This is a genomic window from Candidatus Dedyshia acidiphila (assembly GCF_051025295.1).
Classification (GTDB): Bacteria; Acidobacteriota; Terriglobia; order Terriglobales; family Acidobacteriaceae; genus KBS-83.
This window is the reverse complement of sequence record NZ_JBMGJV010000001.1, coordinates 1-57,671: the sequence shown is the minus strand read 5'-3', so window position 1 is coordinate 57,671 and position 57,671 is coordinate 1. Positions and strand designations below refer to the sequence as shown.

46 protein-coding genes and 4 tRNA genes (1 of these 50 running past the window's edge) are annotated in these 57,671 nt (G+C 65.1%); 31 read left to right on the top strand and 19 right to left on the bottom strand.

Annotated elements, in window-relative coordinates; translation table 11 throughout:
* Positions 1-517, top strand: the end of a protein-coding gene (locus tag AC5IJH_RS00250; RefSeq protein ID WP_491900774.1) for a putative bifunctional diguanylate cyclase/phosphodiesterase. It extends 1,976 nt beyond the left edge of the window; 517 of the gene's 2,493 nt are visible here — the last part of the coding sequence; the start codon falls outside the window, past its left edge; its stop codon occupies positions 515-517.
* A 57-nt stretch (positions 518-574) separates the two neighbouring features.
* On the opposite strand, the gene AC5IJH_RS00245 is transcribed toward AC5IJH_RS00250, so the two are convergent.
* Together AC5IJH_RS00245 and AC5IJH_RS00240 are read right to left on the bottom strand one after the other, a co-directional pair.
* The gene (locus AC5IJH_RS00245; RefSeq protein ID WP_491900773.1) at positions 575-1,849 is read right to left on the bottom strand and encodes an LssY C-terminal domain-containing protein; all 1,275 of its coding nucleotides are present in this window, start codon (positions 1,847-1,849) and stop codon (positions 575-577) included.
* A gap of 110 nt (positions 1,850-1,959) precedes the next feature.
* Positions 1,960-2,751 (bottom strand): copper homeostasis protein CutC, encoded by a 792-nt coding sequence (locus tag AC5IJH_RS00240; protein ID WP_491900772.1) that lies wholly within the window; start codon positions 2,749-2,751, stop codon positions 1,960-1,962.
* 106 nt (positions 2,752-2,857) lie between these two features.
* Between AC5IJH_RS00240 and AC5IJH_RS00235 the strand changes: the two genes are divergently transcribed.
* Entirely contained in the window at positions 2,858-4,033 is a 1,176-nt protein-coding gene (locus AC5IJH_RS00235) for a hypothetical protein (RefSeq protein WP_491900771.1), read from the top strand.
* A gap of 2 nt (positions 4,034-4,035) precedes the next feature.
* The gene (locus AC5IJH_RS00230; RefSeq protein ID WP_491900770.1) at positions 4,036-5,244 is read left to right on the top strand and encodes a hypothetical protein; all 1,209 of its coding nucleotides are present in this window, start codon (positions 4,036-4,038) and stop codon (positions 5,242-5,244) included.
* 16 nt (positions 5,245-5,260) lie between these two features.
* Here AC5IJH_RS00230 and AC5IJH_RS00225 read toward each other — a convergent pair whose 3' ends face one another.
* Complete coding sequence (locus AC5IJH_RS00225; protein WP_491900769.1) at positions 5,261-6,334, bottom strand: isoaspartyl peptidase/L-asparaginase family protein; 1,074 nt, start codon at positions 6,332-6,334, stop codon at positions 5,261-5,263.
* Positions 6,335-6,466: 132 nt separating this feature from the next.
* Here AC5IJH_RS00225 and AC5IJH_RS00220 point away from each other — a divergent pair, with 132 nt between their 5' ends.
* Genes AC5IJH_RS00220 through AC5IJH_RS00210 form a run of 3 tightly spaced genes read left to right on the top strand, consistent with a single transcriptional unit; the run spans position 6,467 to position 10,632 of the window.
* Positions 6,467-8,101, top strand: a complete 1,635-nt coding sequence (locus tag AC5IJH_RS00220) for an alpha-L-fucosidase (RefSeq protein WP_491900768.1) — start codon at positions 6,467-6,469, stop codon at positions 8,099-8,101.
* Positions 8,098-9,471, top strand: coding sequence for an alpha-L-fucosidase (locus AC5IJH_RS00215; protein WP_491900767.1), 1,374 nt, complete (start codon positions 8,098-8,100; stop codon positions 9,469-9,471). The genes AC5IJH_RS00220 and AC5IJH_RS00215 overlap by 4 nt, the downstream gene beginning before the upstream one ends.
* 27 nt (positions 9,472-9,498) lie before the next feature.
* The gene (locus tag AC5IJH_RS00210; protein ID WP_491900766.1) at positions 9,499-10,632 is read left to right on the top strand and encodes an SIS domain-containing protein; all 1,134 of its coding nucleotides are present in this window, start codon (positions 9,499-9,501) and stop codon (positions 10,630-10,632) included.
* Between the two features lie 27 nt (positions 10,633-10,659).
* On the opposite strand, the gene AC5IJH_RS00205 is transcribed toward AC5IJH_RS00210, so the two are convergent.
* Positions 10,660-12,684, bottom strand: coding sequence for a beta-N-acetylhexosaminidase (locus AC5IJH_RS00205; protein ID WP_491900765.1), 2,025 nt, complete (start codon positions 12,682-12,684; stop codon positions 10,660-10,662).
* Positions 12,685-12,807: 123 nt separating this feature from the next.
* Positions 12,808-14,622 carry a sodium:solute symporter family protein gene (locus tag AC5IJH_RS00200; protein ID WP_491900764.1) on the bottom strand — a complete coding sequence of 605 codons (1,815 nt, stop codon included), beginning with the start codon at positions 14,620-14,622 and terminating at the stop codon, positions 12,808-12,810.
* A gap of 167 nt (positions 14,623-14,789) precedes the next feature.
* On the opposite strand from AC5IJH_RS00200, the gene AC5IJH_RS00195 reads away from it, so the two are divergent.
* The 3 genes from AC5IJH_RS00195 to AC5IJH_RS00185 are packed head-to-tail and all read left to right on the top strand — an operon-like array spanning position 14,790 to position 18,236.
* Positions 14,790-15,830 carry an ROK family protein gene (locus tag AC5IJH_RS00195; protein ID WP_491900763.1) on the top strand — a complete coding sequence of 347 codons (1,041 nt, stop codon included), beginning with the start codon at positions 14,790-14,792 and terminating at the stop codon, positions 15,828-15,830.
* Between the two features lie 7 nt (positions 15,831-15,837).
* Positions 15,838-17,373, top strand: coding sequence for a glycoside hydrolase family 125 protein (locus tag AC5IJH_RS00190; protein ID WP_491900762.1), 1,536 nt, complete (start codon positions 15,838-15,840; stop codon positions 17,371-17,373).
* A 35-nt stretch (positions 17,374-17,408) separates the two neighbouring features.
* Positions 17,409-18,236, top strand: a complete 828-nt coding sequence (locus AC5IJH_RS00185) for a PhzF family phenazine biosynthesis protein (protein ID WP_491900761.1) — start codon at positions 17,409-17,411, stop codon at positions 18,234-18,236.
* Here the strand turns inward: AC5IJH_RS00185 and AC5IJH_RS00180 are convergent.
* Both AC5IJH_RS00180 and AC5IJH_RS00175 read right to left on the bottom strand, forming a co-directional pair.
* A complete protein-coding gene (locus AC5IJH_RS00180; protein ID WP_491900760.1) occupies positions 18,233-19,132 on the bottom strand; it encodes an EamA family transporter in 900 nt (299 codons plus the stop codon). The genes AC5IJH_RS00185 and AC5IJH_RS00180 overlap by 4 nt on opposite strands.
* Positions 19,133-19,145: 13 nt before the next feature.
* Positions 19,146-20,456, bottom strand: a complete 1,311-nt coding sequence (locus AC5IJH_RS00175; protein ID WP_491900759.1) for a VWA domain-containing protein — start codon at positions 20,454-20,456, stop codon at positions 19,146-19,148.
* Between the two features lie 170 nt (positions 20,457-20,626).
* On the opposite strand from AC5IJH_RS00175, the gene AC5IJH_RS00170 reads away from it, so the two are divergent.
* The gene (locus AC5IJH_RS00170) at positions 20,627-21,682 is read left to right on the top strand and encodes a VWA domain-containing protein (RefSeq protein WP_491900758.1); all 1,056 of its coding nucleotides are present in this window, start codon (positions 20,627-20,629) and stop codon (positions 21,680-21,682) included.
* 208 nt (positions 21,683-21,890) lie between these two features.
* Positions 21,891-22,091, top strand: a complete 201-nt coding sequence (locus AC5IJH_RS00165; RefSeq protein WP_020711529.1) for a cold shock domain-containing protein — start codon at positions 21,891-21,893, stop codon at positions 22,089-22,091.
* A gap of 76 nt (positions 22,092-22,167) precedes the next feature.
* Here AC5IJH_RS00165 and AC5IJH_RS00160 read toward each other — a convergent pair whose 3' ends face one another.
* Positions 22,168-23,085, bottom strand: a complete 918-nt coding sequence (locus AC5IJH_RS00160) for a bestrophin family protein (RefSeq protein ID WP_491900757.1) — start codon at positions 23,083-23,085, stop codon at positions 22,168-22,170.
* A 137-nt stretch (positions 23,086-23,222) separates the two neighbouring features.
* On the bottom strand, positions 23,223-23,939 hold the full coding sequence (locus AC5IJH_RS00155; RefSeq protein WP_491900756.1) for a peroxiredoxin: 717 nt from the start codon (positions 23,937-23,939) through the stop codon (positions 23,223-23,225).
* A 716-nt stretch (positions 23,940-24,655) separates the two neighbouring features.
* Here AC5IJH_RS00155 and AC5IJH_RS00150 point away from each other — a divergent pair.
* The 3 genes from AC5IJH_RS00150 (at position 24,656) to AC5IJH_RS00140 (ending at position 28,184) form a co-directional block, all read left to right on the top strand.
* On the top strand, positions 24,656-25,435 hold the full coding sequence (locus AC5IJH_RS00150) for a hypothetical protein (RefSeq protein WP_491900755.1): 780 nt from the start codon (positions 24,656-24,658) through the stop codon (positions 25,433-25,435).
* Between the two features lie 111 nt (positions 25,436-25,546).
* Positions 25,547-26,197, top strand: coding sequence for an HAD-IA family hydrolase (locus tag AC5IJH_RS00145; protein ID WP_491900754.1), 651 nt, complete (start codon positions 25,547-25,549; stop codon positions 26,195-26,197).
* 133 nt (positions 26,198-26,330) lie between these two features.
* The gene (locus tag AC5IJH_RS00140; protein WP_491900753.1) at positions 26,331-28,184 is read left to right on the top strand and encodes an amidase; all 1,854 of its coding nucleotides are present in this window, start codon (positions 26,331-26,333) and stop codon (positions 28,182-28,184) included.
* Positions 28,185-28,220: 36 nt separating this feature from the next.
* Here AC5IJH_RS00140 and AC5IJH_RS00135 read toward each other — a convergent pair whose 3' ends face one another.
* Entirely contained in the window at positions 28,221-28,955 is a 735-nt protein-coding gene (locus AC5IJH_RS00135) for a hypothetical protein (protein ID WP_491900752.1), read from the bottom strand.
* A gap of 585 nt (positions 28,956-29,540) precedes the next feature.
* Positions 29,541-31,427, bottom strand: coding sequence for an ATP-dependent DNA ligase (locus AC5IJH_RS00130; RefSeq protein ID WP_491900751.1), 1,887 nt, complete (start codon positions 31,425-31,427; stop codon positions 29,541-29,543).
* 242 nt (positions 31,428-31,669) lie between these two features.
* Here AC5IJH_RS00130 and prfA point away from each other — a divergent pair, with 242 nt between their 5' ends.
* Together prfA and AC5IJH_RS00120 are read left to right on the top strand one after the other, a co-directional pair.
* Entirely contained in the window at positions 31,670-32,746 is a 1,077-nt protein-coding gene (prfA, locus tag AC5IJH_RS00125; protein WP_491900750.1) for a peptide chain release factor 1, read from the top strand.
* A 47-nt stretch (positions 32,747-32,793) separates the two neighbouring features.
* Positions 32,794-34,158 (top strand): amidohydrolase family protein, encoded by a 1,365-nt coding sequence (locus AC5IJH_RS00120; RefSeq protein ID WP_491900749.1) that lies wholly within the window; start codon positions 32,794-32,796, stop codon positions 34,156-34,158.
* Between the two features lie 3 nt (positions 34,159-34,161).
* Here AC5IJH_RS00120 and AC5IJH_RS00115 read toward each other — a convergent pair whose 3' ends face one another.
* Both AC5IJH_RS00115 and AC5IJH_RS00110 read right to left on the bottom strand, forming a co-directional pair.
* Positions 34,162-34,560, bottom strand: coding sequence for a c-type cytochrome (locus AC5IJH_RS00115; RefSeq protein WP_491900748.1), 399 nt, complete (start codon positions 34,558-34,560; stop codon positions 34,162-34,164).
* Complete coding sequence (locus AC5IJH_RS00110; protein WP_491900747.1) at positions 34,557-35,429, bottom strand: hypothetical protein; 873 nt, start codon at positions 35,427-35,429, stop codon at positions 34,557-34,559. Before AC5IJH_RS00110 ends, AC5IJH_RS00115 begins: the two co-directional genes overlap by 4 nt.
* 289 nt (positions 35,430-35,718) lie before the next feature.
* Between AC5IJH_RS00110 and AC5IJH_RS00105 the strand changes: the two genes are divergently transcribed.
* From AC5IJH_RS00105 to AC5IJH_RS00095, 3 genes are all read left to right on the top strand, one after another.
* On the top strand, positions 35,719-37,347 hold the full coding sequence (locus AC5IJH_RS00105; protein ID WP_491900746.1) for a formate--tetrahydrofolate ligase: 1,629 nt from the start codon (positions 35,719-35,721) through the stop codon (positions 37,345-37,347).
* Positions 37,348-37,456: 109 nt separating this feature from the next.
* Positions 37,457-38,179, top strand: coding sequence for a GNAT family N-acetyltransferase (locus tag AC5IJH_RS00100; protein ID WP_491900745.1), 723 nt, complete (start codon positions 37,457-37,459; stop codon positions 38,177-38,179).
* Between the two features lie 225 nt (positions 38,180-38,404).
* A complete protein-coding gene (locus tag AC5IJH_RS00095; RefSeq protein WP_491900744.1) occupies positions 38,405-41,122 on the top strand; it encodes a protease pro-enzyme activation domain-containing protein in 2,718 nt (905 codons plus the stop codon).
* 100 nt (positions 41,123-41,222) lie between these two features.
* Here AC5IJH_RS00095 and AC5IJH_RS00090 read toward each other — a convergent pair whose 3' ends face one another.
* Positions 41,223-42,329, bottom strand: coding sequence for a DEAD/DEAH box helicase (locus AC5IJH_RS00090; RefSeq protein WP_491900743.1), 1,107 nt, complete (start codon positions 42,327-42,329; stop codon positions 41,223-41,225).
* 449 nt (positions 42,330-42,778) lie between these two features.
* On the opposite strand from AC5IJH_RS00090, the gene prmC reads away from it, so the two are divergent.
* Both prmC and AC5IJH_RS00080 read left to right on the top strand, forming a co-directional pair.
* Entirely contained in the window at positions 42,779-43,630 is an 852-nt protein-coding gene (gene prmC, locus AC5IJH_RS00085) for a peptide chain release factor N(5)-glutamine methyltransferase (protein WP_491900742.1), read from the top strand.
* Positions 43,631-43,873: 243 nt separating this feature from the next.
* Positions 43,874-47,047, top strand: a complete 3,174-nt coding sequence (locus AC5IJH_RS00080) for a DUF3857 domain-containing protein (RefSeq protein WP_491900741.1) — start codon at positions 43,874-43,876, stop codon at positions 47,045-47,047.
* 185 nt (positions 47,048-47,232) lie between these two features.
* Here the strand turns inward: AC5IJH_RS00080 and AC5IJH_RS00075 are convergent, their stop codons facing one another.
* Entirely contained in the window at positions 47,233-47,712 is a 480-nt protein-coding gene (locus AC5IJH_RS00075) for a hypothetical protein (protein WP_491900740.1), read from the bottom strand.
* A 452-nt stretch (positions 47,713-48,164) separates the two neighbouring features.
* Between AC5IJH_RS00075 and AC5IJH_RS00070 the strand changes: the two genes are divergently transcribed.
* Entirely contained in the window at positions 48,165-49,640 is a 1,476-nt protein-coding gene (locus tag AC5IJH_RS00070; protein WP_491900739.1) for a carbohydrate porin, read from the top strand.
* A 17-nt stretch (positions 49,641-49,657) separates the two neighbouring features.
* Here AC5IJH_RS00070 and AC5IJH_RS00065 read toward each other — a convergent pair whose 3' ends face one another.
* Complete coding sequence (locus AC5IJH_RS00065) at positions 49,658-50,284, bottom strand: TetR/AcrR family transcriptional regulator (RefSeq protein ID WP_491900738.1); 627 nt, start codon at positions 50,282-50,284, stop codon at positions 49,658-49,660.
* A 113-nt stretch (positions 50,285-50,397) separates the two neighbouring features.
* Between AC5IJH_RS00065 and AC5IJH_RS00060 the strand changes: the two genes are divergently transcribed.
* Positions 50,398-51,273: an SDR family oxidoreductase gene (locus tag AC5IJH_RS00060; protein ID WP_491900737.1), complete on the top strand. Its 876-nt coding sequence runs from the start codon at positions 50,398-50,400 to the stop codon at positions 51,271-51,273.
* Between the two features lie 27 nt (positions 51,274-51,300).
* On the opposite strand, the gene AC5IJH_RS00055 is transcribed toward AC5IJH_RS00060, so the two are convergent.
* Positions 51,301-52,284 carry a serine hydrolase gene (locus AC5IJH_RS00055; RefSeq protein WP_491900736.1) on the bottom strand — a complete coding sequence of 328 codons (984 nt, stop codon included), beginning with the start codon at positions 52,282-52,284 and terminating at the stop codon, positions 51,301-51,303.
* Between the two features lie 137 nt (positions 52,285-52,421).
* Here AC5IJH_RS00055 and AC5IJH_RS00050 point away from each other — a divergent pair, with 137 nt between their 5' ends.
* Positions 52,422-53,420 (top strand): MBL fold metallo-hydrolase, encoded by a 999-nt coding sequence (locus AC5IJH_RS00050; protein WP_491900735.1) that lies wholly within the window; start codon positions 52,422-52,424, stop codon positions 53,418-53,420.
* A 122-nt stretch (positions 53,421-53,542) separates the two neighbouring features.
* Here AC5IJH_RS00050 and AC5IJH_RS00045 read toward each other — a convergent pair whose 3' ends face one another.
* Both AC5IJH_RS00045 and AC5IJH_RS00040 read right to left on the bottom strand, forming a co-directional pair.
* Positions 53,543-54,934, bottom strand: coding sequence for a PQQ-dependent sugar dehydrogenase (locus AC5IJH_RS00045; RefSeq protein ID WP_491900911.1), 1,392 nt, complete (start codon positions 54,932-54,934; stop codon positions 53,543-53,545).
* A 139-nt stretch (positions 54,935-55,073) separates the two neighbouring features.
* Positions 55,074-56,036: a hypothetical protein gene (locus tag AC5IJH_RS00040; RefSeq protein WP_491900734.1), complete on the bottom strand. Its 963-nt coding sequence runs from the start codon at positions 56,034-56,036 to the stop codon at positions 55,074-55,076.
* Between the two features lie 197 nt (positions 56,037-56,233).
* Here AC5IJH_RS00040 and AC5IJH_RS00035 point away from each other — a divergent pair.
* The 7 genes from AC5IJH_RS00035 to AC5IJH_RS00005 all read left to right on the top strand — a co-directional run.
* Positions 56,234-56,309: transfer RNA gene (locus AC5IJH_RS00035), tRNA-Thr, on the top strand.
* A gap of 186 nt (positions 56,310-56,495) precedes the next feature.
* Positions 56,496-56,584, top strand: a tRNA-Tyr gene (locus tag AC5IJH_RS00030).
* A 12-nt stretch (positions 56,585-56,596) separates the two neighbouring features.
* Positions 56,597-56,800 (top strand): hypothetical protein, encoded by a 204-nt coding sequence (locus AC5IJH_RS00025; protein ID WP_491900733.1) that lies wholly within the window; start codon positions 56,597-56,599, stop codon positions 56,798-56,800.
* Positions 56,801-56,823: 23 nt separating this feature from the next.
* Positions 56,824-56,899 (top strand) — tRNA-Thr (locus AC5IJH_RS00020).
* Between the two features lie 81 nt (positions 56,900-56,980).
* Positions 56,981-57,055, top strand: a tRNA-Gly gene (locus tag AC5IJH_RS00015).
* A gap of 46 nt (positions 57,056-57,101) precedes the next feature.
* Complete coding sequence (locus AC5IJH_RS00010; protein WP_491900732.1) at positions 57,102-57,419, top strand: hypothetical protein; 318 nt, start codon at positions 57,102-57,104, stop codon at positions 57,417-57,419.
* Between the two features lie 127 nt (positions 57,420-57,546).
* The coding region (locus tag AC5IJH_RS00005; protein WP_491900910.1) for a GTP-binding protein at positions 57,547-57,671 on the top strand (125 nt) is incomplete at its 3' end.

Sequence of the window (57,671 nt, the reverse complement as noted above, 5' to 3'; positions counted from 1 at the left end):
CGTCGAGCGCCTCCACCACCACCGCCTCGCTCCGTCCGCGCTCGAGATGGAGGTCACGGAATCGACGGTGATGCGGGATGTCGGCCAGGTCGCTCGCCAGATCGACACCCTTGCGCGCACCGGCATTCACTTTTCGGTCGATGACTTCGGCACCGGCTACTCATCGCTGGCTCGACTGCACCAGCTTCCCGTGCAGACGCTGAAGATCGATCGCTCGTTTGTCGCGCGCCTCAACCAGCCGGATGGCACGATCGCGATCGTGCAGGCCATCATCTTTGTCGCGCACAGCCTGGGTCTGCTGGTCGTCGCCGAGGGAGTGGAAGAAGAAGAGCAGCTGCGCCGGCTCTGGCAGCTGGATTGCGATCGCGTGCAGGGCTACTACTTCGCCCGACCGCTGCCCGCCTCGTCGGTCGGTCGCCTGCTGGCGGATCGCCACAAGGGTGGAACGCGGGGAACCGGTGGTCTGCAAGGGCTCGCCGCTGAGCCTCTGGTCGCGTTGCCCTCCGCTGCGGTCTAAGCTCGCGCCGCGACTGCGCGACCGCCACTTCCGGCGGCAGCAGTTCTTGCCGCCCGCCTACTTCAGGTTCAGCACCACCAGCCGGCCGTCGGAATGGAAGTCTCCCCCGGTCGCGGTGTGTGCCTCGGTCAGCGGGTGCGGCGGAAGCACATAGGCCGCCGATTGCAGGTCGCCCGCTGCGGCGAAGCTTTGCTCGATGAAGTCGCGCTCCTTGTCGATGTCAGGATCGATCTTGTGCGTAACCCCGTTGTTGCGCTGATCGCGCTCGAAGCCCACATCGTGCGTCGACGAGCCAACCCAGAGCGGCTTTCCATCGACAGTCTGATCGGTCTTCCACACCCGCAGATGATGCCGTTCGGCCGCGACCGTGATCGGGTCGGCGCGCGCGTAGGAGAAGTCCTGCGGGCGGCCGAAGAGGAAGAGCGTGCTCATCGGCATCTCGAGGTAGGCCTTGTGTTGGAGCGTCGCCATCAGACCGTGCACCACGGCGTCCTGCTTGTTGCTGTCCACCTGGACCCAGCCCGCGTTTTGGAAGGCTTTCTGCACCTGCTCCGCCGTTCCCAGCAGCGCGAAATTCACCATGTCGCCGGGATGGCCGTCCTGGTCCTCGACCCGGCGGGGAATCGAGGCAAATGTGGTGGGCGAGATGGCCAGCGCGGCGGTCGTCTCGACGGCTGCCTGCGCCTTGGCCTGCCGCGTGTGCTGGTTCAGGTCAATCGAAACTGAGTAGCTGCCATCCGGCGTCAGGTCGGAGCTCGCATTGATGCGCAAAAACAGTTCGCCGCTGGTGTCCACCGGGACGGTCTTGCTGGCGCCGATCGCGAAGGGCACGCTTGCCCCCTCGGTGCCGATGCGGCCGACCAACGCTCCGGCGGGCGCGCTGTTGTCCGGAAACTGCCGCAGCAGGTCCTTCCATCCGCGTTCCGATCCGTCGGGGGTCACCTTCCGTCCGTCGGCGAGTGTCGCGTCGCCGCTGGCCGAGATGGTCAGCGAGTCGCCGGGTGCGACCACGAGTTTGGTGTCTACCCAGTCCGTGCCCTGCACTTTCAGGCGGTAGCTGCTCTTGCGCGCCTTCAGCCGCTCCGCGCTGGGCTGCTGCATTGGGATGGTCTGCACGGCGGACTTCGCGGGCAGGGTCGCGGGATGTGCGCCCTCCGGGGCGGAGCCGGGCAGAGCCGATGGCGCTTGCGGCGGCGTATCCGGCTGCGGACTCTGATCCGTACTTGTCGAGGTAGGCGCGGCCGGCGCGGCAGGCGCGGCAGACTGCGGGGATGGGGGAATCAGCGCCTGTGCCTGCGCGCTCGCGCCCGAAAGCATAAAACAGGCGATCATCGGCACCACGCCTGCCGCCCGGAGGAGCGATACTCCGGACCGTCTCGCCTTCTTCGTCGTGAATGGTTGAAGCGGCTCCGTGCTGTCCAAGGTCATCATCACCGTAAAGCTTAGACGCCGGTCGGGCGCAGCGGTGTGTCTGCCGTGCCCTCCGCCCCAGGAAGCGCTTGCGACCGCAGCAACGAGGCGAGCAGCCGCACCTCGTCCGCCTGCACTGTTCCGGCAGGCGCGAGGCCCGGCAGTGCTGGTCGATCGTGAGTGGGAGCGCCGCGCCGCAACGATGTATGCAGCGCGTCGACCCGGGTAGCCTCGAGCACGCGCCGTGCATTGTCCAGCCGGACGCCGGAGCCGGCCATGACCTCGACGCGCCCCTGCGCGCGCTCGACGAGGCGGGCCACCGTATCCAGCGCATCGGTCACCCGCTCGCGGCCGCCGGAGGTGAGCAGGATGTCCGCTCCCGTCTCGATGACCGCATCGAGTGCCCGGTCCAGGTCGCCTGTGATGTCGAACGCACGATGAAACGTGACGCGCATGGGGCGCGCCGCCTCGATCAACCTGCGGGTTGCGTCGACGTCTACCGTGGCCTGCTCAGTGAGCACCCCGAGGACGACGCCAGCCGCGCCTGCATGCCTCACGAGTTCGATATCGCGCCGCATGGCGTGCAACTCGCCATCGCTGTAGCGGAAATCGCCGGCTCGCGGGCGGATCATGCAATGAACCGGCACGGTGACGCGCGTCAACACCTGTTCCACCAGGCCAAGGCTCGGTGTCACGCCGCCGCCGGAGAGCTCCGCGCAGAGCTCGATGCGGTCGGCACCGCCTTGCGAGGCAGCATGCGCCGCGGCGAGTGTCTCGGCGCAGATTTCTAATCGTGGTGTTTGGGCTGCCCTGATCTCAGACACGCGGGAGTCCGCCATGCCGACCAACATACCGCAGCCAATGATTTGGCTGACGGGCCCTTGTGAGGCAGCGCTCCGGATGTGTAGAGTCGGCGCAAGGCCCACACCGATGTTTCGCAGCACCAGTCACGATGCGTTCGCCACGCAGCTGCGCAGTCGCACGCGGCGCGAGTTCCTGCAACTCGTCGCCGGCACGATGTCGGCTGCCGCGGCCTCCACACTGGTTCCCTCCGCCTTCGCTGCTGCGGTCCGCCCCCGGCCGCGATCTATCGTGGTTACGTTTGGCGGCGGCGCTCGCGATGAGGAGACCTTCGCTGTTGAAGGGCAGCAGAACATTCCGCATCTGTTGAATGAGCTGATCCCGCAGGGCACGTTCTTCACGCAGGTGGTGAACCGCGGCATCCTCGGCCACTACGTCGCCACGGCTGGCATCGTCACCGGGTGCTACGAGACGTTCGATAACTTCATCGCCCAGCCCACTGGCAATCCAACGGTCTTCGAGTATTTTCGGCGTGGGCTCAGCCGACCCGTTGAGGACGCGTGGGTGATCGCGCCGAGCAACGGCTTCCAGCAGATCGGTTTCAGCCGTCACGGTGGATATCAGGGCCAGGGTGCAGGCGTGATCCTGCCGAAGCAGTTGCTCACGGCAGCGGTCAGCCAGCAGCGGGCGCACTCGCTGGTGGATTACGAGCACCTGCTTGAAGACAACTACGAGATGCCGGTGTATCAGCCGTCGCTGTCGGCGAGTGATGGCGAGCTGCACCTGGAGCAGTTAGCCTCCACCCTGCGGCTCTCGATTGAAGACTTCACCCGCGACGCTCGCGCGCTCGATAGCGCGGATGAGCTGTCGCTCTCGATTGCGCGGCGGCTGATGGCGCAGGTCTCGCCCTCGCTGCTGCTGATCACGCTGCATGACATGGACGTGGCGCACGCGGGCACTTACTCGCTGTATGTCGACGCGATACAGCGGGCGGATCGGATCTGCGCTGATCTGTGGCACACCATCCAGTCAATGCCGGAGTACAAGGATCAGACCGCGTTGTTCATCATGCCGGATTTCGGGCGCGACGCGGACGGCGATCCGGGCGGCAACGGATTTCAACATCACCGCACCGGTGGAGCGATGGCGCGCACCACCTGGCTGCTCGCGATGGGTCCAGGTATCCGGCAGAACGTAACTGTCGATCGAGCGATTCAGCCCATCGACCTGGTGCCGACGCTGGGCAGACGCCACGGCTTCGAGACACCGCTGGTCCAGGGCAGGCCGATCGAGGAGCTGGTCTGACCATGGCTCCGCTCACGCCAGCCTCGCTGAGCGATGGCAGCTTCGGCGGCTATCCGCCGGAAGGGCGCGCCTTCGCTATCCAGCATCTCGCGCTGTTGCAGCAGTTGCCACTCGCGGTCGCGCCCGCATTTCTGCGCGAGATCATCACGTACGACTGGCGCTTTCCTGCGGAGCGGCGCACCTTTGAGCGGCAGTGCGCGTGGCTCGTCTCGATGCCGGCCGACGAGCGTGCGGCGAAACTCGCGCCCTTTCGGCTGATCACGCTGCCGGACGCAATTGCGACGAGCGACTGGGTGGGCGCGCCGGAGCGGGCGCTCGAGCAGATCACTGCATCACTCTGGTCTTCGAGCCAGATCGATACATATCGCCGGGCCGCGCGCGATCTACTCGCGGTGCCGCCGGATGCGAACACCGCACCGCAGGATCGCATGGTGGTCGTGATCGTGGGCAAAGATGCGACGGCAGATGATCCGCGCCTGTTTCGCAAGCTCGCGCCGCATGGCGTGACACTGCGTTCGCTTGCGTGGACGGCGCAGACGCCTGCCGAGCTGCAGGCCCGGCTGGCCACGCAGCCTGCGCCCGCACCCTACAGTCGCTGGTACATCGATGGCGGCGAGCCGTGGCCGCTTCACGCCGACGCGCAAAACCTGCTCTCGTACGCGCAGCTTCGGCCAGTGCGCGAAGCCATGCTGGAGCGGATGAATCGCTTCACGCACGCTGGCCCCGGCGGACCCGAGGCAATGCGCACGGAGCTGGCCGCACTGACGCCCGCAGAGTCGGGAGCCGACAAGCAGAACCGTGATCCGCGTCTGCAGCACTTCATCACGCGTTTGTTTGCCGAGGGCTCCGGCACGCAGATCTACAGCACCTCGTTTGTCCAGTGGGCAGCGCGGGAGACGCTGCGGCGCGCGCAGCCCAGCCGCATGCTGGTGCGCTTCGCTCCGCGCCAGCGGCAGCGCACATTGAACCAGCTGTTTGACGCAGCGAGCAATGTGGAAGTGCCCGATCCTGAGGGCTCACTGCGCGACGCCGAGATGGCGGCTTATTATGTCTGGCTGGACACCGCCCGCATCACGGAGCCCGGACGAGTGACATTCCTGGCATGGCGCGAAGGGCAGAGCCATGCCGTGCTGATCGCACCGCGAGCGCCTGCCGGCCAGGTGGACCCGACACCGCTGACGCTGTCGGCAGCCCTCGAAAAGTACGCGTAGCAGATACACATACCGACTAGCGAACGACAATCTCCGGCGCGCTGCCTTCGATCTGGCGCGCGCGGAACATTCCCAGCGTGTTGAAGCTCCACACGGGCCCGCTGGTCTGGTCGAGCACAATCACGCCGCCCTCGCCGCCCTTCAGCTTGCCAACCTCGTTCCGAATGACCTGGTCTGCGGCGGCGCTGAGCGACAAGCCTTTCAGCGCGACCAGCGCGCAGATCTCCTTGGCGGCGCTGAGCCGGATGAAGTATTCACCGACGCCGGTCGCCGAGACCGCGCACGCGTTGTTCGCCGCGTACGTACCCGCGCCGATCACGGGCGAGTCGCCGACGCGGCCTGGCAGCTTGCCTTGCATGCCTCCGGTCGACGTACCGGCGCTGATGTCGCCGTGACGATCGCGCGCGACGGCCCCCACGGTCCCGAAGCGATGTGCGAAGGCGGACACGGACGCAGACGCACGGGCCTGCCGTGCGGCGGGCACGCCTGCCGGGCGCGGCGGGGCCGGCTTGCCCTGGCTGTGGAGAACACCCAGCAACTCCTGCCAGCGCATTTCGGTGAAGAAGTACGACGGCGGCATCTGCGGCAGGTGCTGGCTGACAGCGAAGGCGTCCGCGCCGGGGCCAACCATCATCACGTACGGCGAGTGCTCCATCACCGCGCGTGCCAGCGTGATCGGATGTTTCGTCGCGCTCACCCCGGCGACGGAGCCTGCTTCAAGCGTCGCCCCGTTCATGATGGCGGCGTCCATCTCGTTGCGGCCGAGCGCGTCGAAGGCCGCGCCACGTCCGGCGTTGAACAGCGGGTCGTCCTCAAGCACCTGGATGGCAGCCTGCACCGCATCGATCGCGCGGCCGCCATGCTGGAGCACGGCGCTGCCCGCGGCAAGCGCGTGGTCGAGTGATGCGCGGTAGGCGGCGGCGGTCGCGGCATCCATGTGCTGCCACTCCTCCTCCCCTGCGCCGCCGTGGACAGCGATGGCCCACTTGGTCGTTGGCGGCGATTGCTGCGCAGTGGCGTGGTGCGCCGGCAACGCTGCGCAGAACACGAGGAAAGTTGCCGTGAGCAGGCGGTGCCGAAGGCGAGTCAACGAAATCAGAGGAGCCTCCATCATCGGGAGCAGGGAATCGTGCGCGGCAGTGTAGATTGGTCAGCGCAGCGGCGCTCGTCTGCTGCACATCGTACTCTGCCCGCAGACACGGGCAGGATGGAGCTGCCTCGAATGTCCCGATCCGCACAACTCATCGCTGGTGCATGCGTCCTGCTCTCCTGCTCACTTATTGCTGCAGCACAGACAAGTGCCTCGTCGCCGACCAGTCCCACCGCTGGCGTGCTGACGCCGGAGCAGATCGATGCGCAGTGGCGTGCGGCGAATGCGAAGTACGACGGAGAGCGTCAGCGGCTGCTCGGCGATGTGGAGAAGACGATTGCGGCTGGTCCTTTCCGGAATGATTGGCAGAGTCTGAATGGGTACACCGCGCCAGACTGGTTTCGCGATGCGAAGTTCGGCATCTTCATTCACTGGGGCGTCTACTCGGTCGCGGGCTTCGGCAGCGAGTGGTACTCGCGGAATATGTATCAGCAGGACTCACCTGATTTCGCGCACCACATCGCGACGTACGGCCCGCAGAGCCAGTCCGGCTACAAGGACCTGATTCCGAAGTTCCGCGCAGAGAAATTCGACCCAGCGGCGTGGGCGCAGCTCTTTCACGATGCGGGTGCGCGCTACGTGGTGCCGGTGGCGGAGCATCACGACGGCTTTCCCATGTACATGTCGAACCTGACGGACTGGTGCGCGGGCAAGATGGGTCCGCAGCGCGATGTGCTCGGCGATCTGGCCAAGGCGGTGCGTGCGCAGGGCATGCACCTGGGCGCATCCTCTCACCGTGCAGAGCACGATTGGTTCTTCGATGGCGGACGCCACTTCAACTCCGATGTGAACGATCCGAAGTACGCCGCCTTCTACGGTCCAGCACAGTTGAATGGCGCGGATCACGGCGATGTCGGCGACCTGACGCACGACTTCACGTATGTGTCGACCGCCTTTCGCGATGACTGGCTGGCGCGTTCGGCAGAGATCGTCGAGAAGTATCATCCAGACCTGATCTATTTCGATTGGTGGGTTGGCCAGTCGGACTTCCGCAGCTATCTCGAGCGGTTCGCGACCTTCTACTACGATTCTGCGGCAGCAAATCACCAGCAGGTCGTGCTCTTTTCGAAGCTCAGCAACATGGCGGAGCACTCGGCCACGCTTGATGTGGAGCGCGGCGGCCTGGGCGACATCCGTCCTCTGGCGTGGCAGACGGACACATCGCTCTCGAACGAGTCGTGGGGTTACGTCGAGAACGACACGTACAAGACGCCGCTCGTTGTGGTGCAGCAGCTTGCCGATGTCGTCAGCAAGAACGGCAACCTGCTGATGAATGTGGGCCCGCGTCCGGATGGAACGATTCCTGACGGCGCTGCACAGACGCTGCTCGGCGTGGGCCGCTGGCTAAAGGTGAATGGCGACGCGATCTACGGCACGCGACCGTGGCGGCAGTTTGGCGAGGGCCCGACCAAGTTCGAAGCAGGCCAGTTCCATGACACTGCGAACCAGCCCTATACCGCGGAGGATTTCCGCTTCACCACGAAGGGCGACACGCTTTACGCGATCGAGATGGCATGGCCGAAGCAGGGTGAAGCCGTGGTGCACGCGTTGGGGTCTGTCCCCGGCAGCCGCGATGTTGCGACTGTGCAGTTGCTCGGAGGAGGGCAGCCGCTCGCATTCGAGCAGCACGCCGACGGATTGCACATCCACGTGCCATCGACGGCCCCAGGCGAGTACGCGTACGTGTACCGGATCACCTGGAAATGATCGGCGCCACCCGAAGTATGACGATCGCGCTCACGTTGGGTGCGACGGTTGCGATGAGCGCGCCGGTGAAGGCGCAGAACGCCGTCGACATGAAGCCGACACCACAACAGGTCGCGTGGCAGGACCTGGAAATGGGAGCGATCATTCACTTCGGCACGAATACGTTTCTCGATCGTGAGTGGGGCGACGGGACTGCCCCGGCGAGTGTGTTTCATCCGCAGCATGTGGACACGGATCAGTGGATGGCGGCGGCCAAATCGGCGGGCATTCGGTATGTCGTGCTGGTTGCCAAGCATCACGATGGCTTCGCGCTCTTTCCCAGCGCGCAGACCGATTACAGCGTCAAGGCAAGCCCGTGGATGGGCGGCAAGGGCGACCTGGTGCGCATGGCGTCCGACAGCGCGCGGTCGCATGGGCTGCGGTTCGGCATCTACCTATCGCCGTGGGATCGCCACGATCCGCGGTATAAGAATCCCGCGGCCTACGACCGCTACTATCTCGCTCAGCTGGATGAGCTGGCCACGCATTACGGAGAGCTCACCGAGTTCTGGCTGGATGGCGCGGGCAGTGCCGGGCGCACGTACGACTTCGCGACCATCACGAACCGGCTGCACAACTATCAGCCGAATGCGCTGGTGTTTGCGGACCTCGAGCTGTTCCAGTACGCGGACATACGCTGGGTGGGCAACGAAGAGGGCAGCGTCACTTTCGAGAACTGGAACGTGGTCGACCGCAGCGGCTATCTGCGCTGGCGTCCCGTTGAATCGGACACACCGCTGCACCGGGAGCATTGGTTCTGGCATCCGCACGACGAGGCGACGCTCAAGTCGGTCGATGAGCTGGTGCATGAGTACAACGTGACGGTCGGCCGCGGAGCGCAGTTCATGCTCGGCCTTGCGCCGGACAACACGGGCCAACTGCCCGCGGCGGATGTCGCGCGGCTCGCGGAGTTCGGCGCCCGATTGCGCGCCATCTACGGCGACAACCTCGCGCTTCGGCGACAGCGAGCGGCCGACGATGAGAATGCCGCTCTCGATGGTGATACGGACACGTGGTGGGAGCCGCCTGCGGCATCCGATGGCAATCACACGCCCGCGGTGATCACGGTGCGGTTCGCGGACCCGGTGACGATCGACCGCACGCTCGCCATGGAGCGCCTGAATGACGGCCAGCACATCACGCGATACGCTGTGGATGTGGAAGAGCATGGACAATGGCGCGAGGTCGCGCAGGCACAGGCCATCGGCCACAAGAAGATCGACATCTTTCCGCCGGTTGCGGCGACCGCGGTGCGACTGCGCGTGCTGGCCGCAAGCGGTCCCATACAGATCCGCGAGTTCCAGGTGTACGCCGGGACCGCAGCGCACTGACATTTTTGGAGAGCGCGAGAGCAAGCGATGACGCCTACCGCAACCCCACGGCAGTTTCCTCACCACATGCTGCGCGAGATCTACGAGCAGCCCACCGCGCTGGCCGCGACACTGACGCGCTACGTGCGCGACGGCATGCTGGACGAGGCGCAGTTCGCCTCCGTGTACGCGTGGTTTCGCGATCATCATGAAGTCGTGTTCGCTGCGTCCGGCTCCAGCCGCCACGCGTCGCTCGCGGGCGAGATCATGCTGGAAGACGTGAGCGGGATGCCCGTGGATGTGGAGTATGCGAGCGAGTACGTTTATCGCGAGGTCAATACGCTCACCAACCCTGGCGTCATTGTCGTGTCGCAGTCGGGAGAGACGGCGGACACGCTGGCAGCGCTGCGTGAGGCGAACCGGCGCCGACACGGCACCATCGCGGTGACGAATGTCGAGGGCTCGACCATGGCGCGCGAGGCAGAGATCAGCCTGCCCACGGCGGCCGGCCAGGAGCTTGCGGTGCCGGCGACCAAGAGCTTCACCGCGCAACTGCTGGTGCTGAACCTGATTGCGCTCGCGTCTGGCTGTGCGCTGAAGACGCGGACGGAAGAGCAGCTGCGCGGGCACTTGGCTGATTTCGCTCGGCTGCCAGAGCAGATTGAGGGCCAGCTTGCCGCGTGGGAGCAGCAGATGGAGCAGATTGCGGCCGCGCTCGCGGAGTCCGAGACGTATCTCTATATCGGCCGCGGCATTCACTACGCGATCGCGCGGGAAGGAGCGCTCAAGCTGAAGGAGTCGGCCTACCTGCAGGCGGAGGGTTATCCATCGGGCGAGCTGAAGCACGGGCCCAATGCGCTGGTCGGCGCGAATGCTGCGGTGGTGGCGATTGCGACCGTGGACGGCGCGGAGCCGGCGTCGGTGGTGCGCTATGAGAAAAGCCTGCAACTGCTGGCGGATCTGAAGCGGCAGGGCGCAAACGTCGTCGCGCTGGGCAATGTAGGGGACCGTGCAGTCGCGGAAGTGGCGACGCACTTTGTACCGGTTGTCGCCACGCGGGAGCACCTGCTGCCGATCGCGGAGGTGATTCCGCTGCAGTTCCTCGCGTACTACTCGGCTGTGCGGCGCGGCATCGATGTCGACCGGCCGCGCAACCTGACGAAGGCGGTGCTGGCGGAGTAGGCTCGGGCGCTTACTCTGCCAGCTGTCCTACTTCTCTGCCTCGACCAGCTTTTGCAGCGCGTCGAGGAAGGTGAAGCGTACCAGTGCGGCGGGCTTGCGTGCGCTCGCAATCAATGCGAGCTGTGCATCCCGCGAAGCCGCGAACTGCTGGTTCCCCGCTGTCCTGTTGGTCGCTTTCGCAAGTGCCTGCAGACCCACACCGGCCAGTTCACCGAGTTGTCCCGCGCGCACAGCGGCGTCGCTCATCCGTGGGTTCGCGCCCATCTGTGCGACCAGCGCGGGCGTCATCTGCTGCCACGCAAGGAAGCGCTGCGTCAGCCGCTCTGCCGCCGATGCGCTGTTCCCGCCGTTGTTGAGCACCGCGTCCACATCGCGCGCGATCTCAAAGCGTGATGGCGGGTCGGCGACTACAGCATCCACCAGGCGATCGAGCGGCGTGTTGCCGTCCGTGTGTTGCCCCTCATAGCGATCGCTGAAGCTGACGGGCTCGAGCACACCAGCGAGCGTGTCGAGCGCAGCCGGATCGAGCTGCCCGCTCAGGCTGCGCAGCATCATCGCGGGTCCGGTCAGGTGCGTGAGTCCGGCCTGCTCGAGTTCGATCGAGACGCGGGGCAGTCGGCGGTACATCGACGGCACATCGCGCACCGACTGCGCGGACCAGAAGCGCTCCGCGAGGACTGCGGTGCGGGGCCAGATGCGTGAATCGATGGTGCGCGCGTTCAACTGCTCGGCCCACATGCAGACCTCGCCACCGATGATCAGCCTCTGCTGCTCGGCATCGAGCGTCGTGTTCGCCGGGATCGGATCAGCCAGATACATCTGCTCATTCGTCTTCTGCGCGTCCAGGTAGTAGGGGGCGGAGAGGATGCCCTGGTACCCCTGCTTCGCGGCGGCGGCCAGTGAATCGACACCACGCCAGGACTGCACGACCACGCTCTTCGGCAGCCCGGGCACGAAGATCTCGTCCCAGCCGATCGGCGTCCTGCCATGCTTCTCGACGATGCGTTGCACGCGCTTGCTGAAGTAATTCTGTAACTCGGCGGGTGTCTTATACCCGTTCCGCTTCATGTACGCCGCGATGCGCGGGTTCTCGAGCCAGTTCTTGCCCTCGACCTCGTCGCCGCCGATGTGAAAGTACGCGTCCGGAAAGATGCGCACCATTTCCCCGATCAGCCGGTCGAGGAAGACGTATGTTGCTTCGCGGGTCGGATCGAGCGCTTCGTCGTGGATGCCCGCGACATCTGGCAGGTGAAACGGACCCTTGCTGCTGGCGAGCTGCGGATAGCCCACGAGCCAGCTCACGGTGTGGCCCGGCATATCGAACTCAGGCACCACGCGGATGCCGCGGGCCCGCGCATAGGCCACCACGCCGCGCATCTGCTCCTGCGTGTAGTAGTCGCCGTTCGAACCGAGCCCAGTCAGCTTGGGGTAAACCTTGCTCTCCGCGCGGAAGCCCTGGTCGTCGCTCAGATGCCAATGGAAGACGTTCATCTTCATCATGGCCATGCCGTCCAGGTTGTGCTCGATCACACTGATTGGCTCGAAGTGCCGGCTGACGTCGATGTGCAGACCGCGCCAGCGAAAGCGCGGCGAGTCTTCAATCGAGACCGCGGGGATCACGACTGCCCCGTTCTCGAAGTGCGCGAGCTGCAGCAGCGTCTCGAGGCCGTGGAAGGCGCCGACCACAGTGGCGGCACGCAAGGTGATCTGTTGCGGGGTGACAGTGAGCGAGTACGTCTCATCCTCGTGAACGGACTGCACGGCTTCGCCGGCGCTGCGCACGTCGATGATGAGTCCCGCGCCGGCGGTATCGGTCGAGAAGCGCGCCGGCAGGTGGGGCAGCGGCACGCCGGTCGCAAACTGCAGACGCATCATGGCGCGCGCCACGCCCGCCTCCAGCCGGTCGTTGTGCACGTGGGCGAAGGCGACCTTGAGGCCCGGTTGCAGTGTGTACGCGCCGCTACCCTCGGTCAGGTGAGCCGGCACGGGCATCAGGCCGAGTTGGTCTATCTGCGTCGTGGCAGTACCGCTGCCGGACTCCTGAGCCAGCATGGTGCTACTCCCCGTGAGCATTGCTGCCGCGACACATGCGATACCACACTTCAAGCTGAGCCCGCGCATCCTCCACCACTCCTTGTTGCTGCGAATTGCGTTGCATTGTTGAGCCAGGCCAGGCTAGCGGAAGGTCGTCCAGCCGGTCCGATTCAGGTTCCAGAAGAGCAGCCCGGCACTGCCAACTGCGAGGACGAGCAGCAGCACGCCCTGCATCATGCGGCCAAAGAGCAGATCGCCCGTGCCGAACAGCGTGCCGTAGACCAGCGCGAGGCCGAGGATCCAGTGAACAAACGAGGGCCCCAGGATGCCCCGCACCGGGCCATTTTCAAGCGGCGCGATGGGACCCCAGCCAGGACCTGCCGGTCGCACCTTGGCGTAGAACTCGCGCAGCTTCTCTTCCGGCTCGGGCTTCGTGAGCAACGTGGTCAGCAGCCATACCAGCGTGGTGATCGCGGTGGCGATGCCGAGAATCCACGCGAAGCCATGCGCATCGTCCGGATTGAGCGGCCCTGCGGGCAGCAGGGGATCGATCGCGCGCAGCCGGTCCACAAGGCCCGAGGCCAGGGGCGACTCGAGCAGCAGGGACGAGCAGGCGGCAGCGACCATGGCGCTGATCTCGGTCCAGGCATTGATGCGCCACCAGAACCAGCGCAGGATGAAGACCAGTCCGGCGCCGGCGCCGATGGCCATCAGGAATTTCCAGGCGGCGCCGATGGACGTCATGTAGAACGTCGCGACTGCAGAGACCACCGTGACCAGCAGCGTGGCCCAGCGCGATGCGGTCACGTAATGGCGATCGTCACGATCCGGGGAAATAAACCGCTTGTAGACGTCGTTCACCAGGTAGCTGGCGCCCAGGTTCATCTGCGTGCCGATGGTGGACATGTACGCCGCAGCGAAGCCGGCCAGCATCAGCCCGCGCAGGCTGGCCGGCAGGTAGCGATTCATGATGACGATGAACGCGCCTTCCTTGTCCGCGGCGTTGGGCAGGATGACGACCGCGACAAGTGCGGTGAGGATCCACGGCCATGGACGGAGCGCGTAATGGGCGACGTTGAACCAGAGCGTTGCGCCGAGGGAGTTCTTCTCGTCCTTCGCGGAGAAGATGCGCTGCGTGATGTAGCCGCCGCCGCCCGGCTCGGCACCGGGATAGCTGGAGGCCCACCAGTTGACGCTGAGCAGCACCAGGAACTGCAGATAGAACGGCGTGCCGTGCGAGGGGATGAAGTCCATCGTGCGGAAGGCGACATTGGTGGCGCCCTGGTGCAACGCGTCGAGCGCGTGCACCTTCATCTCGAGCGCGTGCAGCCCGCCGACTGCCTGGACGGCGAAGTAGGCGAGCAGGATCACCATGGTCATCTTGAGGATGAACTGCACCATGTCGGTCCACAGCACCGCCCAGAGGCCGGAGATGGCGCTATAGATGAGCGTGATCGTGAGACACAGAAAGACGGCGGTCAGCTTATTCAGGCCAAGCGTGAGATAGAGGATCTTGGCCATGGCCAGGTTCACCCATCCCATGCTGAGCGTGTTGACCAGGAACACGAGATACAGCGCGCGGAAGCCCCGCAGGAATGCGCCGCTCTTGCCGGCGTAGCGGAGCTCGATGAACTCCATGTCCGTAAGCACGCCGGAGCGCCGCCACATGGGCGCGAAGAAAAATACCGTCAGCATGCCGGAGAGCGCGAGCGACCACCACACCCAGTTGCCGGCAATGCCTTGTCGATAGATCAGCCCGGTGACCACCAGGGGCGTATCTGCAGCGAAGGTGGTGGCCACCATGGAGGTGCCGGCCAGCCACCAGGGCACGCTGCGGCCGGAGACGAAGAACTCGCTGATGTCTCCGCTGGCGCGGCGGTAGTAATAAAAACCGATGCCAAGATTGAGCGCAAAATACGCGAAGATCACAATCCAGTCAGCGAGCGAGATCTGCATCCGACCATCCGGTGTAGAGTAGGCGACGACCCCGCGCGTCTGTCGGTATGCCGGTTGCAGATGCGGGAAAGCGGGGCCGAGCGTCTGGGCAACTCTACAACAGGGCAGCACAGCAGCGCGGCGGATTTGTCGCGCTTCAGGCAAAATGGTCAACGGACTCAAAGAGCATGTCATCTGAAGCTCAGTTCTCACTCGGTGTGGATCTCGGCGGCACCAATCTGCGCGTGGCCGCGTATCGCGGCGGACGGCAATTGGAAGAGCTGATCTCGCTGCCCACGCGGCTGTCACAAGGCCGTGAACGCGTCGTCCACGATCTGAAGGAAGCGGTCATCGCCTTACGCAGCCGGTTCACTCAGGCCGGGCAGACGATCGGCATCGGCGTTGGCTCGCCCGGACCGCTGGAGCTTCCGGCAGGCATCATTCGCAATCCACCAAATCTCCCCGGGTGGGATGGCTTCCATCTCCGTGAGGCCGTCGAGAGCGCGATCGGGCAGCCCATCTTCCTCGAGAGCGATGCGAACGCGGCGGCGCTGGCTGAGTTCGAGCTGGGCTCGGCGCGCGCTGCGGGCATCCACTCGCTCTGCATGCTGACACTCGGCACCGGCGTGGGCAACGGCATCGTGCTCAACGGGCGCATCTGGCACGGCAACAACGGCATGGCGGGTGAGGCGGGGCACGTCAGCATCGATCTCAACGGCCCTTCGTGCCCCTGCGGCAGCCGCGGCTGCGTGGAGTTGTTTGCGTCGGCCACGGGAGTCGTTCGCATGGCCAGAGAAGGGAACGATCCCAGCCTTCTGGCCGCCATCCCCGCACCGCCTTCGGAGTGGACCGCGCGCATGATCGCCGATGCAGCGCAGGCCGGAAACCATGCGGCGCAGGCCATCTTCAACCGCGTGGGCATCGCGGTGGGCTATGCCCTGGGCAGCACGGCCAACATCCTCAACCTGCCGCTGTATGTCGTTGCCGGCGGGCTTTCGAATGCGTGGGATCTCTTCGCCCCGGCCATGTTTGAAGAGATGAATCGATGCAGCTACGTGTACCGCCCCACGGCGGCGAAGCCCGGTGAGCCGCTCGATACCCCGGGCCGGAGCTTCGTGCGGCGCGCCGAACTTGGCTCGGACGCGGGCATCCTGGGCGCCTGCCTGTTGCCGCTCACGTTCGATGAAGAGGCCCTGGGCCGGCCCGCGACGCCTGTCGCCGCGTCTTAGCCGGGGTATGCACAAACGCCCTCTCGCTCCTGGCGCCGTCTCCCGCCGCGCCTTCCTGGGCAGCGCGGCCGCCGTGGCCGCCACTGCCGCAGTCCCGGCAACGGCCTCGCAGTCGGCTCGGCTGAATGCGGCGCTCGCGCCCGCGCTGCATTCGCATGCGCAGATCAAGCCCACGGACCTGCATCAGCGTCCCGCCCCTGGCGATCGCCACTTCACATCGCCGGCCGTTGAGGCTGCCATCACGCGCGTCGGCGCGCGCATCGCCGATCCTGAGCTGCGGCTGATGTTCGGCAACTGTCTGCCCAACACGCTCGACACGACGGTGTTTCCCGGCACCGCCGACGGCCACCCCGACACGTTCGTCATTACTGGCGATATCGACGCCATGTGGCTGCGCGACTCCTCCGCGCAGGTCTGGCCCTATCTGCGCTTTGCGCGTGAGGACCGGCAGCTCGCGCGACTGATCGAAGGCGTCATCCGCCGCCAGAGCCGAGCGATCCTGCTCGATCCGTACGCGAACGCTTTTCTGCGCAGCCCGGACGATCCGCCACTCTCCTGGGCCGTGCACGATGACACGGATCACAAGCCGGGTGTCGGCGAGCGCAAGTGGGAGATCGACTCACTCTGCTACACAGTGCGGCTGGCGCATGGCTACTGGAAGGCAACCGGCGACGGCGCGCCGTTCGATGCGCAGTGGCGGCTCTCCGCGCACCGCATCGTCGAGACGTTCCTCGTGCAGCAGCGCCTCCCGAATCCCGCTGCGCCAGAGAAAGACGCACGCGGTCCCTACCACTTCCAGCGCAGCACGGCGAACCCGTACGACACGCTCCCGCTCGGCGGCTATGGCAACCCGGCGCGGCCGGTGGGGCTGATCTACTCCATGTTCCGGCCGTCCGATGATGCGTGCGTGTATCCGCTGTTCGTCCCCGCCAACCTGTTCGCGATGGTCAGCCTGCGGCAGATCGCCGACCTGGCGAACGGGCCGCTGAACGACGTCGATCTGGCCACGACGTGTCTTGGGCTTGCGACGGAGATTGAGACCACGCTGGCGCAGTTTGGCCAGACACGCAACCGTAACGGTGACGTGGTGTGGGCCTACGAGGTGGACGGCTACGGCAACACTCTGCTGATGGACGATGCGAATGCGCCCAGCCTGTTGTCGCTGCCCTACCTGGGCTGCTGCGCGGTGGACGACCCTGTATACCAGCGCACCCGGGCATGGGTGCTGAGCCCGGACAATCCGTACTTTTTCCGCGGCAAAGCGGGTGAGGGCGTCGGCGGTCCGCACCAGGGGCTGAACTACATCTGGCCCATGTCGATCCTGTTCCGTGCGTTCACGACCAACGACGAGCAGGAGATTCGCGCGTGTCTGCGCACCCTGCGCGACACCACGGCCGGCACTCACTTCCTGCATGAGTCCTTCCACAAGGACAACCCGGCCGACTACACCCGCGCCTGGTTTGCCTGGGCGAACACGCTGCTCGGTGAACTCATCCTGCACCTCGCGGAGCAGCATCCCGCCGTGCTCACAAACCCGCTGTAACGAACCGCACATCCGCCGCCGTTATCATCCATCCCATGCCGCAGCCGATTGCTGTCGTTGACGCGTTTACTGCCGTGCCCTACCGGGGCAATCCTGCCGGGGTGTGCCTGCTCAGCGCGCCTGTCGCCGACGCCTGGATGCAAGCCGTGGCCATCGAGCTGAATCACGCCGAGACAGCCTTCCTGTTGCGCCAGGGCGGCGACTACAGCCTGCGCTGGTTCACACCGGGCGGCGAGGTGGACCTGTGCGGCCACGCCACGCTTGCGAGCGCGCATTACCTGTGGGAGTCGGGCGCACTCGGACGCAAGGCACAGGCGCGCTTCCACACGCGCAGCGGCCTGCTCACGGCAGACCAGCGTGACGTCAGCGGCGCGGTGTGGATCGAGCTCGACTTCCCCGCCGAGCCAGCGACGCCGATCGCAGCGTCGCCGGCGCTCGCGGCCGCGCTCGGCAGCGATATCGTCTGGGCAGGACGCAATCGTATGGATTACCTGATCGAGCTGCGCAGCGAGACCGCGGTGCGCTCCCTTCGGCCGGATATGAAGGCCATCGTCGATCTGTCGGTCGCCGCCGACCTGCGCGGCGTCATCGTCACGGCGCAGTCAGCCAACAGCGATGCGGACATCGTCTCGCGCTGCTTCTATCCGCGTCTGCGCATCGATGAGGATCCGGTGACGGGCTCCGCGCATTGCGCGCTTGCCCCGTACTGGATGGGCCGGCTGGAACTGCAGGAGCTGCGCGCGTACCAGGCGTCGCCGCGCGGTGGCCGGCTGCTGCTGGAGCTTGCGGACGAGCGGGTCCGGCTGCGCGGCCAGGCCGTGACGACATTGCGCGGAGAGCTCGCCTTCGGCCCGCAGGGCTAACTCGAAATCAGCAACACGGCACCCATGGCGAGCGCAATGCCGAAGGCCTGTGTGCGGGTCGTGCGCTCCTTCAGGATGAGCGCGGCCAGCACGATGGTGCCTGCCGGATAGAGCGAGCCGAGCACCGCAGCGATGTCCAGCCGGCCCAGGCGCGTCGCCAGCGTGTAGAGGGAATTGCCGCCTGCATCCAGAAAGCCGGTAAGGGCCAGCAGGCCGATCAGCGGCCACCAGCGGAACGAAGCCGCCGGCTCCGTTCCTGCATCGGTGCGTGCGCGCCATCGGAGAAACAAGAGGGCCGCCAGCGACGCGCTGACCAGGCGCGAGCAGGCCAGCGGCCACAGGACCCCACCGCGCCCGGCGAGCTTCAGCAGGATAAAGAGCGCGCCGAAGCTGGCGCCGGCGACTGCGCCCATCACCATCGCGGGCCGGGACGCAGCGGCCCCGGGGGAGCGCGCGATCAGCCAAATTGCCACTGCGGCGAGTACGATTCCGGAGAGCTGTGTGCGCGACGGAAGGCCTTCGGTCGCGAAGGCCCAGATGGCGGGCAGCGCCGCTGCGGTCACCCCACTGATGGCCGCCGTGAGCCCCATGCCGCCGAGTGCGAGCGCGCGGTAGAGCACGATCACGCCCGTGCCGCAGGTGAGCCCCGCAATCAGGCCGTAGATCGCAGACGTGCGGTCCGGCAGTGGCGAGTGGATCGCCAGCGCGAGCGACACCAGCATGCACAGGCTGAATGCGTGCGAGATCAGCACCACGCCGGCCGAGTGCAGGCGTCGCGCAGCCACCCCGCCGAGAAAGTCGCTGGTGCCCCACACCGCCGCGGAGATCAGGCTGAGCACGACGGTCGCGCTGCCCCTGCTCAAGCCGGCAGCGAGCGCGCCGAACTCCGCGATCATGATTGCTGGGCGATCATCGCTGCTGCGTAGCGGTGGGGTAGTAGCCCTGGCGTGAGTGGACGTCGAGGCCGGGCCGCTCCACGTGCACTTCGAGCGTGCGGTACCGCCCGTCGACCGAAAGCAGGTGGCTATAGAAGCCGAGCGTGTACTGGGTGCGCACCTCGGCCGCGATGCGGGCGAAGCTGCGCTCCATGCCGTCTGCTGAGAACTGCGCCTCGAGCACGCCGCCGGTCGCGGTGGCATAGCGGGGCAACACGTTCTCCGCCGGAATCAGCGGCAGGTGCACCTTGTCGAGATAGCCGATGCCGAACGTCGCGGCATCGCCCACCATCGTGGCGTACACCGCTTCGTTGTTGCCTTCGAGGAAGCGGATGACCTCGCGCACGCTCGCCTTCGAGCGCACGTCTTTGCCGTCGCTGATGACGTAGATCACACGGCGGCGCTCCTGCGGGCGCGACTGCAACTGCTGCGCGGCGGCGAGGATGGCGTCGGAGAGCGTGTGCGCCTCGCGCGGAATGTTCAACTCGAGCCCGTTGCTCATGCCGCGGTTGACATTGGGGTCAATCAGCTTGCCGTTGATGGTCGGGCCCGTCGTGCTCAGCGGGCCACCGCCGCTCGGAACACCCAGGTCGCTGCCCGCCTTTTCGGCGCGCGCCAGCACGGTGGGCAGGCGATCGCCCTGCGTCGCGGTGAAGTCGGTCTGCCGCGTGACGCCGTTGGCATAGGTGAAGACGGCGGCCTCGTCCTGCGGCGTGAACGCGCCCTGGATGGCGGTGAGGCTCTCGTTGACCTTCTTCATGGTGTCGCGGGGCAGGCTCTGATCGATCACAAAAGCGACCGAGAGCGGCACCGGATCCACGCTGAAGAAGGCGATGTGCTGGCGCTGTCCGTTCTCGTAGATACGGAAGTCGCGATAGGTCAGGCCGGCCACCTGCCGGTGCTGCTTGTCGAGCACCGTAACCGGGATGGGGATAAACGTGGTCTCGGCCTTGAGGCGGAACTGGTTGGCCTCTTCCGCATTTTTGGGCGTGTAGGGGACTTCCTGCTGGGGCGGCCCGTCCGCATTGTTGGCCGGAGTGGTCGCGGGCGCGGGTGGAGCCTGCACCTGATCCGGCTGCTCGGTCGCAGCCTTGCCGGGAGCGACCTGGCGGGTCAGGTTCTGCAGATTGTCGCCGCCCTGGGTCGGACTTGCGCTGGGCGCATCGGGCACGCCCTGCTGCGCGCCATCGTTATTGCTGCCGCTCGGCTGCTGTGCCGCAGCTATCGTCAGCCCGGTCATCGAGACCGCCGTCACCAGAGTCCACGCCCACTGCCGTCTGCCCAAAGCTCCTCCAACCTCCGACGCCCGCTCGCGACCGCTCCAGACAAGCCGGAGCGGACGGCGCGGCTTTGTCAGCCTACCAGAGAGACGCGCGCCGGCCCGCTGCGGCAGCCTCGAACGCGGCGCGAACAGAGGCGACATCTCCCGAGGTATGTCGTCTAATAAAAGCGATCATGCGCCGTCTTCTTTTCCTGGTCTGTCTTCTCGCTGCTCTCCTGTCGCCCGCTGCGTATCTTCGTGCGCAGTCGGCGCCCTCGCCGGATGCTGCACCGCAGGGTCCCCCGGGCGATCCCAATGCCGACGACCAGACGCCCGATTCGGTGGCCACCTTCCGTCAGAACGTGAACCTGGTCTCGCTCTACTTCAACGTCCGCGACAAGAAGAACCTGCTGATCCCGCACCTCACGCGCGACGACTGCCAGGTGTTCGAGAACAAGGAGCCGCAGAAGCTCAAGAACTTCGTCGCCGAGGTCGATCAGCCCCTGACGCTTGGCATCCTGCTCGACACGTCGGGCTCGCAGCAGAACGTTCTGCCGCTCGAGCAGCAGACCGGGTCGGCCTTTCTGAAGCGCATTCTGCGTCAGAAGGACGAGGCGTTTCTGGTGTCGTTCGATACGGACGTGGACCTGCTCTCCGACTTCAGCTCGAACGCGAGCGCTCTCGCCCACGATATGGACAAGGCGCAGATCAACACCGGCGTCAGCGGGGTAAAGACCGGGCCGGTGCCGACCGCCGGCGCGCCACGCGGCACTCTGCTGTATGACGCAGTGGTGCTGGCAGCGAAGGAGAAGCTGAGCACCGAGACTGGCCGCAAGGCGATGATCCTGCTGACCGATGGCGAGGATCAGGGCTCACGCGCCAAGGTCCAGGATGCCATCGAGGCGGCGCAGAAGGCCAACGCAATGGTCTACGTGCTGCTGATCGCGGACCACAGCTTCTATGGAGGCGGCGTCTACAGCATCGGCTACAGCGGCGACAGCTACATGCACAAGCTCGCGGACTCGACCGGCGGCCGCGTCATCGACGTGGGAAACAACGGACGCAAGATGGAGCAGGCGTTCCAGCAGATTGAGGACGAGTTGCGAACGCAGTACGTGGCCAGCTACTCGCCAACGAACACCAAGGCCGACGGCAGCTACCGCAAGGTGGACATCGTGTGTCATCAGCGCGACGAGCAGCTGAAGGTACAGGCGCGGAAGGGCTACTACGCACTCGCGCCGGAAGAATAGAAGGGTGAATTCGCTCAAGATTGCACAGCGATAGGTGCAATTGGCGTCCGCACGTTGGTAATGGTGTGGATTTCGAAGCAGTCGTTGTATACTGAGGCTGCGTTCGAATCGGAAAAGGTTCAGCTAGTTCTGACTGTGCAGTTCTCTACTTGCCGAGTCCGTTCTTGAATTCAGCGTCACAAACCTCAGCAGTAAAGGAACTCGCACGATGGAACAGGGAACAGTGAAGTGGTTTAACGATGCCAAGGGCTTCGGGTTCATCAGCCGCCAGAGCGGTGAAGATGTTTTTGTTCACCACACCGCCATTCAGGCACAGGGCTTCCGCACCCTCCAAGAGGGTCAGGCAGTTCAGTTCAACGTGGTGAAGGGCCCCAAGGGCTGGCAGGCTGAGAACGTTCAGCCTCTCTAAACCACAGCGCAAGCTTTCACACGAAGGGGACGGCCACTGGCCGTCCCCTTCGTACGTCTGGGCGCCATCCGCCCTGCTAATTCAGGATGTATCGCACCGGCTCGAGCGGCTTCTGGAGCGACGGCTCACCGCACATCTCGCGCAGGCTCAGCTCAATCGTCCGGCAGATCGCGTCGAGCGGCAGGTCGTTCTCTTCATGGTCGAACGGCGTTTCAAGCTCCGCGGACAGCAGGTCGAGCGCGATGAAGGAATACGCGATCACCAGGCTCACCACCGGCGTCATCCACGCGATCGCGTCCACTAGCCCGAAGGGCAGCAGGCCGCAGTAGAAGTACACCACGCGGTGGATCATGACCGAGTAGGAGAAGGGCAGCGGTGTGTTCGCGATGCGTTCGCATCCGCCCTGCACGTTCGCCAGTTCGTTGAGCGCGAATTGGAAGGCGATGGGATCCTGGCCGCCAAAGCCGCCCTCGGCATGCCGAGCCGAGACCCACTCTCCCATCGCGCGCAGCAGCAGGTTCGGCGGGTAGCGGGCGCTCCCCACCTCGGCAGCGAGCGTCGGCGGCAGTAGCTCCGCCGCGCGCTCGAAGCGGCGTCCGCGCAGTTCATCCCGCAGACTGTCGGAAAAGGCGACCTGCAGGTTCACGAACTCGCGGGTGCGGTCGCGAGGGATGCGGTTCTCGCCGAGCGTGAGCGCGAGCCGGGTCAGCGAGCGGGTGGTGCTCACGACCGATCCCCACAGCCGACGTCCCTCCCACCAGCGATCGTACGCAGAACTGTTACGAAAACCGAGGAAGAGCGCGAGCGAGACGCCGGTAAGTGTGAACGGCGTCGCGTTGAGCGGCACCTTGTGGCGAAAGATGTGACCGGCTGTCCACACCGCCAGTACGCTAAGCGTGGCAACGATCGTCAGCTGGGGCAGCATCTTGCGCACGATGGAGCCACGCCAGACGAACAGCATGGACCACCAGTTGACAGCCTGTCGAACAATCATCGGCAAAGCTCCTGGTCGGGGGAGGGAAGCAGGGCTCCGGCGTGTAGCGAACGCAAAACAGGGAGTGAGCCGCGCGGCTCACTCCCCATTCACAGTAGCAGCGGCGACAAGCCGCCGTTCTGATCAGTGCGCAGCAGTTAGTTGCGCGACCCCGGCTCGGCCTTCACATCGCTCGGCTTTTGCGCGAGGTCCTTCTTCGACAGGTACCAAGTCTTCACATCAAGACCTGCCCCGCCGCCATTGGTGCGCTTTGCCGCATCGGCCTGCGTCGCGGGCGCGGGCACGATGACCGGGTCGCCTGGCTTCCAGTCGGCCGGGCAGCTCACGCCGTTCGCGTCCACGGTCTGCAGACCCTGCACGACGCGCAGCAGCTCATCGATGCTGCGGCCAAGCTGCATGGGGTAGTAGAGGACGGTGCGCACGCGCTGCTTGGGGTCGATGATGAAGACCGCACGCACGGTCGCGGTGTCGGCTGTGGGCTCGTGCACCATGCCGTAGAGGCGGGCGACGCGCTGGTCGAGATCGGCGACGACGGGGAACTTGACCTCCAGGCCGGTGTGCTGCTCGATGTCACGCACCCACGCGATGTGCGAGTAGATGGAGTCGATCGACACGCCGACCAGCTGGGTATTCAGTGCCTCGAATTCAGGCCAGCGGCGCGCGAACTCGATGAACTCGGTCGTGCAGACCGGGGTGAAGTCGGATGGGTGCGAGAACAGGAGCACCCACTTGCCCTTGCCGGTGTAGTCGCTGAGCCGGACCTCGCCGTGCGTGGTCTTCGCGGTGAAATCGGGTGCGGTCTCACCCAGGCGGGGCAGCCGGGCTGTCTCGGTCGTCTCTGCAGTAGTGCTCATGGTGATCGGAACCTTTCCTATGCCTCTGGATGGAATTTGTTGGGGGCAAAAACGCGAAAAACCCACCGGCATTGCTGCGGGTGGGTCGGGGTCTTCGTCGCGGATTCGCTGAACTAGTGGTGATCCGTTGCGAGGCACATCCCGGCCCGGCCGCTGGGACAGCAGCAACAGGCACGCAAGGGTGAACCGACCCGGATCATCGTATTGGTTAGATTAGGCATCGCTGGAAAAGGTGTCAAACTTTAGCAATGAAGCATAACCAGAGACAGTGTCCGCTCTGTACGGTTCCCATTCGCTTCACCGACGCGGGCGGGAGGCGTGTTTATGCCTGTGAAAATTGTGGAGCCAGCAGAAACCTGAACCTGGTGTGTGAGCGATGCAGTACCAAGCGCGTTTGGACTGGCAAGCTTGGTAAGAGATGCTTAGGCTGCGGCAAGAACTCAATCTGAGTCACTCTCCAAGCTTTGCTTCAGTGTTCCACCGGTTCGTCACCCTGTCACCTCAGGCAGGAGAAGCACCTATGAGTAACGCACTCGAATACAACGGCTACGCAAGCGCGGTCGAATTCAGCGAAGACCGCTGCTGCTGGAACAGGTTTGCTAGGCGAAGGTCACGGCGTCTCTCTTCCGGATCTTGTAGTTGTCGAAAATAACAAACTCAAAAACGCGAATCGCGCGAATCGCGTACCATCCCTGTGCGCTACTCGGAGGCCTGTGATGCCGCTGCCCGGGACCTTTTCTCGCACCCTGTGCCTGCTCGGTGCTGCTCTTTTGGCTGCTGGCGCGCAGGCGCAGGCGCCGACGATGTACGCCCAGGACGGCGGCACGCGGGAGGTGCTCGAGAGCATCTTCATCCCGCCCCTGCTGCACGCGCCGTTCTCGCTCACACTCGAGACGGAGTGGAGCCGTCCGCTCGCGAACGGCGGCACGTACACACTTCAGAACCGCCGACATATCATGCGCGACTCCGCAGGTCGCATCCATCAGGAGCGCTGGATCCTCGTTCCAAAGAATGGCAAGATCCCGTCCACGATGAACCTGATCCAGGTGTCGGACCCGAGTGCGCACACGCTCTACAACTGCGAGGTCGCCGAGAAGCGCTGCCACCTGATCACCTACACCGGCTCGACGATGACCAAATACCAGCCCATGATCTCGGGTGGCTCTGGCCCGCTGCCCAATGGCACTGGTTTTCAAACCAGCGAGTCGCTGGGCCACAGCTCGGTCGATGGCATCGATACGGTGGGCTACCGCCATTCGCTGACCGTGAACCCATGGGTGGCGGGCAACGATCAGCCCATGGTCTCGACCCGCGAGTTCTGGTACTCGGAGCAACTCGGCATCAGCCTGCGCTCGAGCCTTGAGACGGCGCAGACCGGCAAGCAGGAGTTCACGGTGACCGAGATCGACACGTCCGAACCGCCTGCGGCCATCTTCAAGGTGCCGGCGGGTTACACCGTAGTCGACCAGCGCAGTGTGGAGCCGCCGAGCAACTGATCGAGTCCCGCCCAGCAACTCAGTCCGTCCGCTTAACGACTGAGCAGGTCGTGCCCGCCACTGAAGCCAGCAACAATGAACGATCCGGCGGCGCATGCCATCATGGGCACGATGACTCCTCTCGTGATCCCGGCCTGCGGCGTGTTGTTCGATATGGATGGCGTGCTCATCAGCTCGACTGGCGCGGATGAGCGCTGCTGGCTCCAGTGGGCGCGCCACCATGGCATGGAGGGCAGCTTCTCCGTGCAGTCGACGCACGGCCGCCGCGCGGTCGACACGTTGCGCGCGCTGCGCCCCGACCTTGATCCGGTGCCCGAGCTGCGCCGGCTGGAAGACTTCGACGCCGAGGATTACAGCGGGCTGCGGGTCTATCCCGGTGTCGCGGCGCTGCTCGCCTCGCTGCCGACAGAGCGCTGGACGATTGTCACCTCCGCCACTGCGCCCCTGCTCAAAGGCCGCATGCGCGAGGCCGGTCTGCCGACTCCCGCGGCGCTGGTGACGTCCGAGACTGTCGAGCATGGCAAGCCGCATCCCGAGCCCTACCTCGCTGGCGCCCGCCTGCTTGGCTGCGCGCCGGCCGACTGCGTGGTCATTGAAGACTCGCCCGCGGGCGTTGCGTCGGGCAAGGCCGCCGGCTGCCGTGTGCTCGCGGTGACTAACTCGCATGCGCGCGAAGAGCTGCTCGCCGCCGACTGGCAAATTGACTCGCTCGAACACGTGCGGGTGCGCGTCGTCGCTGGTGGGGTCGAACTGCTGATCTGATTTCTGAATACAAGGCTGAGCGTAGGTCCGTCTTCCAGATGGCACGCTGCTGCCCGCTTCGGGCCAGCGCGGAGGACCGCTGATGCTTTCACTCCATAACGCACGCTCCGCGCCCCGTACAATCCGACCAACCATGTTGTTTGAGAAGCTTCTTCGCTCCCGCCGCTCCTTTCTGAAGCACGGCACACTGGGCCTTGCGGCCGCAGCCGTCGGTTGCCACCGCGCGGGAGAGTCGCCGCAGCCGGGCAGTGGCGCTTCGCCGCAATCGCCTGCCCCCTCCAGCACGGCGGGCGCGCCGCCCACGTTCAATGGTGCGCCGCCGGTGGGACCCGAGGTGTCGGCCGTCACCTTCACCGAGGCCAAGAAGCTGGCGCAGGTCAGCATGACGGAGACCGAGGAGAAGCAGGCGGCCGCGAGCTGGCGCAGCGCGATGGCGCCGCTGCTAGAACGGCGCACCGGCCCGCGCCGGGTCACGCTCGAGCCGACACTGGCGCCCGCGACGGTGTGGAATCCCATGCTGCCCGGCATCGCTGCACCGCCGACACGCGACCACTTCGTTCCTGCAGCAACGCCCTTCCTGCCGCTTCCAGCGAAGGATGAGGACATCGCCTTCGCCAGCGTGACGCAGCTCAGCCGCTGGATTCACGCGCGGCAGATCACCTCAGAGCGGCTGACGACGATCTATCTGGACCGGCTGGAGCGCTACAACCCGACGCTGCGTTGCGTGATTACGCTGACGCGCGAGCATGCGCTGGAGCAGGCACGCACGGCGGATCGCGAGATCGCCGCCGGCCGCTATCGTGGCCCGCTGCACGGGATTCCGTGGGGCGCCAAGGACCTGCTCGACACTGCCGGGATTGCCACGACTTACGGCGCGGAGCCCTTCCGCAGTCGCGTACCAAAGGACAACGCAACCGTGGTCGATCGTCTGAACGCAGCCGGAGCAGTGCTGGTCGCCAAGCTCAGCCTGGGTGCGCTGGCACTGAACGACATCTGGTTTGGCGGCCAGACGATGAACCCGTGGCTGATCGAAGAAGGCGCCTCCGGCTCGAGTGCCGGGCCCGGTGCCGCGACGGCCTCGGGACTGGTGGGCTTCGCCATCGGCAGCGAGACGGGCGGTTCCATCGTGAGCCCGTCGATGCGCTGCGGTGTCACAGGTCTGCGCCCCACCTATGGCCGCGTGCCGCGTACGGGTGCTATGACGCTCTGCTGGTCGCTCGACAAGCTGGGTCCAATGGCCCGCACGGTCGAGGACACGATGCTCGTACTGCGCGCGATCAGCGGCCCTGACCCGGGCGATGTTGCGTCCGTGCCCAGCCACCTGGACTACAACGGTGCGCTTCCGGTAAAAGGTCTTCGCGTCGGTTACGTTCCGGCGTGGCTGGCCCAGCCGCCCTCGACCGACGTGGACCGCGTTGCGCTCGAAGCGTGCCGGGCGCTCGGAATGGAGGCCGTGCCTGTCTCTCTGCCGGACTGGCCCTACGATTCGCTGCAGCTTATCCTCTTCGCCGAGGCTGCGGCGGCGTTCGAGGAGATCACGCTCGATCACCAGATCAACGATCTGAAGGCACAAGTGAACGACGCCTGGCCGAACACCTTCCGGCAATCGCGCTTTCTGTCCGCGGTCGATTACGTGCAGGCGGACCGGCTCCGCCGCAAAGTTGCGCAGAAGATGGCCGAGGTCTTCGCGCATGTTGACCTGCTGCTGGTGCCGTCGTTGCGCGACGAGATGCTGACGTTGACCAACTTCACCGGCCACCCGTCGCTGACGCTGCGCGCCGGCTTCGTCGAGGTCAGCGCCGCCCGCAGCGACTGGGCGCCGGATCCGAAGCAGCCGCCGCCGCAGTTTCATCCGCCGCGGCGCGTGCCTTTTGGCGTCACGCTGATCGGTCGGCTGTTTGACGAAGGACTGCTGGGCCGCGTCGGTGTGGCACTTGAACGCAGCTTCCACGTCGCTGATCAGCGGCCGCCGGCGTTCTCCGCATAGCGCTGAGTCAGCGCGCCAGCCGCACGGAGCCGCAGGCTACCAGCGGTAGATCTGCATCTCGTCGAAGTAGCCGACGATGTTGCCGTTGTTCGCGCTGGCGCCGTCCACCTGGAAGTTCAACACCAGGTCGCCGATGCCCCAGCCGAGGAACAGGCCCGAAGCGCCGACAGCGTTCTTGAAGGGTTTCTGTGCACTGTTGTCGAGCTTCACCCAGTCATGCACCACCACGTCTGTATTGGTCCGATGACATTGGATCTGGATGTGGTGCCACTTGTTTGCCGCCCAGTTCTGCGGATTGCACGCGATGTTGGAAGCATGCCAGTGCGGTTGGGTGCCGGAGACGTAGGCGTACTCCCATGTGCCCGAGATGCTGGAGCACTGGGTCGCGGTGATGATGGTCTCGCCATTCGACAGCACCTGGTTTGTGTCTAACTCCAGGTTCTGCACCTGCGCGGGGTCGGTGAGATAGACATAGGTGTCGTACACGAAGTATGTAGCATTCGTGTCATAGCCGAATAGAAGGTGATATCTCTCGCCACCGTAGTTCCAGTAGGAGACGGAGAACTCCGCAGCCTGTCCGTCGAGCGACGGCTTGGTGATCGGATAGTTGAAGGAACCAACGGACGTGCCGGGGGTCCCGTTATCGTGCTCCCAGATCCAGTTACTGGCGCCATCCAGATTGCCGGAGGAGATAGCGTTCGAGGGTATCTGGGCAAACGCTGCTGTGCTGAACAGGAGAACGATCCATGCTGCGGTAGAGAGGCTCTTCACGATAACCCACGTCTTTTCTGTGCGGAGGGTGCGCCGGGGCTCAGCCCAGCAATCATTTCGGCGGTCGCAGCGTGATTGCTGACATCGAGTCCGCGAACAGGAGGAGCCAAAAGAGCTCAAAAGCAATGACCCGTCTGGATGCAGCGGTTCTGCTTGCCAGCTACAGGCGCGTGCCCAGCTCCGCATTCGCGTGACAACGAGGACACGTCATCGATGCAGGTGTAACTCTGAGTTATCGAGATCCTGCAGTTCAAATCGGTAAGGACTCGAACTATATCTCGATAAGTCAGCTATCTGAAGGCCGGGGTGCTGACTAGCAATATGGCACATGGCTGACGCGGCCGACAACACATTTATGGTGCTGTCGGCCGCTGTTTACACGGCCACTAAACTACTCCGCCTGCAGGAGCACAGGCTTGGCTGCGGCTGCTGCCGCTGCTTCGGAAACGAGATCGCTCGGCAGGTCGCGGCCGAGCCACTCAATCAGCGCCGCTGCACATCCTCGCGCGACAGCAGGACGCCGGGCTCCTGAAGGGGCATGCAGGGGAAGTGGCCCAAGTGCTAGCAGAGCGGGCGCAAGCCCGATCAGCGCTCGGCAGGTCGATCGGGTTGTCCGTTGTAGATTTCTTCCACACGCTGAAGCGTATCGATCTCGCTGACCGGCTTGTCATCACGGATGCGCAGGATGCGTGGGAAGCGCATGGCAAAGCCGCTGGCGTGCCGGTCGGAGCGCATCAGGTTATTGAACGCAACCTCGAGCACGAGCGTCGGCTCGACCGTGCGGAAGTGTCCGTAGTCTTCGAGCGTGTGCTTCATGAAATAGGCGGAGAGGCGCGCGATCTCTTCGTCCGTGAGCCCGGAGTACGCCTTCCCGACATTCTTCAGCGTCTCGCCATCGCGCACCGCAAACGTGTAGTCGCTGAGCGTGCCCGCGCGGCGGCCATTGCCGTACTCGGCACCCGTGACGACCACATCAAGGGTGGCGAGCTCGCGCTTCAGCTTCAACCACGCCAGCCCGCGGCGTCCCGGCTGATACGCGCTCGCGGCAGCCTTCAGCATCACGCCTTCATTGCCGCGTGCACGCGCGTCCGCGTAGGCCTGCTCCAGTTGCTCGGCGCTGGCGAGGTGCGCGACCGGCGCGAGCACCAGCCGCGCGAAGCCGTTGGTGCATGGCTTGGGAGTGGCACTTAGTTCTGCGAACAGCCCCGCTTGTGCAGAGACGACCGGCGTCGTCTGGGGCGCACTGCTGACGCTCGTCGCCGGGGTCCAGCGCGACGCTATGGCTTCGAGCCGTGCGCGCCGATCGGTCAGCGACTCATCAAGCACGAGCGCATCCTGCTGGTAAAGCAGATCGAACGCCATGAAGACGACCGGGGTCTGCTCGCGCATCGCCGCCGTGACGCGCTTGCGGCCGATGCGGTTCTGCAACGACGCAAAGGGCAGCGCTCGTCCGCGAGCCTCGCTGCCGTCCTCGAGTGAGGCCCCCGGGTTCCAGGCGAGAATCTCGCCATCCAGGATCAACGTCTCCGTCACAGTGGCGAATGCTTCGACCAGCTCAGGGAAGCTGTGGGTCATGTCCTCACGTGTGCGCGAGAAGAGCGCGACGCGGCCCGGCTGCTCCGGATCACCGCAGTGCAGTTGGCAGCGGATGCCGTCGTACTTGTCCTGGACATGCGCCTGCTTCAGGATCGGCGCTTCGGGTACAGTTGCCTGCGCGAGAGGGGCCTCCATTGGGGCAATGCCCTCTTGTCGAATCTCCTCGGCGAAGCGCTCGATCGCCTCCGCTATGCTCGCGACCGGGCTCGCGAGCATGAAGCCGAGCGGGTGAAACAGCCGCATCCTGGCCTCGCGCAGGCGGTCGGCCTCGGCCAGCCGCAGCACCTCTGCCAGGTCGCCGACCAGCATCACGGCATGGCGAACGTCGGCCAGCGGCCGCTCGGTCGCCACCGCGATGGCCTCCTCCACCTGCGCGGCCTTTACGCCGATGCGCATGTCGCCCAGCATCAGCTTAATCAGGTACTTGGCTTCGAGCGGGGTGGCCTGGCTCAACAACTCCCGCAGCAGGGCCTGTCGTCGCGCCGTGCTCTGCGCTCCACCGCGCGCCGCAGCGAGCTGTGCAAAGGCGTCGGCTGTTCCCTCGATCGTGAGCGTTGCGGGCCGCGGCTCACCGGCCGAGAGGAGGTCGTACGCACCGGCACCCATGTCCCCGTGGCGGCGAAAGGCGGTCTGCATGGCCTCATCGGTGGCATGCGACAGTTCCTTCACGAGACCCCAAAGGCTGGCGCCGCCCACACTCAACTGCCGTCCATCCGCCTCGGGAAAGATCTCACCGGCCAGCCACAGAGCGGACTGCGCTGCCGCGTCGACCGGCAGCTCGCGCAGGTAGTCAGCCATCCAAGCGCGCTTGTCGAGTTTCTTCGTCGTGCCCGCGAGCCGCTCGCACAACTCAGCCCAGGGCGTCAGCTCTGTCATCGTGCGGCGCCGCCTCCGTTCCCACGGTAACTCCCGCGCCGGGCGGGAACCCACGAAGTAGATGCATCAGGCGGCCGGGAGCGGTAGTCTAATAACCAGCGATGTTGCGCCTCATCCACTTCCCGGGCACTCTCCTTTAGCGGCTCCCGCCGCCACTGCTCCGCCGCGCCCTCGCTCCCTCTCATCAAGTCACAACCTGACGCCCCGGCCTCGCCTCGCCTGGACAGAAAACGAGTCGCCCCATGTTTGAACGCCTGGAACAGATTGCCGCCCGCTACGAAGCCCTAGGCCGGGAGATGGCCTCCGACGAGGTCATCCAAGACCACGAGAAGTATCAGAAGGTGGCCAAGCAGCACCGCGATCTCGCGTCTGTGGTCGATACCTATCGCGAGTTCCGCAGCGTGCAGCAGGGCATTGCCGATTCGCGGCTCATGCTTGACGAGGCTGACCCCGAGATTCGCGCCATGGCAGCCGACGAGCTCGCGCAACTCGAGGAGCGCCTGCCCGCAATCGAGCAGGACCTCAAGCTGAAGCTGCTGCCCAAGGATCCGAATGACGAGAAGAACGTCATTCTCGAAATTCGCGCGGGCACCGGGGGCGATGAGGCGTCACTGTTCGCGGCTGAGGTCTTCCGCATGTACTCGCGTTTCGCGGAGCAGCATCGCTGGAAGGTAGAGATCCTCTCCTCGTCCGAGTCGGGCGTCGGGGGGCTGAAGGAAGTGATCGCGCTGATCGAAGGCGATCGCGTCTACTCGCAGCTTAAGTATGAGTCTGGCGTGCACCGCGTGCAGCGTGTGCCCGCGACAGAGACGCAGGGCCGCGTCCACACCTCCGCGGTCACGGTCGCCGTGCTGCCCGAGGCGGAAGAGGTCGACGTCAAGATCGAAGCCAAGGATCTGCGTATCGACACGTTCTGCTCGTCGGGTCCCGGCGGCCAGTCGGTGAACACGACCTACTCGGCCGTGCGCATCACGCACCTGCCCACCGGCACAGTTGTGAGCTGCCAGGACGAGAAGTCGCAGATCAAGAATCGCGAGAAGGGCATGCGCGTTCTACGCTCGCGCCTCTACGAGGTTGAGCAGGAGAGGCAGCAGGCCGCGCTGGCGCAGGAGCGCAAGCAGCAGGTCGGCTCCGGCGATCGCTCGGAGAAGATTCGCACTTACAACTTCCCGCAGAACCGGCTGACGGACCACCGCATCGGCCTGACGCTGCACCAGCTCGCCGAGATGATGGAAGGCCGGCTGCAGCCAGTAATCGATGCTGTCGTTCAGCACTTCCAGTCCGAGCGGCTGAAGGCGGAGACCGCAACCGCCGCCTGAGTTCGATGAAGCAGGGAGGCGCGCCACAGTTCGCGTAGGCTAGCGCCATGCAACTGGCGTCTCCTCTGCTTCGGCGTATCGCGTTTTCGTTTTGGCCAGTGTTTGTGTGCGCGATCGCGCTGGCTCAGCAGAACACAAGCCCACTCGCCCGTGAGGTCGATCCGGTGATCGCCCATCTGATCGCGAGCACACCCGCCATCGACGACCATACGCATCCGGTGCTCGCGCCACCAGCCATGGCGACCGATCGCGAGTTCGATGCGCTGCCCGTGGACAACATGGAGCCGCAGACGGATCCGTTGGCGTTGCGGCCGGACTATCCGCCGCTCGCCGATGCGTGGGCCGCGCTGTACGGATTCAAAGGCACGCCGCCGCTCTCAGACGCGCAACTCAGCCAACTCAATGAAGCACGCAGACGCGTGCAGCAGCGCGAAGGCGAACACTATCCGGCGTGGGTGCTCGACCAGGCAGGCATCGGGACGATGCTGGCCAATCGCGTCCGCATGGGCACTGGCATTGCGCCGCCACGCTTCCTCTGGGTGCCCTATGACGACGCGCTGTTGTTTCCACTCGACAACACAGCCCTAGCAGCAGCTTCTCCGGATCGAACGCAGTTCTTTGCGCTCGAGGACAAGCTGCGCGCACGCTACCTCAACGACGCTGGGATGACATCGCTGCCAGGCTCGCTCGACGCCTACGTGAAGAGTGTCGTCGTACCGACACTTGAGCGGCAGAAGGCCGGCGGTGCGGTCGCGATCAAATTCGAGGTCGCCTATCTGCGCGGGCTCGACTTCGCCGATCCGTCGCTGGAGGAAGCCGCCTCCGCGTACGCGCGCTTCGCGCACGGCGGCACACCCGATGCTGTGGCCTACAAGACGCTGCAGGACTACCTGTTTCGCGTGATCGCTTTGCAGGCTGGCCGGCTGGGGATGGCGGTGCATCTGCACGCGATGTCGGGCGGCGGACGCTACTTCTCGATCGCAGGCGTGAACCCGCTGCTGCTCGAGCCGGTGCTGAACGATCCGCGGCTCAAGGCGACCCGCTTCGTCCTGCTGCATGGCGGTTGGCCGTACATCCGCGAGGCGGGTGCGCTGCTGCAGAAGCCGAACCTCTATCTTGATATGTCACAGCAGGGGACCATCATTCCGGCACGCACGCTTGCGGGCTGGCTGCGCGAGTGGCTGGAGACGTTCCCCGATAAGGTGCTCTTCGGCACCGACGCCTATCCCTATTCACCGCAGGCAGGCTGGGAGGAGGGTGCGTGGCTGACGGCGCGCAATGAGCGGCTGGCGCTCGGTCTGGCGCTCACCGGCATGGAGCGCGATGGCGAGATCACGCCGGCGCGTGCAGTCGAGCTCGCCCGGATGGTGCTGCGCGGCAATGCCGAGGCTCTCTACAGGCTCACGCGCTGATCGCTACTCCTGCCGGCTCTCCGGCGTGGGCTGCAACGTGCGGAGATAGGTGACGATCTGCCAGCGCTCGGGCTCCGGCAGGCGCGTCCACGCCGGCATGCCGTGGCCGGGTGAGCCATTGGTCAGCAGCCAGAACAGCTCGCCATCGCTGGCGTTCGCGACATGCTCGGAGCGCACCGGCGGACGCTTGCCCCGTCCCGCGCCATCATCGGCATGACATTGCGCGCAGTGGTCGCCATAGAGCAGGCGGCCCGCAGTGATCGCCTCGGTGTGTCCGGCAAGCGGGTTGTTGCGCGCCCGCTCCGCCGCCGGCACACGAGCCGTCCAGTCACTGACCGCAGCCATCAGCAGCGGCAATCCAAGCACACTGCTTACGATCGCTCCGCATGTCTTGCCGATCATCGCGCGCCCCGTCCACGGAAGAGTTCGCTCACCTGCTGCACCTCGTACGAAACCGCAAATCGCCAGAGCACGCCCGCACTGTTGCTGTTCAGACCGAACTGCGGGGAGAAGCTGATGCTCGGCCCCCGCGACGGTATGTCGAGGCGAAGCGCCGGGCCCGCATAGTGCGACGTGTCGTGCAGGCCGAAGCTCTCCGTCGTCCCAAGTCCGCCGTACATCTCCGCACCAGCCGCGAGGTTCTGCCGGCAGAAGAGACAGTTTTTCAGCCTGGCATGGTCCGCGAGCGGGCGGCTCACGCCCAGCGCATAGCCGAACTCCCATGGCTCGCCGTGGTTCACCTGTTTCTCCGCGATCAGGTTCTCCGAGATGTTCCACGAATGCACGAAGCTCGACAGCAACAGCTTGGTCTCGACCTCGTGCTCGACAACGGCACGGTTCTCAGCATTGCTGCCGCCGAGGTCAGTCACCCCGTCGTTACCCACCACTTCGAGAATGCTTTTATCCGCGCCGTTGATGTCCTCATACTCGAGGTACAGCAGCGGGTTCACTGGCAGCTCGCGCGGGATGAGCCGAAACCGGTTCTCCCAGCGCCACCCGGTCCACAGGCTTGAATCTCCGGCCGTGGCCTGGCCCTGCAGGTAGAGTTCTGTGGTCCACCAGGCCTTCGCGCCATACTCTAGCTCGATCGTGGGGCTGTAGAACGCGTGCTGATCTTTCGGCGAGCCGGCCACGCTCTTGAGCGCGATCTCCAGGTTTCCCGGCTCTTCGAGCACCTCGGAGTAGGTCACGAAGTACGGCGGCTCCTGCGCCCGCACTGTCCTGCCACACGCCAGCAGCAGGGCCACTCCGGCAACGACTGCCAAACGCATCCACTGCTGCCGCCACGAACTCCGCAACTCACGCCTCCCCGCAGCGTCGTTAGCCCGTCTGCCCGGACGAGTTTGGAACCCGGACCAGAATTGTCGGACTAAAAAGAGACTAAACGAGTCCGCTATCGCGTCAGCAATCGCAGCGTGGCTGAGCAGCGCATTCAGCGGCCCGGGTGGGCGCAATCAGAGTGTGAACGGCGGTAAAGCGCGACTGGGTGAGATGGGCCGTTCTCGATACGGTGAACGTGCCCCCACCGCCCCGGCGCATCATCCGCTACGCTTGCACCAGATGACCGACCAGGCCGCCCTGCTCCCGATCGCGACGATCGCCGACAAGCTTCATGTCCCAGACCACCTCTACGAACCGATCGGCCGCTACGGCGCGAAGGTCTCGCTCGACCTGCTGCGCGATCCGCAGTTCTCCCCTCGCGGACGGCTGATCCTCGTCACCGCGACCACCCCCACGGTTTCAGGCGAGGGCAAGACGGTCACCTCGATCGGCCTGACGCAGGGGCTCGCGCATATCGGCAAGAGCGTCATCCTGACCTCGCGCGAGCCATCGCTCGGCCCCGTCTTTGGCATGAAGGGCGGCGCTGCTGGTGGTGGCCGCTCGCAGGTGGAGCCCGCCGCGAAGATCAACCTGCACTTCCATGGCGACTTCCACGCGATCACGTCGGCGCACAACCTGCTTGCTGCGCTGATCGACACGCACCTGTTCCATGGCAACGCGCTCGATATCGATCCCGCCGCGGTGACCTGGCCACGCACGCTCGACATGAACGATCGTGCGCTGCGCCGCATCGTGGTTTCGGTCAGCAGCAAGGGCGAGCGCGACGGCGCCAACCGCACGTCCGGCTTCGTTATCACTGCGGCATCCGAGGTGATGGCCATCGTTGCCCTGGCCGCGGATCGCGATGATCTTCGCCGCCGCCTCGATTGCATCGTGATCGGCGCCAATCGCAAGGGAGAGCCCGTCACCGCGCATGACCTGAAGGCCACCGGCGGCATGATGGCGCTGTTGGCGGAGGCGCTCGAACCGAACCTCGTCCAGACCACGGACGGCACACCGGCCTTTGTGCACGCCGGCCCGTTTGGCAACATCGCGCATGGCACGTCGAGCATCGTCTCGCAGCAGATGGGGTTGCGGCTGGCGGATTACGTCGTCAACGAGGCTGGCTTCGCTGCCGATCTGGGCGCCGAGAAGTACTTCGATATCGTGATGCGGACCAGCGGTACGCGGCCATCTGTCGCCGTGCTGGTGACAACAGCACAGAGCCTGAAGCAGCAGGGTGCGGGCGTGCTCGCCAACGGTCTGCCCAATCTAGCACGCCACGTCGAGACGCTGCGCAACTTTCGCGTGCCGATCGTGATCGCGATCAACCACTTTCCAGCCGACACGCCGGAGGAGCACGCGTTTCTCTTCCAGTGGTGCCGCGAACAGCAACTTCCCTGCGCCCTCTCGGACGCCTACACGCGCGGTGGCGAGGGCGCTGCCGACCTGGCGCGCGTGGTGGTCGAGACGCTCGACAAGCACCCTGCCGATACAGCCGAGCCGGTCTACTCGCTCGAAGATCCGTTCGAAGACAAGCTCCGCAAGGTGGTGCGGCAGGTCTATGGCGGCCACGATGTGGTCTTTTCCGAACAGGCGACGCAGAAGATCGCACGCTACCGCGCGTGGGGCTTCGGCAATCTTCCGGTCTGCGTGGCGAAGACGCAGTATTCGCTCTCCGACGACCCCAAGCTCCCGGGCGCGCCCACGGGCTGGGACCTGCACATCACGGATGTCGCCCTCTCGGCCGGCGCCGGTTTCCTGGTCTGCATCTCCGGCAACATGATGCTGATGCCAGGTTTGCCGAAGATCTCCCGTGCCGAAGCGCTGGATGTGGACGCAGAGGGCCGCGTGACGGGAATGTCGTAACCATCGAAAGCATCTGTCGCTGAGCTTCCACTGAGCCACACCTCGGGCAGCTCGATCCGAACCGGAGAGAAAGAGCGACCATCACCGCCTCCCCGCATCTGATGAGCGCGTGCAAACAGCCCTCAGCAATCCGATTTGGCAGGCCGCGGTGACACGTCAGCAGTACCTGGCCATTGGTGCGGGTCCGGCACGGCGCTTTCAACCGCAGGTTGTGCCGCTCGCGGCGCTTGAGACCCCGTCAACGGAGGCCGCAGACGAGCTGCTTTCGCTCGTCGCGCCCGGTGAGCGTATCTGGTTCTTCCTGGCGGGCGTGCAGCCCGCACCGCTGCCGCTTGACCTCCCCATCTGGCAGGAGAGCCGCCGCATTCCCGGGTACCAGATGCTGTGCGAAGCGCCTCCGCCTCCGCTGTCTCAAGGCGAGCAGCCGGACTCTGTCGCGCTCGATCCGGTCCGCGATCTTGCCGACATGGAAGCACTTAAGACGGTCGCTTTTCCGGGCTTCTTTGGTCCGCGTGCCCCGGAGATGGGCCGCTTCCGGGGCATCCGCGTGAATGGCGAACTGGTCGCCATGGCCGGCGAACGGCTCAACCTCGACGCGCCCGACGGCCGCGGCTATCGCGAGGTCAGCGCCGTGTGTACGCATCCGGATCACGTGGGAAACGGCTACGCACAGCGCCTGACGCAGGAGACGACGACGGGGATCCTCGCGAATGGAGACACACCGTTCCTGCACGTCGCCGCGGAAAACATGCAAGCCCAGGCGGTCTATCGGCGGCTCGGTTTTGTGCAGCATGGGGCTGTGGTGTTCGTTGAGTTCACACGCCTCGCCTGAGTTGACGCCGCCAGCACGCGGTTTCATCCTGCCGCATCGGTACCTAACGGTTCGAATATTTAGCTGAGGCCTGAAACCGTTTCCAGCTACTCTCGTCTATCACAGCACCACCCATCCGGTTGCGGCCCCCGCTCGTGCTCGTCTGCCCTGAACGGATCGGCGACCCACACCACTCCGTCAGGGAGGGAACACCTCATGCCGTCCTGCGTATCTGTACCGTTTCCTGTGACGAAAGCATTCCGTCGTGCATTCCGGCCCCTCGTCCTCGGTGCCGTCGCCTTGCTTGCCGGGACCTCATCTGGCAGCCTGCATGCGCAGATCGCCAGTCGCGTGCGCGCCATCGATGCTCACCAGACGACGACGCTGCCCAACACGCGGCATCCGCTCACGGTCGGCGCGACTCCGACTAGCCATCTCGCCGCGAGCACGCGGCTGGACGGGATCAAGCTGCACTTCAACCGCACAGTCGCTCAGAATGCGGACCTCAAGGCGCTGCTCGCCGCCCAGCAGAACCCCGCTTCGCCGCAGTATCACCAGTGGCTCACGCCGGCGCAGTTCGCTGCGCGTTACGGCATCAGCACGGCTGATCTCAACGCGGTCAGCGCCTGGCTCGGGCAGCAGGGCTTCGCGGTGCAGGGCGCGAATGCCAGCCACAACGAGCTCACATTTTCCGGCACCGCCGCGCAAGTGGAGCAGGCCTTCGGCACGCGGCTTAACCTCTACAGCATCGCCGGAGAGAGCGTCTATGCGCCCAGCCAGAACCTGACCCTGCCGACTTCTGTCGCGGCTGTTGTGTCGAATATCAGCAACCTGTCCAGCCTGCGTCCACGGGCTCGCGTTCGCCCGGTGCCGCGCTTCACCTCCGCAATCAGCGGCAGTCACTTCCTTGCGCCCGATGATGTCTCGACCATCTACGACGTGAAGGCGCTCTACAACAGCGGCTTTACCGGCTCCGGTCGCACGATCGCGATCGTCGGCCAGACGGCGATCGCCGCCAGTGACATCTCGGCATTCCGCTCCGCCTCCGGCCTGTCCGCGAACGCGCCCACGCTCACTCTTGTTCCCAACAGCGGCGCAAGCACGGTGAGCACAAGCGGTGGCGATCTGGACGAGTCCGACCTCGATGTCGAGTGGTCGGGCGCACTCGCGCCGGCCGCGACCATCAACTTCGTCTACACCGGCAACAGCCCCAACTACAACGTATTCGACTCGCTGCAGTACGCCATCGACCAGAACCTGGCGCCGATCATCAGCATCAGCTACGGCGGCTGCGAGAGCCAGTACACGACGGGCGATGTCACCACCTTCGAGTCGTGGTTCGCGCAGGCCAACGCGCAGGGCCAGACCGTGATCGCCGCCTCCGGCGACGATGCCGCCGCAGACTGCGACTACTCGAGCACGACCACGATCACCTCTGCCACGCACGGCCTTGCGGTCGATCTGCCCGCGGCCTCGCCGAGCGTCACAGGCATCGGTGGCACGGAGTTCCTCGGCGATGTCGCATCCGCCGGCACCTACTGGAGCGGCACGAACAACGGGAGCAACGGCTCTGTGCTCTCCTACATTCCGGAGGAGGTGTGGAACGACACCTCGACGAACAGCGGCTTGACGGGCTCCGGTGGCGGCAAGAGCTCGCTCTTCGGCAAGCCTTCATGGCAGACCGGCGCCGGCGTCCCCAGTGACGACCGCCGCGATGTGCCCGATGTGGCAATGGATGCGTCCCCGCAGCACGACGGCTATCTCTACTGCACGGCTGGCTCCTGCGTGAACGGCTATCGCGATGCGAGCAACAACCTCGCCGTCGCGGGTGGCACGTCGTTCGGCGCGCCCACCTTCGCGGCCTTGCTCACGCTCGTCGAGCAGCAGCTAAACGCCAAAGGGCTGGGCAACGTCAACCCGATCCTGTACGCCATCGGCAACGCATCCACAACCGCCTTCCACGACATCACCACGGGCAACAACATCGTGCCCTGCACCGCCGGCTCGCCGGACTGCACAGCCGGCAGCTTTGGCTACAGCGCGACTCCCGGCTACGACCTCGTGACCGGCTGGGGCACTCCCGACGCCGCGCAACTCGCCACCGCCTTTGCCGGACAGGCTGCGACCGGCGGCGGCGTGCTCGCCGCAACCACCACGGCGCTGAGCACATCGGCTACCTCGGGCGCCGTGAACCAGTCGATCACGTTCGCGGCGAACGTCTCGGGGAACAACACCAGCGGCACTCCAAGCGGAACCGTGCAGTTCGCCGTCGACGGCACCAACTCCGGCAGCCCCGTTGCCCTCAACGCGGGCGTGGCTACCTTCGCTACGTCATTCGCAGCGACCGGATCGCACACCATCACGGCGACGTATTCCGGTGACACTACGTTCGCCGCTTCGTCCGGCAGCTACGCGCAGTCCGTGAACGTGATTGGTAAGTTCGCGCTGAGCGCCAGCAATGTCACCGTGTCTCGAGGAGCAACTGGCGCGTCTACCATCACGGTGACACCGTCTGGTGGCTACACGGGCGCGCTCAGCTTCACCGCGACAGCGAACATCACGAATGCCTGCTACACCATTGCCAACGCAGCCGTGACCGGCAGCGCTGCGGTCACGACGACGCTCACCCTTTACACCAACGCCAGCTCCTGCGCGAATGCCGGCCGTGCACCGTTCACTGCAGCACGACTGGAACGCAACGGCAGCGGGCCCGGTTCGCAGTTGCCGCTCGCGTATGGAGGACTGCTGCCGCTGCTCTGCCTTGCCGTTCCGGGCAGCCGCCGTCGGCGCGTGCAAAGCGCGCTTCTTGTCGGCGCGGCTGGAACGCTGCTCCTGCTCAGTGGCTGTGGTGGCGGCTCCACGTCCTCCGCGCTCGCCCCGAAGGGCACCTACTCTTTCACCGTGACTGGCACCGACGCGAATCAGCAGACCGCGACGACAACCTTCACTGTGATCGTTAAGTAGCAATCGTCACAACACAGAAGCCAAGAAGAAAGGGGCACAGAGCAGGTTCGCTCTGTGCCCCTCCTGTTTTCGATCCGGTGCTGCCGTACAGACGGCCGACTTAGGCGGTCGTCGTTGCCTTCACGCGGAAGCGCTTCATCGTCACCGCGAGAACGCGCTCGATCTTGCGCACCTCGGCCCGCTCTTCCGGCATGGCGAAGGTGTGCGCCGTGCCTGTCTTTGAAGCGCGGCCAGTGCGGCCCACGCGGTGCACGAAGTCTTCCGGCTCACGCGGCAGGTCGTAGTTGACCACGTGCGCCACGTGCGGCACATCGATGCCACGTGCTGCCACATCGGTCGCGACCAGCACGCGATGCGAGCCGTCCGCGAAGCTCTTCAGTGCTGCAACGCGCTGGGCCTGCGTGCGGTCGCCATGGATGCGCCCTGCTGTGTGCCCTTCGCGCGACAGCCGCTTGGCCAGCCGGTCCGCGCCATGCTTGGTGCGGGTGAAGACGAGGAAGCTCCCCTTGTTTTCGAGCAGCAGATGCTCGAGCAACTCCGGCTTTTTCTCCTTCTCCACCTCGAAGATCTGCAACGAGACGCTCGCGGCAGGCTTCAGTTCGGTCGAGATGTCGATGCGCGCCGGATCCCTGAGGTAGTCACGGACCACTTCACGCATGTCGCGATTCAGTGTGGCCGAGTAGCAGAGCGTCTGACGCGCTGCCGGGATGGTCGAGATGATGCGGCCGATTGAGGGGCGGAAGCCCATGTCCAGCATGCGATCGCACTCATCGAGCACGAGCACTTCGATCGACGACAGCGAGACCAGGCGACGATCGAGGAAGTCCTCGAGCCGGCCGGGGGTCGCGACGATCAGCCGCACACCGCGACGCAGTGCGTCGAGCTGCGGGCCTTCTGCCAGTCCGCCAACCACGAGGGCGACGCGGGTCTGTCCATCCGGAACCAGCTGGCGGACGACCTTCTCCACCTGCATGGCCAGCTCGCGCGTGGGCAGCAGGACGAGACCCAGTGGCTGTTTGCCGGGGGTCTTCTGCAGCCGCTCCAGAATCGGGATCAGGAAGCTCAGCGTCTTGCCGGTACCGGTCTGCGCGGTTGCCAGGACGTCGCGTCCTTCAAGGGCCGGTCCGATGGCGCCGGACTGTACGGGGGTCGGGGTCACGAAGTTCAAAGCCGCCAGACGCTTCTGCGTCAGCGGGGAAAGGGGCATTTCTTGAAATGTGTTCAATCTGTTCCTTGGCAGAGCGACTCTGGCTCTGCATGCACGGCGGCCTGCCTGGTCCGGGCGCGTGTCGTTTCAACTCGTGAAACGCCCGGGGGTGCGCCTGTTCTTATGTGCGTCTGGGAAAAACGGTGGGTGATTTTGTCACTATGACCGGTTGCGATTCCGACCGATCCCGCTCTTGCCGAACGATCCTCTTCGCCAGCCCTCATCGTCCACTGGGCTGACTCCCTCCACGCGACACGCGTCAAAACTGCTACACGGAGGGCAACGCTCGAGGCGCAGGGGCGGGCGCAGACGAAGCGCCGACTGCCTCCCTGACTGAGAGCGTTACAGTGAGTATAGCATTCCGGCCCCAGAAGCCCGCTGCCCGCGCCAGTTGGCAGGCAGCGCTCGCCCCCGGGCATGCGAGTATCCGTACTTCGCTTCCACTCTCCATGATCACGCTTCGCGCCGCGCTCGACCGCGGCATCGCCCAGCTCCTTGCGTCCGGCAGCCCAGCCGAGACGGCGCGCCGTGATGCGGAGCTGTTGCTGCTCCATACAGCCGGACAGACGCGTACCGCTCTCCTCACGCATCCCGATCACGCGCTCACGGACGCACAACTCGCGATCTACGATGCAGCCATCGCTCGCCGTGTTCACCAGGAGCCGATCCAGTACATCACCGGCGTGCAGGAGTTCTATGGCCGCTCGTTCGCCGTCTCGCCCGCAGTCCTGATCCCCCGCCCGGAGACAGAGCACCTGGTCGAGGCCGTGCTCGCACTCGCGCCTGCGCCGGCGCGCGTGCTCGACATTGGCACCGGCTCCGGCATTCTGGCCATCACGCTCGCGCTTGAGCTGCCGCGAGCGGAGCTCATCGCGGTGGACCTATCCACCGCAGCGCTGGCGATTGCCGAGCAGAACGCACAGCAACTCGGCGCCGCGGACCGCGTCCGATTTGTCGAGTCCGACCTCTTCGGCGCCTTAGATGAGGAGCCGCCGTTCGACTGCATCGTTTCGAACCCGCCGTATGTCGCGGAGACGGAGGCGCTCGAGCCGCAGGTCCGCGACTACGAACCGGCGCTCGCGCTCTTCGCCGGCACCGATGGACTGGCGATCTACCGCCGGCTCATCCCGCAGGCAATCCTCCACCTCCACCCCGGCGGCCGCCTGCTACTCGAGATCGGCCACGGCCAGCAGGACGCCATTGCCAACTTGTTGATCGACGCTGGCTACACATCGCCGCAGTTCCTTCCCGACCTGCAGGGCATCCCCCGCGTGGCCATCGGACGTCGTCCCAAATCCTGAGACCTGAGCCTTACCGTGGGAGACCAGAGGTATTCCGCCAGAGCAACCCACAGTACGCCCGCCCGTGAGGCCAGCACCATTCGTGCGGGTGTGGGTAGCTATTTCCTAGGCGAAGCGCTTGTCTCTGCGCTATAAGCAGCCATCATGCCGGTCCGTACCGTGTTCCTGGTCTCCAGGTTTGCTGCCTTCTTGTGCCTTCCTGCCGTTCTCCTGAGTGCACTGCCGCGCGCGGCCGGTGCCTCCATGCCAGAGGTCGCCAAGCCTTCCAGGCCGGACCTCTCGGCCGAGGCGTTGGTGATGGAGGAGAGCCACGTCGTCTCTCACTTTGCGAGAGATGGCTCAAGCGTCCGTACCTGGTCGGTGCGCGAACGCATTCAGTCCGATGCGGGCGTGCGCACTGCGGGCATCATCTCGATTCCGTTCGGCGCGCTCACCACCACTGTTCACTTCGACTATGTGCGGGTGCGCAAACCCTCGGGCCAGGTCATCCCATCCGAAGCCGACGATGCGCAGGAGGTGCCGCTGCCTGTGACGCAGCAGGCGCCCATGTACAGCGACCTCCGGATGAAGCAGCTTCCGGTGCAATCCCTGGGTGTGGGCGACACGCTCGAATATCAGGTCACCCTGACAGGAACGAATGCGGATACTCCCGGAGCGTTCTGGTACCCCGGCGAGTTCACGCGAGGGATCCCGGTCGTCTCTGAGGTCAGCGAAGTCTTTGTTCCGCGCGATGTGCCCGTGACCGTATTCAGCAAGGATGCGAAGCCCGTGATCCACGAGCAGGGTACGGAGCGTGTCTATCGGTGGGAGCACAACACCCTCGCGGATTACCCGAAGAAGCAGGAGAAGGACACCACCGCCGCCGTCAACCTGGTGCAGGAGACTTTCTCGCCTGACTTCGCCATCAGCAGCTTCAAGACCTGGGCAGAGTTTGGTGCCTGGTATCGGGGGCTCTTCAAGGAGCGTGCCACGCCCGATGCGGCGATCCAGGCCAAGGCCGACGAGCTCACCCGCGGTCTCACAACGGATGATGCGAAGGTCGATGCCCTCTACCGTTATGTCGCCACCCAGTACCGCTACATAGCGGTCTCGCTGGGCGTGGGGCGGCTGCAGCCGCACACAGCCGCGGAGGTGTTTCGTAACCAGTACGGTGACTGCAAGGACAAGCACACGTTGCTCCAGGCCATGCTGGCTGCCGAAAAGATCGAGGCTGAGCCAGTCCTGATCTCCAGCTCGTTGCGCGTGAACGAAGCGATCCCGATGCTGCAGTTCGATCACATGATCACGCTGGTCAAGCTGCGCGATGCCGCAGCGACCCGCGATGTGTGGCTGGATGCGACCCCCGAGGTGGCGCCCGCACGCGTGCTGCTCGTGAATCTGCGCGACAAGCTCGCCCTGCCGGTTCCGCCCACCGGCGATGCCGCCCTGGTGCGCACCCCGGCCTCGCTGCCGGTCCCTGGCTTCCTGCACGAGACGATCACGGGCAAGCTCGATGCCAACGGCACGCTCACGGCGCACTTCGATCTCAGCATGCGCGGCGATGCAGAAGTCATCTTCCGCATGGTGTATCACTCCATCGCGCGTGCGCAGTGGATGCAAGTCTCGCAGCAGATCTCCTACAACCGCGGCTTTGCCGGGGATGTGAGTGCCGTGGATGCGAGCGTGCCGGAGAAGACCGGCGAGCCCTTTCGCCTGAGCTACGACTACACGCGCAAGGACTTCGGGGACTGGCCCAATCGCCGCATCACCGGCATGAGTCCCGCCTTTGAGGCCAAGCTGGCCGAGGATGCGACGCCGCCGAAGCGCGCTATCGAGCTCGATTCGGTAGCTGAGAATGTCGTCAAGCTCACGCTCGAGCTGCCCGCCGGCTACTCCATTCAGCCGCCACCGGATGTGCACAAGGACACGCCCTTCGCCGAGTACACCTCGACCGCCACCCTGACCGGCCATACGCTGCACCTGGATCGCACGCTGCGTTACAAGCAGCGTGAGCTGCCGGTGAGCGACTTTGCGGCGTATCGCGACTTCCTCAAGGCCGTCAGCGACGATGCCGGACAGATGATGCAACTGATCGGCAGTGAGGTGAAGGTCGCGGGCACCACTGCGACGGATGACCACGCGTCGGCCGACCTGATCCGGCAGGCGTTTGAAAAGGAACAGGCGCACGATGTGCAGGGTGCCCGTGCCCTGCTCGACCAGGTGAAGCAGAAGAATGAACGTCAGTTCGGCCTCTGGTTCGAATACGGTCGCCTGGACTGGTACGACAAGCCGAAGGCCATCGCCGATTACCGGAAGGAGATCGAGTACCACCCGGAGAACTTCGGCGCCTATCCCGTGCTCTGCGGTCTGCTTAGCTTCACCGGCGATTACGACGGCATGCGCAATGCGATCGGCTCGTGGAGCCGCGCCGATCCGGCGGACCCGCGTGCCTACGCCATGCTTGGCGGCCTCGCTGTTGGCCAGAAGCAGTACAAGCAGGCGGAGGACGCCTTCGACCAGGCGATCAAGCGGTCGTCCGAGCCGGCTGGCTACCAGATCCAGCTTGCCCGGGCGCAGTTATTGGCGGGCGACACAGAGGCTGGCAAGGCCACGATGCACGCGGCGATGGACAAGAGCGACAACGCTGGGATACTGAACTCCGCGGCATACGAGCTTGCGCAATCCGGTGTCGATCTGGACGCGGCCGAAGCGGCGAGCCGCAAGGCCATCGCCCTGCTCGAGTCGCGCAGCGCATCGGTCGCCCTCGGGAGTGTGAAGCCGGAGGACTTCCTCAACACCGCCAGCCTGGTGGCGAACTGGGACACGCTGGGATGGATCCTCTACAAGCAACAGAAAGCCAACGATGCCGAACCATTCATTCGTCTCGCCTGGGTGCTATCCCCCGACATCGAGATCGGGGAGCACCTCGCCACGCTCGCCGAAGCGCGTGGTGAGAAGGCGGAGTCGCTCACCGTCTGGCGTCAGGTGCTCAAACTGATGGGAAACCGCGCCCTTCCGCCCGCGGGTGCGGACAAAAAGGCGAACGCTACCGCACGTGTCGCGGCCCTGACGGCCGAGGGAGTGAAGGAGAAACCGGAGCCCCCTGGACCCCAAGGAGCCGACCCGATCGCTGCGGTGCGGACCTATCGCGTCGCCAGCCCGCTCAAGGGCGAGTATGCGTCAGCAGATTTCCTGTTCCTTTTTGGGAACAGCGGCGCCCCGGATGTCCGCTTCCTGAAGGGCAACGATGCCCTCAAAAAGATCGTGCCGACGCTGCTGCCGCTCAGCTACCGGGTGGCGCTGCCCCCTGGCTCGAAGGCTAGGGTGCTGGCGCGAGGCGTACTCGCGTGCACGACTGGTTCGAAAGACTGCCTCCTGGTGGTCCTTCCCAGCGCGGAGGCAAATCTGGCCGATGTCTCACAGATCACCCAGCCCTGAGTGGTTGACGCTGCAAGCAAACCAGGTGTTCGTCCCCAAAACGCGCCAGGACCCGGGCATGAGCCCGGGTCCTGGGTTGGGATGGGCGCTGACAGAACGCCGGTCCGGTCGGGTTGTGGGTTGGTGGGTTTGCGGGTGAAAGAGCAAACTTTGTCGGCGCGCGGCGCGTCTGCGGCGGACCGGAACTAGTCCTCGTTGCGCACCCAGCCGTCCGGGGTCAGGACGAGCGTGGCATGGTCGACCGCCTCGTCAGCCACGGCCTTGGCGACGGCTGGGAAGGCGCTCTGGATGGCCTGCACCTTGGCCCAGTCCGGGCTGTTCTTCTCGACGAAGTGGTACTCGACCTTCGTAAAGCGGTTGCCGTTGTGCTCGGTTGGGGTGGAATACGTGTCGACGCTGGTCACCTGGCGCTTGCCATAGCAGAAGCGGCCATTGCCTGGAACCTGCTGGCCGGTCAGGGTCAGCTCATAGTGCAGGCTGCCAGCCTGGGCGGTACGCGTCAGCAGGCCGGCCGCGGTCAGCGCGTCCAGCTTGTGGTGGACGTCGCCCAGCAGCTTGTCGCCTGCCTGCATCTCGAACGGGTAGTGGAGCGGCTTGGTGAAGAGGCAGTCGGCATTGGCCGAGTAGTCTTCGTTCAGCACGTGAGCGAAGTTCTCTTTGCTCATCTCTGTTCTGTCGCCACAACCGGATCCAAGAAGCGTCAGAGCACCCGCGATTGCTGCCAGACCTGCCAGATTTGTGAGCTGCCGTGTCATTTCTACCCTCTTAGCAAGAATTTCTTTCGCAAAGATAGGCCAGAAACTTTAGAACGCAAACCTTACGGACGGGGTATTCGGGTTGCAAACCGGAACCCACGTTTGTGGGATACCGGTCCAGTTTGGTGGAAAACCGCACCCCCTTCAAAAGCTGCCCGCGCCACCAGGTGAGCTCCGAGGGCTGCGGTTTAGCAGAGGCTAAGTTGCTGAATTCACTGCGACATGGTGACGCGAACTTCGGCCCACGTGATAAGACGAAGAGAGCAAAGGCCGGTGCGGAGATGCACAGGCCGGATGCCAAAGCTGTCGAAAACTAAGGTGAGGCTGCCGTCGCCTCGCATCTGTCCAGGAGCCCAGTCCGCGTGCCAGCCCGAGCCGTGAACAGCAAAGCAAAGGGCCGGATTGCGCGCTGGCTGACCGGGGTTGCTGCTTGCTCGCTGGGCGCGGCGGTGGCGCTGGGGCAGGCCGCTGGTGGCGGACATGCGACGGCCAGTTCGGCCGAGTCGCCGGGTCACAACCAGGGCACGACCACCATGTTTGCCCACTCCGTGGTCGCCCCTTGGCTGCTTTCGGGGCAGGCCAACGTCATCTTTCAGGCGCATCCGGGCTTCCATTCGCCTTACCAGGGGCCAAACAGCTTCCGCAACGGCGGCGAGTACAAGACCTCGCTGCTGGGCACGCTCTACCTCGGCTACCAGCTCGAGCGGCTGCGTGGTGGCGAGCCTTCGACCCGCAGCAAGCGCTACAACACTGACTTCATCCTCGACCTGGAGTCGTCGGGTGGCCGCGGGCTGAGCCAGGCGCTCGGCCTGGCTGGCTTCACCAACCTGGATGTGGTGCGCAACCCGAACCTCGGCTCCAAGCCCTACGTCTCGCGCGTGCAGATTCACCAGACCATCGGCTTCACGGACGAGATGACCGAGAACGCGCGGAGCCCGCTTGCGCTCGCCACTGAGGTTCCGGTGCGGCGGCTCGATGTGCGGCTCGGCAAGATGTCGCTGCCCGACGTGCTCGACATCAACAGCATCCTCAGCGACAGCCATCAGCAGTTCACCAACTGGACCATCGATAACAACGGCGCGTGGGACTACGCCGCCGACACGCGCGGCTACACGTATGCGGCGGTCCTCGAGTACCAGGACCGCGACTGGGCGGCGCGTTATGCAGCGGCCGCTATGCCAACCGTCGCCAACGGCATCAGCCTCGACTGGGCACTGCGCCGCGCTCGTGGCCAGAACTGGGAGTTTGAACTGCGCCGCGGCCTGTTGCCCGGTCGCGCTGGCGTCCAGCGTGTGCTGGCCTTCCGCAACAACGCCCACATGGGCTCATATCGCGAGGCAGTCACTGCCTACGTGGATGGCAGCGACCCTACCCCGATCATCACGCGCCATGAGCACGTCGGGGCAGCAAAGTACGGCTTTGGTTACAACATCGAGCAGCAGCTCACAGACCACCTTCGGGCGGCCGGACGTTTTGGCTGGAACGAGGGCAAGCATGAGTCCTTTGCCTACACCGAGGTCGACCAGACCATCCTGCTGGGGGCTGACTACGACGGCACGCAGTGGAATCGCAGGTCGGACAAGGCGGGGCTGGCCTTCGTCACGAATGGCATCAAGCGCGATCACCAGAACTATTTGGCCGATGGCGGCCTTGGCTTCCTGCTCGGGGATGGCCAGCTGAGCTATGGGCGCGAGACTACGGAAGAGGCGTACTACAACACCCATGCGTGGCGCGGGCTGTTCTTCGCGCTGGCCGCGTCGCACGTCAACAACCCGGGCTACAACCGCGATCGCGGCCCGGTGTGGGTGCCGTCTGTGCGCTGCCACGTCGAGTTCTGATCGGCGGGTGGTCCCCGTCAAGAGCGCTTGCGAGGTGCCTTCTTTTGAGCAGGGCGCGTGGGCGCAGCCTGCTCCCCGAATTTGCGCTCTGCGCCTTCGATCCACATGTTCAGCCCACAGAGGAAGCCCTGAAAGGGCTTCTGGGCGGTGAAGACCCCGGCGCGTTCAAGCGCTGCCGTCCCGTGCAGCAGCGCCCACAGTGCGACCGCGGCCTCGGGCGCGGGCTGCTCGCCTGTTAATCGCGCCACCTGCGCAAGGACGAACTCCCACAGCGCACGGTGTGGGCCCGGGCCCTCATCATGGCAGCCCGGTCCCATCATCACTTCGTAGAGGTGCGGGTGCTCGCGCGCGAACCGCAGGTACGCCTGCCCCATCGCGCGAATCGATTCGCCGGGAGTGCGCCGCGCCGTTCCGCGGGGCTGAGCTGCACGCTCGAGCGCTGCCTGCAGCCGCTCCGTGCTGGCGTCGGCAAGGGCCGCTTCAAGCGCCGAGCGATCCGCGAAGTAGCGGTAGAGCGCATTCGGGGCGACGCCCAGCTCCGCGGCCAGCGTTCGCAGGGAGAGCCGCGCGGGGCCCTCCTGCTCGAGCTGCGCGATCGCCTCTGCCAGGATGCGGTCGCGACTGATCTTGGCCGGATAGGGCATGCGCTCACTCTACAGGTTTGACCCGATCGCGACAGTAGATGTACGCTGTCCATGTTGAAGGTGTCTGGTGTTCACCTTCAAGACCTTTCATGGGAAGACGAGGTACGGATCAGATGGCAGCTGGCGGACAGCAGAGCAGGGCAGTGGTGGTTACGGGTGTTTCAACCGGGATCGGGCTCGGTATCACGCGGGTTCTTCTCGCGCGAGGCGTACGCGCGTTCGGCACAGTGCGCCGGCAGAGCGACGCGGACCGCCTCCTGCGCGAGCTGCCCGCTGGTTTTACACCCTTACTGATGGACGTCACGAAGCCGGAGGAGATTCATCGGGCGGCAGACGCGGTGAGCGAAGCGCTCGGTGGCCGCACGCTCGATGGACTGGTCAACAATGCTGGTATGGCGGTAGCCGGGCCGCTGTTGCATATGCCCATGGACGAGGCCCGGTACCAGTTCGAGGTGAACCTGTTCGGGCCGCTGGCCGTGTCGCAGGCGTTCGGTCCACTGCTGGGAGCGGACCGCAGCCGCACCGGTCGCCCCGGCCGTATCGTCAACATCAGCTCGACCAGCGGCAAAGTGTCGCTCCCTTTCCTCGGAATGTACTCGGCTTCGAAGTTCGCACTCGAAGGTCTTTCAGACGCACTGCGGCGCGAGCTTCAGCTCTACGGCATCGACGTGATCATCGTCGGACCGGGTGCGGTCGATACCCCTGTGCAGGCAAAGGGTGAGGCAATGGACCTTAGCCGATACGACGCAACAGAATTTCGTGAGCCGCTCGCCCGCTTCCGGCGCTTGTTCCTGGAGATGATGAAGACCAGCCTCAAGCCGGACGACCTTGGGCAGGTCGTCTATCACGCGCTGACCACGCCGCGCCCGCGCCCACGCTATGCACCCGTCAGGGGGAAGCTGGCGAACTGGACGCTGCCGCGACTGCTGCCCACCCGCATGGTCGACCGCTCCATCGCCAAGCAGGTCGGGTTGTCGCGCCTGCGCTGATCGGGGTGGCCATGCTGATCGGTGTAGCTATTTCGACGCGGTGTCGAACAGTTTCGGATCGAGCCCCTGCGGCGACCACGTGTCGATGATCGCTTTCGCGATCTTCGCTGCAGTCAGGTAGGCCTCCGTGTCATCGGTCCAGCTCTGGTCGGTGTTGTCCCAGGTGAAGATCGACAGGATCACGATGCCGTTCTTGGTCGCGACCGCGTCGACATCGTTGCGCACTGCATCGAGCGCTCCCGTCTTGCTCGCAATCGCGGAGCCGGTCTCGGATGTATCAGCGGCCTCCAGATAGCGCGGGGCACCGTCACGGTAGAGCTGGTTACGCAGCATGTGCATGGCGACGCCGCAGATCTCCCGGTCTGCGGCGGTCGGTGCAGCGTGATCGTCGAGACGGCAGGTGACGATCCGCTCCATCAGGCCCGCCATCTCTCGCGCCGTTGTCTTGCCCAGTCCGAACTGCGGCTGGTCACCAGGCATCGGGCCGCTCGCGGGTTTGCCGATCTTCTTGTAGAGCCACGTGTTCTTCATGCCCAGCCGCACCAGCTCTCGGTTGGTCGCATCGAGCCCGACCGTGTCGATCGCCAGGTTGGTCGCGGTGTTGTCGCTGACGATCACCATCATGCTCAAGACATCCTTCAGCGTCAGCGTGAGCGGCGTATCAAAGAAGCCCAGCACGCCCGAGCCATCGGTCTGGTTGTCCTTGTTCAGGGTCAGCCGATCGCTCCAGTGCGCGCGCCCGGCGCGGATCTGCTGCATCGCCTCCCACAGCAGTGCGAGCTTGATGACGCTCGCTGTCTTGACCGGCGTATCGGGCGCGAGTGCAACGACGTCGCCGCTGCGCAGATTGGTCGCGTACACCGCGACCTGGCCATGGTGAGCGTGAGCCAGCTCCGTCACTCGATCGGTGAGGTGAGTGTCATGAGCAGGCGAGCGCACGACCGCGCCAGGCTGAGCGATTGCGAGCGCGGGCAGAAGCAGCAGGGCAGCGAGCGATAGGACAAGACGCATGGGCGGCATGGTACATCGCAGCTCTGCTCTTGCTAACCAGCGCCTCCTCGAAAGCCTTCGCCGCCACTTTTCTATGACACGCATCAGCCGGCATCCCGCGGGCTCGATGCGTGCCTGCGTGGTACTCTCCTTGCGCCATGCGTCCTGACTCGATCGTCTCGCCACTCTCCGCGCTGCCCAACCGGCGCTCGTTCCTCCGCTCTGCCGGATGGAGTGTTGCTGCACTCGCTGCAACGCGCATCGTCTCGCCTACATCGCTGTTCGCTCAGCAGGCGACACCGTTCATGCAGAAGTCACGCGATGCTGTCGCCAATGCGACGTTCAAAGCTACGACACTGCGCAACCATGTCGGCGTGGTGAGCGGCGATGGCGGCAACGTCGGCGTGCTCGCGGCGGGCGATGGAGGATTGCTGGTTGACTCCGGCTATGCGAGTGGGGCGGATCACCTGTGGGCGCAGATTCAGTCGCTCGGCGTGACGAAGCCCGCGATGCTCATCAACACGCACTGGCACTTCGATCACACCGACGGCAACGAAGCGCTGCACCAGCGCGGCGCACGGATCGTCGCGCATGAGCGAACGCAGCACTGGCTGTCCGAGCCGCACACGATGGCTATTCCCGGAATCCTTGACGCAGGTACCTTCCCGCCCGCGCCGAAGAGCGCGCTGCCCACCGAAACGCTGACGACAGAGAAGACGATCCAGCACGGCGGAGAGACGGTGCGGCTACGCTACTACCCGAAGGCGCACACTGACTCCGATATCGCGGTTCACTTTGAAAACGCGAACGTGCTGCATACGGGCGACCTGTTCTTCAACGGCTTCTACCCGTTCATCGATCCGACGACCGGCGGTCGTTTGCGGGGCATGGCTGAGCAGGGGCGCGGGGTGCTCAAGACGACGGACAAGGACACCATCATCATCCCCGGACACGGTCCGATCGGGACGCAGGCCGATTACATGGCATTTATCACCATGCTGGAAGCGATCTCGGACAAGGTCCAATCGCTGAAGGCGTCGGGCAAGACGCTCGATGACGTCATCGCCGCCAAGCCGACCGCGGCGTTCGATGCGAAGTACGCGAAGGGGATCTTCACGCCAGATCAGTTCGCGCGACTGGCTTACGAGGCAAGCTGACAAGCAGGCATCAGGGCCGGATGCGGGCATGTCCTGCAGGTCACGCGCGCCTTGAGTTGGGAGCAAGAAAAAGGGAGCAGGATGTCATCCCTGCTCCCTTGTCCCTCTTTTCTGCGTTACCGCTACTTCGCGGCCTGCTGCGTGTTGCCGGTGTAGGTGACGTGCCAGATGGAATTCGATCCGTCGTCGGTGACGAATAAGGAGCCGTCGGTGTCGAACGTCACGCCTACCGGGCGACCCCAGACGTTGCCATCCGGCGTGACGAACCCGGTCAGGAAGTCTTCATAGGCGCCGGTCGCCTTGCCATTGACCACAGGAACCGCGACCACCTCATAACCCGCGCGCTTCGATTTGTTCCACGAGCCGTGCTCGGCCGCGAAGGCCCAGCCACGGTACGCGGCCGGGAACGAACGGCTCTCGTCGAAGGTCATCTCGAGCGATGCGAAGTGCGGCTGCAGCAGCACGTCCGGGGTGATCACCTTGGCGGCCAGCTCCGGGTGCTTGCCCTTGTGCCGCGGGTCCTGATGACCGCCCATGTAGTAGAAGGGCCAGCCGTAGAAGCCACCCGGCTCGACGTGAGTGATGTAGTCCGGCACCAGATTGTCACCGAGACCGTCACGTTCATTCGTCGAGCACCAGAGCTGCCCCGTCACCGGGTTGATCGCCTCGCCCACGCAGTTGCGGATACCGTACGCGTACACGCGTTCGAACTTACCCTGCGGCGTGAACTCGAGCACGTCGGCGCGGTGGAACTCGGCCTGGTTGTTGTCGGTGTCGTCGACGTTCGAATGCGAGCCGACCGAGACCAGCATGTGCTGGCCGTCTTTGGTGAAGACGACATCGCGCGTCCAGTGGCCGCCGCCACGGAGGCGGCCGCCGCCGGGCAGTTCCGGCACAACAGTCTGCGCGGCCCCGGTGGCCTTGGTGTCGCCGTTCTTGTAGGGGAACTTCACGACAGAATCGGTATTGCCGATGTACACCCACTGCGGGTTCGGCCCGAGCGGGTAGAAGGCGAGGCCAAAGGGCTGCTTCAGCCCGGTAGCGAAGGTGCTCACCTGCTGCGGCTTGCCCTTCGCGTCGACACCGCGGAAGACCAGGACAGTGCCGTTGTCGCTGTCATGACCAGGCTCGCTTTCGACGACAAACAGGTCACCGTTCGGTGCCGTGCGGATCAGCCGCGGATTCTTTAGATCGGTCGCGTAGAGCTCCACCTTGAAGCCGGCCGGAGCTTCGGGCATCGCGCCTGCGGGGCGCGGCACCAGCGACGGCCCGTTGTCGACCGACTCGGTCGCGTACGGATCCGGCAGATCGCCGACCGTGACCTTGCGCAGCGCCCCGGGCTTCTCCTGCGAGTAGTCGATGAACGCAGCCTGTCCCGTGGTCATGTGGGTGGGAGCGGACTGCGTATTCGAGGCCTTGGCGGGCGCAGTCTTCGCCGGCTGAGCCGCCAGCAGGACCGGGCCGAGCAGCGCAGGCGCAACGCAAAGGGTGAGCGCGCGACGTGCAGAGATCATATGAAACATCAGGAATCCTCCAGCGATCGGATGCGGTTTGCCGACATGGCGATGCAGCGAAGGGAACGATACCCGGCCCTAAGCTCTCCGGGTGAGCACGGTGGCGGTTTGTTAGAACCACGCTCGCGGAATGCCGACCCTATTGGCTACTCGTGAGCTGGTGCACCAGCGTCAGTGGCACGGTCGCCGTCAACACCGTGCGGTTCTTATGCTGCTCCACGGTGGCGCTGTCGAGCAGCGCCGCGTAGTCACGGCTTCCGGCATTGTTCTGCACGGAACGGACCGCCAGCGAGAGCAGGCCAAGCAGGTTCTGCGCCGCCGTGGTGGTCGCCGCGGCAGCCGCCTGGCTCGGCGCGATCTCCTCGACCCGGACGCGCAGGCTGCCGAGATAGCGAACCGAGGCAATGAAGTCCGTATCCGCTGCGACCGGCAGCAGTACGCCGAACGCCTGCGGACCGCCCGCCTGCCACAGTGGCAGCGAGATCCGGCCGATGCCCCAGCCAATCGAGAGTGCCGGCACCTGCCCGTAGTACTTGCTCAGCACAGACGAGCCGGAGAAGGGCAGGGCGGCCGTGCGCGAGCGGTCGACGATGGCATGGATTTGCTCAGGCGTCGGTGTGTTCGACGCCGCGACCATGTCATAGCCCAGCAGCGTTACCCGCACAGTGCGGCCCTCGCTCGCGATCGCATAGATGGTGTGGTTCGCGTAGGTCTCGCGGCCGGTGCTGTGCTGCTCGAGCCAGGTGGTGATCCGCCGCCGGTCCAGCCGTCCGGCGATCACCTCAGAGTAGGCGACAGTGCCGTTCGGCCCGCGCGGGTCCGTCTGGCGATGCAGCGCGACCGCGGCCTGGCGCAGGTCCCGTTCGAAGACAAAGCCGGTCTGGTCGAGGAACGACTGGTACGCGGCGTCATGCGGCACGGGGTGTTGGTCGAAGCGGAGAGCGGTGCGCAGTGGCTCGAAGTTGAGGTAGAGGATGCCATCCGACTCGGGCAGCAGCCGTGCGACCTCAGGAGGCGCCTTGCCGCGCAGCCACGCCAGAACGGCCAGCAGGAGAACAACGGAGAGAGCAACGAGCAGCGTCGTGCGGGTGCGTCTGCGCATGGGTGTCTGGAGCGCTGACAGGATAGCAGTGGCACCGGTTTTGGCCTTCCCGCGCGCTGCCGCAATCTTCATCGACCGGCACGCAGAGGCGCATTGCGAGCCCATGTCTGCTGTGCTACGCTCTTGCTTGAACGGTCGCGCTCCGCGGTCGCAGCAGTGTGTCGAGGTGCTGTCGTCCGGGAGCGGGGTGTTTGCGGGCTGGCGTAGCTCAGCTGGTAGAGCATCTGATTTGTAATCAGAGGGTCGGGGGTTCAAGTCCCTTCGCCAGCTCCAGTCCACCGCCCCAGGGTCCTCGTGACCCGGCCGTCGAGAGATGAGTTAGGACGCTCCGGTACTCCGTTCCGCGACTTCCCACCCCAGATCTCCTGCCTCCCTTCCATCGAGCCGGTCTCCGGCGCGAGCTGTGTATGCGGTGCGGAGTTTGACGTGAGAACCAGTCGGGCGGTGGAGCGGTGTTGTGCACAGGTGGCCGAGCGGTTAATGGCAGCAGACTGTAAATCTGCCACTCCTTGCGAGTTACGGAGGTTCGAATCCTCCCCTGTGCACCATAGGTTGGGCTGGTGACGGAAGCGGATGCGGAACAGCCGAGCGGTCTGACCGCAGGGCGGAAGACAGCGATTGCGCTGGTGCTCTACGCGGCATTGGCAGCGCTGGCCTGGTGGACGATGGAGCCCGGCAAGTTCCGCACACTGGTGCTGATTGTGCTGGCCGGTCTTGCATTGCGGGTATTGCTGGGCGCGCGGTTGGCAGCGCGGGTAAGATGAGTGGGCAGCGGTTGTGAAGGCGGGCTGATGTAGCTCAGTTGGTAGAGCACTCCCTTGGTAAGGGAGAGGTCACCGGTTCAATCCCGGTCATCAGCTCCAAAGTTCAGCTACTAGCTTTCGGGGCCGCGGGGTCTGTGGTTGTGCCCGGGGCCAGGCTGGGAGCGAGAAGCTGCAGTACAGGCGGGAGTAACTCAGTGGTAGAGTCACAGCCTTCCAAGCTGTTGGTCGCGGGTTCGATTCCCGTCTCCCGCTCCAACTGAACGAGGAAGCGCAAAGCAGTTTTCCAGTGTGCGGAAGCGGTTTGAGCATGTTTGAGCAGCCGGTGTTGGAGATCGAGGACAAGGGTTCGTTCGAGACGGTGCGCGGCGCCATCGCCGGCGCGCTCGGGCCGGCTGGCGCGCCCCGGTTTCTGAAGACCGTCGACCGTGAGCGGTTGCGGGTGCGTGACTTCGAGACGATTCTCGGTCGCGGCCTGCTGGGCGATGACGCGAAGAACGCCTATGGTCGGCTGGGCAATGCGGACCAGGGGCAGATCCGGGAGCTGTACCTGGCCTCGGTCGAGCAGGTGTCTCCGGAGCTGCGGGCAAAGTTTTTGAAGGTGTACGCGTACTACCACTGAGCTGCGCTTTCGAGCGCGGCGTGGTCGGAACGCGAAACGTGACGAACCGGTAGAAGCGGTCATCCTGGCCGAGGTCTGCGGGTTCGATGTCGGCAACTGTTGAGCAAGGCAAGAGAGGACGCGAGCGATGGCGAAGGAGAAGTTTGACCGGTCGAAGCCGCACGTGAATGTGGGAACGATTGGTCACATTGATCACGGCAAGACGACGTTGACGGCGGCGATCACGAAGGTGTTGTCGAAGCACAACCCGAA

Excerpts from the sequence above, each read along its gene's own strand:
- AC5IJH_RS00245 (WP_491900773.1), bottom strand. The coding sequence starts at position 1,849 with ATGATCGCCTGTTTTATGCTTTCGGGCGCGAGCGCGCAGGCACAGGCG.
- AC5IJH_RS00235 (WP_491900771.1), top strand. The coding sequence starts at position 2,858 with ATGTTTCGCAGCACCAGTCACGATGCGTTCGCCACGCAGCTGCGCAGT.
- AC5IJH_RS00230 (WP_491900770.1), top strand. The coding sequence starts at position 4,036 with ATGGCTCCGCTCACGCCAGCCTCGCTGAGCGATGGCAGCTTCGGCGGC.
- AC5IJH_RS00220 (WP_491900768.1), top strand. The coding sequence starts at position 6,467 with ATGTCCCGATCCGCACAACTCATCGCTGGTGCATGCGTCCTGCTCTCC.
- AC5IJH_RS00215 (WP_491900767.1), top strand. The coding sequence starts at position 8,098 with ATGATCGGCGCCACCCGAAGTATGACGATCGCGCTCACGTTGGGTGCG.
- AC5IJH_RS00210 (WP_491900766.1), top strand. The coding sequence starts at position 9,499 with ATGACGCCTACCGCAACCCCACGGCAGTTTCCTCACCACATGCTGCGC.
- AC5IJH_RS00205 (WP_491900765.1), bottom strand. The coding sequence starts at position 12,684 with ATGCTGGCTCAGGAGTCCGGCAGCGGTACTGCCACGACGCAGATAGAC.
- AC5IJH_RS00200 (WP_491900764.1), bottom strand. The coding sequence starts at position 14,622 with ATGCAGATCTCGCTCGCTGACTGGATTGTGATCTTCGCGTATTTTGCG.
- AC5IJH_RS00195 (WP_491900763.1), top strand. The coding sequence starts at position 14,790 with ATGTCATCTGAAGCTCAGTTCTCACTCGGTGTGGATCTCGGCGGCACC.
- AC5IJH_RS00190 (WP_491900762.1), top strand. The coding sequence starts at position 15,838 with ATGCACAAACGCCCTCTCGCTCCTGGCGCCGTCTCCCGCCGCGCCTTC.
- AC5IJH_RS00185 (WP_491900761.1), top strand. The coding sequence starts at position 17,409 with ATGCCGCAGCCGATTGCTGTCGTTGACGCGTTTACTGCCGTGCCCTAC.
- AC5IJH_RS00180 (WP_491900760.1), bottom strand. The coding sequence starts at position 19,132 with ATGATCGCGGAGTTCGGCGCGCTCGCTGCCGGCTTGAGCAGGGGCAGC.
- AC5IJH_RS00170 (WP_491900758.1), top strand. The coding sequence starts at position 20,627 with ATGCGCCGTCTTCTTTTCCTGGTCTGTCTTCTCGCTGCTCTCCTGTCG.
- AC5IJH_RS00165 (WP_020711529.1), top strand. The coding sequence starts at position 21,891 with ATGGAACAGGGAACAGTGAAGTGGTTTAACGATGCCAAGGGCTTCGGG.
- AC5IJH_RS00160 (WP_491900757.1), bottom strand. The coding sequence starts at position 23,085 with ATGATTGTTCGACAGGCTGTCAACTGGTGGTCCATGCTGTTCGTCTGG.
- AC5IJH_RS00155 (WP_491900756.1), bottom strand. The coding sequence starts at position 23,939 with ATGAGCACTACTGCAGAGACGACCGAGACAGCCCGGCTGCCCCGCCTG.
- AC5IJH_RS00150 (WP_491900755.1), top strand. The coding sequence starts at position 24,656 with ATGCCGCTGCCCGGGACCTTTTCTCGCACCCTGTGCCTGCTCGGTGCT.
- AC5IJH_RS00145 (WP_491900754.1), top strand. The coding sequence starts at position 25,547 with ATGACTCCTCTCGTGATCCCGGCCTGCGGCGTGTTGTTCGATATGGAT.
- AC5IJH_RS00140 (WP_491900753.1), top strand. The coding sequence starts at position 26,331 with ATGTTGTTTGAGAAGCTTCTTCGCTCCCGCCGCTCCTTTCTGAAGCAC.
- AC5IJH_RS00130 (WP_491900751.1), bottom strand. The coding sequence starts at position 31,427 with ATGACAGAGCTGACGCCCTGGGCTGAGTTGTGCGAGCGGCTCGCGGGC.
- prfA (WP_491900750.1), top strand. The coding sequence starts at position 31,670 with ATGTTTGAACGCCTGGAACAGATTGCCGCCCGCTACGAAGCCCTAGGC.
- AC5IJH_RS00120 (WP_491900749.1), top strand. The coding sequence starts at position 32,794 with ATGCAACTGGCGTCTCCTCTGCTTCGGCGTATCGCGTTTTCGTTTTGG.
- AC5IJH_RS00115 (WP_491900748.1), bottom strand. The coding sequence starts at position 34,560 with ATGATCGGCAAGACATGCGGAGCGATCGTAAGCAGTGTGCTTGGATTG.
- AC5IJH_RS00110 (WP_491900747.1), bottom strand. The coding sequence starts at position 35,429 with ATGCGTTTGGCAGTCGTTGCCGGAGTGGCCCTGCTGCTGGCGTGTGGC.
- AC5IJH_RS00105 (WP_491900746.1), top strand. The coding sequence starts at position 35,719 with ATGACCGACCAGGCCGCCCTGCTCCCGATCGCGACGATCGCCGACAAG.
- AC5IJH_RS00090 (WP_491900743.1), bottom strand. The coding sequence starts at position 42,329 with ATGCCCCTTTCCCCGCTGACGCAGAAGCGTCTGGCGGCTTTGAACTTC.
- prmC (WP_491900742.1), top strand. The coding sequence starts at position 42,779 with ATGATCACGCTTCGCGCCGCGCTCGACCGCGGCATCGCCCAGCTCCTT.
- AC5IJH_RS00080 (WP_491900741.1), top strand. The coding sequence starts at position 43,874 with ATGCCAGAGGTCGCCAAGCCTTCCAGGCCGGACCTCTCGGCCGAGGCG.
- AC5IJH_RS00075 (WP_491900740.1), bottom strand. The coding sequence starts at position 47,712 with ATGAGCAAAGAGAACTTCGCTCACGTGCTGAACGAAGACTACTCGGCC.
- AC5IJH_RS00065 (WP_491900738.1), bottom strand. The coding sequence starts at position 50,284 with ATGCCCTATCCGGCCAAGATCAGTCGCGACCGCATCCTGGCAGAGGCG.
- AC5IJH_RS00060 (WP_491900737.1), top strand. The coding sequence starts at position 50,398 with ATGGCAGCTGGCGGACAGCAGAGCAGGGCAGTGGTGGTTACGGGTGTT.
- AC5IJH_RS00055 (WP_491900736.1), bottom strand. The coding sequence starts at position 52,284 with ATGCGTCTTGTCCTATCGCTCGCTGCCCTGCTGCTTCTGCCCGCGCTC.
- AC5IJH_RS00050 (WP_491900735.1), top strand. The coding sequence starts at position 52,422 with ATGCGTCCTGACTCGATCGTCTCGCCACTCTCCGCGCTGCCCAACCGG.
- AC5IJH_RS00045 (WP_491900911.1), bottom strand. The coding sequence starts at position 54,934 with ATGATCTCTGCACGTCGCGCGCTCACCCTTTGCGTTGCGCCTGCGCTG.
- AC5IJH_RS00040 (WP_491900734.1), bottom strand. The coding sequence starts at position 56,036 with ATGCGCAGACGCACCCGCACGACGCTGCTCGTTGCTCTCTCCGTTGTT.